Annotated in this window: 36 protein-coding genes, 2 pseudogenes and 1 riboswitch; of the genes and pseudogenes, 29 read left to right on the top strand and 9 right to left on the bottom strand. The window is 60.5% G+C overall.

Annotated elements, in window-relative coordinates; genetic code table 11:
• The first annotated feature begins 180 nt into the window (after nt 1–180).
• Genes MB818_RS19910 through MB818_RS19885 form a run of 6 tightly spaced genes read left to right on the top strand, consistent with a single transcriptional unit; the run spans nt 181 to nt 6,787 of the window.
• Nucleotides 181–1,119, top strand: coding sequence for a phage tail tube protein (locus MB818_RS19910; RefSeq protein ID WP_238906174.1), 939 nt, complete (start codon nt 181–183; stop codon nt 1,117–1,119).
• 2 nt (nt 1,120–1,121) lie between these two features.
• Nucleotides 1,122–1,571 carry a hypothetical protein gene (locus MB818_RS19905; RefSeq protein WP_238906171.1) on the top strand — a complete coding sequence of 150 codons (450 nt, stop codon included), beginning with the start codon at nt 1,122–1,124 and terminating at the stop codon, nt 1,569–1,571.
• A 56-nt stretch (nt 1,572–1,627) separates the two neighbouring features.
• The gene (locus MB818_RS19900; protein ID WP_439653302.1) at nt 1,628–1,786 is read left to right on the top strand and encodes a DUF7697 family protein; all 159 of its coding nucleotides are present in this window, start codon (nt 1,628–1,630) and stop codon (nt 1,784–1,786) included.
• The gene (locus MB818_RS19895) at nt 1,779–4,262 is read left to right on the top strand and encodes a phage tail tape measure protein (protein WP_238906169.1); all 2,484 of its coding nucleotides are present in this window, start codon (nt 1,779–1,781) and stop codon (nt 4,260–4,262) included. The genes MB818_RS19900 and MB818_RS19895 overlap by 8 nt, the downstream gene beginning before the upstream one ends.
• A complete protein-coding gene (locus tag MB818_RS19890) occupies nt 4,255–5,934 on the top strand; it encodes a vWA domain-containing protein (protein ID WP_238906167.1) in 1,680 nt (559 codons plus the stop codon). The genes MB818_RS19895 and MB818_RS19890 overlap by 8 nt, the downstream gene beginning before the upstream one ends.
• Before the next feature lie 4 nt (nt 5,935–5,938).
• Nucleotides 5,939–6,787: a phage BR0599 family protein gene (locus MB818_RS19885; RefSeq protein WP_238906165.1), complete on the top strand. Its 849-nt coding sequence runs from the start codon at nt 5,939–5,941 to the stop codon at nt 6,785–6,787.
• A 31-nt stretch (nt 6,788–6,818) separates the two neighbouring features.
• Here MB818_RS19885 and MB818_RS19880 read toward each other — a convergent pair whose 3' ends face one another.
• On the bottom strand, nt 6,819–7,307 hold the full coding sequence (locus MB818_RS19880) for a thermonuclease family protein (RefSeq protein ID WP_238906164.1): 489 nt from the start codon (nt 7,305–7,307) through the stop codon (nt 6,819–6,821).
• Between the two features lie 86 nt (nt 7,308–7,393).
• Nucleotides 7,394–8,251, bottom strand: a complete 858-nt coding sequence (locus tag MB818_RS19875) for an OST-HTH/LOTUS domain-containing protein (protein ID WP_238906163.1) — start codon at nt 8,249–8,251, stop codon at nt 7,394–7,396.
• 207 nt (nt 8,252–8,458) lie between these two features.
• Between MB818_RS19875 and MB818_RS19870 the strand changes: the two genes are divergently transcribed.
• The 8 genes from MB818_RS19870 (at nt 8,459) to MB818_RS19830 (ending at nt 15,895) form a co-directional block, all read left to right on the top strand.
• Nucleotides 8,459–8,707, top strand: a complete 249-nt coding sequence (locus MB818_RS19870) for a hypothetical protein (RefSeq protein WP_224989061.1) — start codon at nt 8,459–8,461, stop codon at nt 8,705–8,707.
• Complete coding sequence (locus MB818_RS19865; RefSeq protein WP_238906162.1) at nt 8,704–8,925, top strand: hypothetical protein; 222 nt, start codon at nt 8,704–8,706, stop codon at nt 8,923–8,925. The genes MB818_RS19870 and MB818_RS19865 overlap by 4 nt, the downstream gene beginning before the upstream one ends.
• Nucleotides 8,918–11,659, top strand: coding sequence for a phage tail protein (locus MB818_RS19860; RefSeq protein ID WP_238906161.1), 2,742 nt, complete (start codon nt 8,918–8,920; stop codon nt 11,657–11,659). The genes MB818_RS19865 and MB818_RS19860 overlap by 8 nt, the downstream gene beginning before the upstream one ends.
• Before the next feature lie 24 nt (nt 11,660–11,683).
• Complete coding sequence (locus MB818_RS19855; RefSeq protein WP_238906160.1) at nt 11,684–12,676, top strand: hypothetical protein; 993 nt, start codon at nt 11,684–11,686, stop codon at nt 12,674–12,676.
• Nucleotides 12,677–12,719: 43 nt separating this feature from the next.
• Entirely contained in the window at nt 12,720–13,010 is a 291-nt protein-coding gene (locus tag MB818_RS19850; protein ID WP_238906159.1) for a DUF6127 family protein, read from the top strand.
• A gap of 107 nt (nt 13,011–13,117) precedes the next feature.
• Nucleotides 13,118–13,792, top strand: coding sequence for a YcbK family protein (locus MB818_RS19845; protein WP_238906158.1), 675 nt, complete (start codon nt 13,118–13,120; stop codon nt 13,790–13,792).
• Nucleotides 13,789–14,046, top strand: a complete 258-nt coding sequence (locus MB818_RS19840) for a hypothetical protein (protein ID WP_238906156.1) — start codon at nt 13,789–13,791, stop codon at nt 14,044–14,046. Before MB818_RS19845 ends, MB818_RS19840 begins: the two co-directional genes overlap by 4 nt.
• Nucleotides 14,047–14,983: 937 nt before the next feature.
• Nucleotides 14,984–15,895, top strand: a complete 912-nt coding sequence (locus tag MB818_RS19830) for a hypothetical protein (RefSeq protein WP_238906155.1) — start codon at nt 14,984–14,986, stop codon at nt 15,893–15,895.
• Nucleotides 15,896–16,017: 122 nt separating this feature from the next.
• On the opposite strand, the pseudogene MB818_RS19825 reads toward MB818_RS19830, so the two are convergent.
• A pseudogene (locus tag MB818_RS19825) lies at nt 16,018–16,260 on the bottom strand (IS3 family transposase); the annotation flags it as partial.
• Nucleotides 16,261–16,405: 145 nt separating this feature from the next.
• Here MB818_RS19825 and MB818_RS19820 point away from each other — a divergent pair.
• The 9 genes and pseudogenes from MB818_RS19820 (at nt 16,406) to MB818_RS19780 (ending at nt 30,003) form a co-directional block, all read left to right on the top strand.
• Nucleotides 16,406–17,863 carry a DNA cytosine methyltransferase gene (locus MB818_RS19820; RefSeq protein ID WP_238906154.1) on the top strand — a complete coding sequence of 486 codons (1,458 nt, stop codon included), beginning with the start codon at nt 16,406–16,408 and terminating at the stop codon, nt 17,861–17,863.
• Nucleotides 17,805–18,962, top strand: a complete 1,158-nt coding sequence (locus MB818_RS19815; protein ID WP_238906153.1) for an MvaI/BcnI family restriction endonuclease — start codon at nt 17,805–17,807, stop codon at nt 18,960–18,962. The genes MB818_RS19820 and MB818_RS19815 overlap by 59 nt, the downstream gene beginning before the upstream one ends.
• Entirely contained in the window at nt 18,847–19,635 is a 789-nt protein-coding gene (locus tag MB818_RS19810) for an HhH-GPD family protein (protein ID WP_369426342.1), read from the top strand. Before MB818_RS19815 ends, MB818_RS19810 begins: the two co-directional genes overlap by 116 nt.
• 20 nt (nt 19,636–19,655) lie before the next feature.
• Nucleotides 19,656–19,941: pseudogene (locus tag MB818_RS19805) on the top strand (transposase); the annotation flags it as partial.
• 300 nt (nt 19,942–20,241) lie between these two features.
• Nucleotides 20,242–21,873 (top strand): nuclease-related domain-containing DEAD/DEAH box helicase, encoded by a 1,632-nt coding sequence (locus tag MB818_RS19800; protein ID WP_238906151.1) that lies wholly within the window; start codon nt 20,242–20,244, stop codon nt 21,871–21,873.
• 124 nt (nt 21,874–21,997) lie between these two features.
• Nucleotides 21,998–25,255, top strand: a complete 3,258-nt coding sequence (locus MB818_RS19795) for a hypothetical protein (RefSeq protein WP_238906150.1) — start codon at nt 21,998–22,000, stop codon at nt 25,253–25,255.
• Complete coding sequence (gene drmB / locus MB818_RS19790) at nt 25,233–27,095, top strand: DUF1998 domain-containing protein (RefSeq protein ID WP_238906149.1); 1,863 nt, start codon at nt 25,233–25,235, stop codon at nt 27,093–27,095. The genes MB818_RS19795 and drmB overlap by 23 nt, the downstream gene beginning before the upstream one ends.
• A 2-nt stretch (nt 27,096–27,097) precedes the next feature.
• Nucleotides 27,098–28,387, top strand: coding sequence for an AAA family ATPase (locus MB818_RS19785; protein ID WP_238906148.1), 1,290 nt, complete (start codon nt 27,098–27,100; stop codon nt 28,385–28,387).
• Nucleotides 28,384–30,003 (top strand): hypothetical protein, encoded by a 1,620-nt coding sequence (locus MB818_RS19780; protein WP_238906147.1) that lies wholly within the window; start codon nt 28,384–28,386, stop codon nt 30,001–30,003. Before MB818_RS19785 ends, MB818_RS19780 begins: the two co-directional genes overlap by 4 nt.
• A gap of 107 nt (nt 30,004–30,110) precedes the next feature.
• Here MB818_RS19780 and MB818_RS19775 read toward each other — a convergent pair whose 3' ends face one another.
• Entirely contained in the window at nt 30,111–34,814 is a 4,704-nt protein-coding gene (locus MB818_RS19775) for a DEAD/DEAH box helicase (protein WP_238906145.1), read from the bottom strand.
• Nucleotides 34,815–35,112: 298 nt separating this feature from the next.
• Nucleotides 35,113–36,267: a tyrosine-type recombinase/integrase gene (locus MB818_RS19770; protein ID WP_238906142.1), complete on the bottom strand. Its 1,155-nt coding sequence runs from the start codon at nt 36,265–36,267 to the stop codon at nt 35,113–35,115.
• Nucleotides 36,268–36,485: 218 nt separating this feature from the next.
• Between MB818_RS19770 and MB818_RS19765 the strand changes: the two genes are divergently transcribed.
• The 4 genes from MB818_RS19765 (at nt 36,486) to MB818_RS19750 (ending at nt 40,354) form a co-directional block, all read left to right on the top strand.
• On the top strand, nt 36,486–37,925 hold the full coding sequence (locus MB818_RS19765) for a DUF6880 family protein (RefSeq protein WP_238906140.1): 1,440 nt from the start codon (nt 36,486–36,488) through the stop codon (nt 37,923–37,925).
• 142 nt (nt 37,926–38,067) lie between these two features.
• Nucleotides 38,068–38,241 carry a hypothetical protein gene (locus MB818_RS19760; RefSeq protein WP_238906139.1) on the top strand — a complete coding sequence of 58 codons (174 nt, stop codon included), beginning with the start codon at nt 38,068–38,070 and terminating at the stop codon, nt 38,239–38,241.
• A 5-nt stretch (nt 38,242–38,246) separates the two neighbouring features.
• On the top strand, nt 38,247–39,359 hold the full coding sequence (locus tag MB818_RS19755) for a radical SAM protein (protein ID WP_238906138.1): 1,113 nt from the start codon (nt 38,247–38,249) through the stop codon (nt 39,357–39,359).
• Between the two features lie 212 nt (nt 39,360–39,571).
• The gene (locus MB818_RS19750; RefSeq protein ID WP_238906137.1) at nt 39,572–40,354 is read left to right on the top strand and encodes a 2OG-Fe(II) oxygenase family protein; all 783 of its coding nucleotides are present in this window, start codon (nt 39,572–39,574) and stop codon (nt 40,352–40,354) included.
• 774 nt (nt 40,355–41,128) lie between these two features.
• On the opposite strand, the gene MB818_RS19745 is transcribed toward MB818_RS19750, so the two are convergent.
• From MB818_RS19745 to MB818_RS19730, 4 genes are read right to left on the bottom strand one after another with little or no spacing between them, the layout of a single operon-like run.
• Complete coding sequence (locus MB818_RS19745; protein ID WP_234217368.1) at nt 41,129–42,421, bottom strand: TRAP transporter large permease; 1,293 nt, start codon at nt 42,419–42,421, stop codon at nt 41,129–41,131.
• Nucleotides 42,418–42,918 (bottom strand): TRAP transporter small permease, encoded by a 501-nt coding sequence (locus MB818_RS19740; RefSeq protein WP_234145940.1) that lies wholly within the window; start codon nt 42,916–42,918, stop codon nt 42,418–42,420. Before MB818_RS19740 ends, MB818_RS19745 begins: the two co-directional genes overlap by 4 nt.
• A gap of 56 nt (nt 42,919–42,974) precedes the next feature.
• Nucleotides 42,975–44,027 carry a TRAP transporter substrate-binding protein gene (locus MB818_RS19735; protein WP_234217367.1) on the bottom strand — a complete coding sequence of 351 codons (1,053 nt, stop codon included), beginning with the start codon at nt 44,025–44,027 and terminating at the stop codon, nt 42,975–42,977.
• A gap of 28 nt (nt 44,028–44,055) precedes the next feature.
• Nucleotides 44,056–45,246, bottom strand: coding sequence for a M20 metallopeptidase family protein (locus tag MB818_RS19730; RefSeq protein ID WP_238906136.1), 1,191 nt, complete (start codon nt 45,244–45,246; stop codon nt 44,056–44,058).
• A gap of 145 nt (nt 45,247–45,391) precedes the next feature.
• Here MB818_RS19730 and MB818_RS19725 point away from each other — a divergent pair, with 145 nt between their 5' ends.
• Entirely contained in the window at nt 45,392–45,880 is a 489-nt protein-coding gene (locus MB818_RS19725) for a MarR family winged helix-turn-helix transcriptional regulator (protein WP_234217365.1), read from the top strand.
• 49 nt (nt 45,881–45,929) lie between these two features.
• Nucleotides 45,930–46,014: riboswitch (glycine riboswitch) on the top strand.
• Nucleotides 46,015–46,112: 98 nt separating this feature from the next.
• Nucleotides 46,113–47,396 carry a D-amino acid dehydrogenase gene (locus MB818_RS19720; protein WP_238906135.1) on the top strand — a complete coding sequence of 428 codons (1,284 nt, stop codon included), beginning with the start codon at nt 46,113–46,115 and terminating at the stop codon, nt 47,394–47,396.
• The last annotated feature ends 91 nt before the right edge of the window (nt 47,397–47,487 follow it).

The following is a 47,487-nucleotide window of genomic DNA, read 5'->3' as shown; positions in this document are numbered from 1 at the left end:
CCACCGCGTTGGCCGGTCGGTGTTTGAGAATGCGATGATGGGTCGGTTTGCGACATGGTCTGTAATCCTCGAACGGCTTGCTGGCATGGCCAGCATCGCCGAAGTAACGGCATTCGGAGACCTTAGCGGCCTCAGTCCCCCGAAAGATAGACGAAAACATTCCTGAATAAGGAGAACACTATGGCACGAGCCCAAGGGGCGCGGGCGCAGATGGCGCTTGCGTTCGAGACCGTCTATGGCACGCCGCCAGTAGGCGGCTTCACGAAGATGCCCTTCGCAAGCACCACGCTCGGTGCCGAGCAGCCGCTCCTGAACTCGGAGCTGCTGGGCTACGGCCGCGACCCGCTGGCGCCGATCAAGGACGCGGTGACGGCCGATGGCGATGTCGTCGTGCCGCTCGACGCCGAGGCCTTCGGCTTCTGGCTGAAGGCCGCCTTCGGCCAGCCTCTCACCACCGGCACCGGCCCATGGACGCACGAGTTCCAGTCGGGTGCATGGACGCTGCCGAGCCTCTCCATCGAGACCGGCATGCCCGAGGTGCCGCGCTTTGCGATGTATTCCGGATGCGTGCTCGACCAGATCACCTGGCAGATGCAGCGGTCCGGGCTGTTGACCGCGACCGCGCGGCTGGTGGCACAGGGCGAAACGGCGGGCACCGCAACCAGCGCCGGGACGCCAGCTGCGCTGGAGCTGAAGCGCTTCGGCCATTTCAACGGACAGGTCACCCGCAACGGCAGCGCTCTCGGCAACGTGGTCTCGGCCGACATTACCTATGCCAACAATCTCGACCGGATAGAGACCATCCGCTCGGACGGCCGCATCGATGGCGCAGACCCGTCCATCGCGGCGCTGACCGGCTCGATCGAGGTGCGTTTTGCCGACAGCACGCTGGTGACGCAGGCGATCAATGGGGATCCCTGCGAGCTCGAGTTCGGCTACAACCTGCCCTCGGGCGAGAGTTTCACCTTCACAGTTCACGCCGTCTACCTGCCGCGCCCGCGCATCGAGATTTCCGGGCCGCAGGGCGTGCAGGCCACATTCGACTGGCAGGCCGCCCGCGACAGCGTGGTCGGACGGATGTGCACCGCAACCCTGATCAACGACATCGAGGTATATTGAGAATGCTGACGCTCGATCTTTCCAACGCGCCCCGCTGGCATGATCTCGCGCCCAGTGTGCGGGTGCAGCTCCGCCCGCTAACCACCGCGCTGATGGTGGCGACTCGCAGCGACCCGGCCGTCGAGGCGGTGCCCGAGGCCGCATCCGACGAGGAGCGCGCGGTTGCCTTTGCCAAGGCGCTGGCCCGCCGGGCGCTGCTCGCCTGGGAGGGCATCGGCGATGCGAACGGCACCCCGATCGATCCGAGCCCGGCGGCCATCGACGCGTTGCTCGACATCTGGCCGATCTTCGAGGCTTTCCAGCTGACCTATGTCTCGAAGGGCCTGCTGCTGGAACAGGAAAAAAACGCCTCCGCGCTCTCGCCGAATGGTCCTTCGGCGGGGGCGACCGATATTGCCAAGCCTGCGCGCAAGCGTGCGAAGACTGCCCAGGCCGCGCAAACCGGCCGCTGACGCATGAAGGCTGGCAGGTCTGGGACCTGGTCGGCCGCCTCGGCGGTCAGTTGCGCGTGCTGCCCGGCGCCGTTGTCGGCTGGGATCTGAGTGCAGCGCTTGCACTTGGTGATGCTCTTGGCGTGCCACCGCTCGCCACTGCCGAACTGCTGCCCGTCATCGAAGCGGTGATGGTCGCCAAGTACAACGAACAGATGGAACCTGCCGATGGCTGAAAAGCGTGTGTCAGTTCGCCTCGCCGCGGTTGGCGGGCGACAGGTCCGTGCCGAACTGGAAGGTGTCGGCGAGGCTGGCGCCCGCGGTTTCGGCCGTCTCAGCCGCGAGATGGAAGCGGCGAACGCTCGGCTCGCGGGCTTTGCCCGGCGTGTTAAGGTGGCCGCCGCTGCCGGCGTCGCTGCTGCCATGGCGGCTGGCGTGGCCATGGTCCGCTCCGGATTGGAAACCGTCGACGCGCAAGCCAAGCTCGCGCAGTCCCTCGGGACCACCGTCGCCTCGATCCAGACGCTGGAGCGTGCCGGCGAGTTGGCGGGCGTGTCGATGTCCGGCATCGAACAGGCGACGAAAGACCTGACGCGGCGGCTGAGCCAGGCCGCGGCCGGCGGTGGTCCGGCCGCTGACGCGCTGGAGCGGCTGGGCCTTTCGGCCAACGACCTGATGAACTTGCCTCTCGACGCGCGCGTAGGCGCGATCAACGCCGCCATCGAGGGTTTCGTTCCGGCGGCCGAGCGAGCCGCCGTTGCGGGCCAGCTCTTCGGCGAGGAAGGCTCGATCGCCATGAGCCGGATCGACACTGCAACGCTGCGCCAGGCGACGGAGGACGTGCGCGCCTTTGGGGTGGTGATCTCGGAAGCCGACGCCGACCAGATCGAGCGCACGAACGATGCGATCTCGCGGCTGGGCCTCATCTGGCGCGGGCTGTCGAACCAGCTGGCCGTCGCCGCGGCACCCGCGCTGGAAGCTGTGGCCAACGCCATGGCGACAATCGCCAACCGCACCGGGCCATTGGGACAAGTCCTCACCGGGCTCTTTGACAACATTGGCCGCCTGGCCACCTATGCCTCGACCTTTGCCGCCTTCCTTGCAGGCCGTTGGGTCGTTGGTCTGACGACGGCAGCCCTCTCCGTGCGTGGCTTGGCCACGGCGCTGGTCGTCCTGCGCGGCGCCCTCATCCGCACCGGCATCGGCGCGCTGATCGTCGGTGCCGGGGAACTCGTACACCAGTTCACGCGCCTCGTCTCGGGTGCGGGCGGGCTCGGCAACGCGATGGCCTTGCTCGGCGATCTCGCCTCCGAAGTCTGGGGCCGGATTGGGCTGGGCGTGGCCAGCGCCGGCGCCGCCTTCGAGGCCGGGTTTGCGGGGTTTGAGGCCGACGCCGCGTCCGCATTGCAGGGCGCCCTTGAAGCGATCGTCGGCTTTACCAATGCCGCCGCGAACAGCTTCGAAGGCGCATTCGAAGCAATCAAGGCGATCTGGGGCCTGCTGCCCGCCGCGATCGGCGATATCGCCTTCCAGGCAGCCAACAGCCTGATCACTGGCGTTGAGGCAATGCTGAACGGTGTTGTTGCCCGCATCAACGGGTTCATCTCCGGTGTGAATGCCGGGCTTCAGGCCCTCGGGGTCGAACGGCGCATCCCGGTCGTGCCCGATCTCGACCTTGGCCAGATCGAGAACCGCTTCGAGGGCGCCGCGTCCAATGCGACATGCGTTGCCCAAGCCGCCTTCGACCGTGCCTTTGCCGACAATCCGCTCACCGTGCCCGATCTTGGGCTGGCAGCTGCTGCGGATGCCGCGCGCGGACGTGCGGATGCCGCGCGGGCCAGATCCCTCGATCTTGCAGGGCAGGCCATGGCTCCGCTGGGTTCTCTCGATGCCCTTCGGGCCGCAGTCTCTGGGTCGGGCGAAAGCGGCGATGCAACCGCCGTCGCTGCCGCAGCAACGGAACAGCTGAATGCTACCCTCGGCGAGACCGAAGCCACACTGGGGCGGGCCGGATCTGCCGCCGGTGGGGCGGGCGCTGCGCTGAAGCAGGCGGCCGAGGCCGGGAGCAAAGCCTGGGACGGGGCAAAGACCGCCATCGAACGCACGAAGGAGCTGGCCAAGGGTCTGGCCGAGGATATCACCGGTCCGCTGAAAGAGGCCCTCAAGTCCGGCGAGCTCAGCTGGCGCAGTTTCGCGCAGGCGGTATCCGGCATTGCGCAAAACCTCACAAACCGCCTGATCGACTCCGCCTTCAAGCCAATCGAGGATGCACTCTTCCGCGCCTTCTCCGGTGGTGGGGCAACCGGTGGCGGCGGCGGCGGTCTCTTTGGCTGGATAACCAAGGCCATCGGCGGCCTCTTCGGCGGCGGCTTTGCCAAGGGCGGTGTCTTTGCGCACTCGGGCGAGATCACGGCCTTTGCTCGCGGTGGGGTTCTGGGGAGCGGCATTGTGGATCGCCCGACCGTGTTTCCTTTTGCCCGGGGCATTGGCCTCATGGGCGAGGCCGGGCCGGAGGCAATCCTGCCCCTGCGCCGCGGCCCCGGTGGTCGGCTGGGGGTGGAAGCCGGAACGGCGGAACCTGCGCCGCAGATCACGCCACGGATCATCAACGTGCTCGATCCCGGGCTGGTGGGAGACTATCTCGCCACGCCGGCCGGCGAACGAGCCATCCTCAACGTGATCCGCCGCAACCGGGGCGCTTTCGATGGCTGATCTCTCCTGGCCCTTTGCCGCGCATGGCCCGGCGACCGAAGTCCTGGACTGGCGCACGGATGTTTTGCAAAGCGAAGCCGGCGAACAGCGCCTGTCTCTCAGAGATACTCCGCGCGAGGTGCTGACCCTTCGCCATCGGCTCGACGGGCCCAAACTCGCCGAGGCCCTCGCGCTGGCCCGCCGGGGTCTGGCGGGCGACTGGATCGTTCCGCTCTGGCACATGGCGGGCCGTGGCGGTGGAGATATCACACTGGGAGATACCAGCCTGAGCATCGCGGCGCGCTACACCGATTACCGCGCGCCGGGCTTTGCCGTTGCCGCCAGCGATGGTGGGGAGGCGCATCTGCTTTCCGTGGTCGCGGTACATCCGGATGGGATTGACCTGACATCTGCAGGCGGGGTCGATCTCACCCACCCGGTGATCGCACCGGCGCGGCGGGCCCGCTTGCTGGCGCCACTGGAGATCGAGCGCCGTCACGCGGATCTCGGCTTTGTCACCGCACGGTTCCTGCTGCAAGAAAGTGCCGATCTCTCCGGGCTTCGGGGCACCGCGCTCTACATTGCCGTCGATACCAGCACGTCGATGTCGGGCACCAAGATCACCGCGGCCATGGCAGCGGTGCGGGCCCTGGTCGATGAACTGGCCGACACTGTGCCCCCCGCCTTGCGCAACGACATCTGCATCCTGCTCTGGCACGAAACGGTTGCCGACATGCAGGTGCGCCGCGACGCCGATCGCCAGGACCTCACGCAGCTGTCGGACTGGCTGGCCCAGCCGCCGGTGCTGCGGGGCGGGACGGATTTTGCCATGGCGCTCAGCGAAGCCCAGGGCTTCTTTGCCGGCGCTGGAGCCAAGCGACGGATCATCCTGTTCCTGACCGACGGGGCGCCCTATCCGTTGGGCTCGGCCACCGCGGCCGTGGCGCTGCTGGAGACGATCGCCGATGTCGAAGTCTACGGGTTCAATATCGGGCTCACCAATACCAGCTGGACCGCGATGCTGGACAATACCCCGGCCGATGGCGTGCCGGTGATTGCGCCGGGCGATACCGACAGCCTGCGCGATACGCTGCTTGGGACGCTCTTCGGCATTCCACGTTACCGCGGCCGGGATGTGCTGATGGACCCGAGTGTCCTGCGCCAGCCCTTGGCCGAGACCCTGTTGCAGAGCTTCGAGGGCGTGGACAGCGGGCTGGGCCCGGTCGTGTTCGAACCCCTGCGCGATCTGGTGGAACATGGCTCTGTCCTGATGCTGAAGGACATCGGCCCCGCAAACACATGGTCGCGGCGGCGCTGGCTGCATCACCTGCGCGGGCGGGCCCGAGCCTTCTGGCTTCCCACCTGGGGGCGGGAGCTTGTTCTGCAGCAGGAGGCACTTGCCGGCGACGATCTCCTGATCGTAGCGCCGCGCCTTGAGCCATCCGACTGGATCGGCCGGCATGTGCTGCTGGACCTGCCGGGACAGCCGGTCTTCCGCGTTATCACCAGTGCCAGCCTCGACCCCCTCGGCCTGCGTCTCGGGATCGATCCGCTCGACCGGGATGTGCCGATCACCACGCCGGGGCATCTCATGACCCTGGTGCGACTCGATACCGACCGGATCGAGATGGAGCATCGGCCTGCGGGCACCGAGCTCAGCGTCCCCGTCCTGGAAACCCCCGATCCGGTCTGACCCCATGACCTATGACGATCTCGAGATCTCGACCGCGGAAGGGCGGCCGCTCTTTCTCTATCGCTTTGCCGAAGGCCCGGAGACCTGGCGCTTTGTCAGCCGGTCCTCGGATTGGGTGGTGCCTGGCGGCACGCTTGCCGATGAGCCGGGCGACACCGCATGGTCTGCCTCCGCGCTCGCCCATGGCAACGTGGTCCAGAGCGGCGATCCGCGCCGGGTCGATCTGAGCCTGACCTTTCCGCTCTCCGATCCCTTCGCCCGCCGCTGGCTCGGGCCGCGGGGATCGTCGGTCACCACGCTCACCATCTTCCGCGGCCATGAGCAGGTGCCGGGCGAGTTGGTGGCCCACTGGAAGGGCCGCATCGTCTCGGCCCGGGTGGAAGGGGTGCGGATCGTTCTGCGGGCCGAGTCGCTCTTTACCGCCATGCGCCGCCAGGGCGTGCGCGCCCGTTACCAGCGGCTCTGCCGCCATGTGCTCTATGCTGGTGGCTGCCGGCTCGATATCGAGAGCTTCCTGGTGCCCGCGACAGCGACCACCCGATCCGGCCAACAGATCACCGTACCCGAGGCGGCCGCGCAGCCCGATGGCTGGTATCGCGGCGGCGTGTTGCGCCACGCGGGCATTCCGGGTTTTATCACCGGACATGCCGGTGCCATCCTGACGCTCTCAGGCCGCATGCCCGCGCTCGAGGCGGAGATCGACGATCCCGGTCTCACCGCCAGCGTTCAGATCGCACCCGGCTGCGATCTGCGCCGCGACACCTGTACGAACCGCTTCGGCAACCTGCTGAACTTCGGCGGGTTCCCGGATATTCCGGGCAGGAACCCTTTCGGGGGGACGAGTATTATTTGAGGGCACATTGGGACCTGAACCGCTTGTCGGCTCACCGCCAGCGGCCACAAACCCCTTCCGCGATCAACACCGTGCCGATGTCGCGTCCATCCTGCAAGGCACAGGTTCCGACGACACGATCATAGGACCGTTTCCCGGACAAGGAACAGGTCAGGGTTTCTGAACGGGCGAGCTCTTTCATCCGTTCGGTGGCCCTGTTTCCGGCCAGAGAACCCTTTTCGGCGCAGTCGAGATTGGCGATGCGGATCGGGGTGCCGGAGACTTCGATCGTGTCACCATCCCGAACATGAGTGACGGGCCCCGTCAGGCTGCGGGCGCCAGAGCCGGACTGCGGCCGGATGCCGGTCCTGGCGTCTCCACCGTTCAGGATCCGGACAGTGTTGCGATCCGCAGATTTGAAGCTGGTGAACGGGTCATCGATATCGACATCGAAAAGGACCAGGGCACCCAAGGACACGAACATCGCAAACACCATGGCGTTTCGGCGGTAGTAGCGATTGTATCGGATGCTTCGGCCCATGACCGATGGCTAGCCCCTGCGCGTGGCAAAATTTTGGCGGGCGCCCGAAGAGGTGGTGGTTTTGGTTCGAGATTACGGAACGCGCTTCAGTGGCCTTGCCTCTCTCGATACCAGGCAGAGCGCAGCCCATCTGTTTCGAAGTATCGAAGCTCGAAAATTCGCGACTCGTGCAGGACTTGTCTCCAACTGCGGCAGCCATATGCCCCGGGCAGCTGGTCGGGATAGTGTTCGGTGACCCACTTATCGGCTTCCTTCACAGGAACCCAACCCTCGACGGCAAGTCCACCGGCAGCTTGCTTCAGCGCACGCACAATGCCTGCATCAGGCCAGTACACCGTGCCATCTGGGTAGATGCCGTTGACGATGAAGTTCCTGAATTCGTCGGACCGGAAGTACTCTGCTGCCTGCTGTTGAAGTCGACCCAGATCATTGCCCCATTCATTCAGCTGTCTCAGGTGATGATCGATCCGGGTCTGGGCATCGACCAGGGCATTGCGCGCGTCATGACAACCGTCCAGCGTTCCAAGGTCATGCTGCTCGATGAAATGGTGAACCAGGGTGTTGCGGAGAACCACCAGATCTTTCAGATCGCTGGTCAATTGCGCGAACTCGGTATCCGTCAGATTCAACGCGATGCCCATACGGAATGAGAATGTGGTCCCGGTTGAAGCGGGGATAGGTTCAGCTGGACTCTCTGTCCCGTTGGTCACGATCCCTGAGCCAAGCAGTTCTCCGACGAGAAGACCCAGTGTCTTGCGGGCAGTGTCGGCTATCCGGGCGTCCCGGTCCGCCACCAGAGTCTCGGCTGACCCCGAAACTGCGTGATGCGCCACGATCGCCTTGATCGCTCGTTCATAGTGCTGAAGCCGCAGCAGACAGCGCCCCAGCAAGCGCTGAACGTCGTCCTGAAGACTTTGAAGTGGCGTGTCAGACATTGCCGTCATGATGGAACTCGGTATCCAATTCCCTCGCGCCAGCCCTGCAATGGTCCAAGGCGCCGCCCGACCTGAGACCTAGCCCGCCCAAATGGCAAGAATGGGGCGAGCGCAGCTGCGCTGGGCCTTAAACATGCACAACACCACTGAGGTTCGGTCGTCCAACGGATCGGCCTGACCCGTCAACCCCTCCCAACCCCCGAAAGCCTCCCCCCCATGGTCTGGAACTTTGTCGTCCAGATTGTCGCCAGCCTTGTGCTGACGGCGATCTCTTATGTGCTGGCGCCGCGGCCGAAGACGGCGCCGCCGAAGGCCGCGGGTCTCGATGAGTTCGACCTGCCGACGGCGGAGGAAGGCCGGCCGATCCCGGTGGTCTTCGGCACGGTGCTGCTCAGGGGGCCCAATGTGGTCTGGGCGGGGGATCTGAAGGTGGACCCGATCCGCAAGTCCGGAGGCAAGAAGTGACGCAAGTGATTGTCCGGGACCTGCGCGCCGCCCGGCTCTGTCTGCAGGGCGCGCGGGACTGGTTTGCCCGCCACGGGCTCGACTGGCAGGCCTTCCTGCGCGAGGGCGTGGACGCGGAGGTGCTGGCCGCCACCGGCGATGCGCTGGCGATGCGGGCGATTGCCGAGGCCGAACGGCGCCTCAGTTCGGAGCAGGAGCAGGAGCAAAGCCATGGGTAGTTCGGTCATCGTCGGCTATCGCTATGCGCTGGGGGCGCACCTGGCGCTCTGCCATGGGCCGGTGGATGTGATCCGCGAGATCCGCGTCGATGACCGCACCGCCTGGTCGCTGGCCGATGGCACTGTCTCGGGCGGCGGAGAAGGCGTTGGCGCGGTGACCACGCTGCTGGCCAATGGCAATGCCGCGGCCTTTCCGGCGGGCGAGCAAGGCAGTACCGCCGCCCTCAACATCTACGGCTCGAATGGTATTCTCGGACTCTCCCTCGGACAGGCGCTCGACCTGACCCTGCCGGGCAGTGGTATCACGCAGCGGATCATCCTGCGCGGCATCGCCTTTGACGAGCGCGAACACCTGACCTGGATGCAGGTCGAACCAAAGACGCTCTCCTTTGCCTTCCAACCCGTGAGCCTCAGCACCGTGCCCGGCAGCGGATCGTCCGGGGACGAGGGAGACATCCCCGCGCCGGGGACCCGCATCCGCATCGACAAGCCCGAGCTCTTCGGGGGCGAGAGCCGCGAGGGTGGCATCGTCGGCGATATCGACATCCTGATGGGGGCACCTGACCAAGGGTCAAACAGCTACCTCGCCGCCCGGGCCGGAACAGACGTGCCCGGGTTCCGTGGACTCTGCAGCCTCGTGCTGCGCCAGGTCTACATGGGGCTCAACCCCTATCTGAAGCCCTGGGCCGTCCGGGTCACCCGGATCCTCACCGCCGAGGATGGCGCGGCGCAATGGTATCCGGAGACGGCCGAGATCGCGGCTATGGATCCGGAGAGCGATCCGACGTCCGACCCGGGCCCGGACATGAACCCGGCCCATATCATCCGCGAATGCCTCACCAACCGGACCTGGGGTCTTGGCTACGGGGTGGCGGATATCGGTCCCAGTTTTACGACTGCGGCGGACCAGCTCCTTGCCGAGGGCTTTGGCCTGTCGCTCCTCTGGCAGAGCGATGCCAGCCTCGAAGAGTTCCTCGGAGACATCCTGCATCACATCGATGCCCAGCTTTACGTCGACCGCCGCACCGGCCGCTGGGAGTTGAAGCTCATCCGTGACGATTACGACCCCGAGGCCGTGCCGGTCTTCGATGCCACCAACGTGGTGGACTGGGGCGAGCTGGGCCGGCGCGAAGCAGTGGACCTCGTCAAAGGTCTCACCGTCACCTTCTCCGACCTGCGCACAGACCAGCCCGGCTCGGTCAGTGTCACCGATACCGCCCGGGTGCAGCTGATGGGACAGGTGATCTCCACCACGGTCGACTATCCCGGTGTCCGGCGCGAGGATCTCGCCGTGCGCCTCGCCGAACGCGACCTGCGGGCCCTTTCTGCACCGCTTCTCTCCGGCGAGATCACCGTGAACCGGCAGGGCGCCGATCTCGATCCCGGTGATGTCATCCGGCTCGTCAATCCCCGGAGGGGTCTCGAGGGGGCGCTGCTGCGCGTGATCGAGATCGATCACGGGGACGGGCGCGACAACCGGGTCCGGCTCCGGCTCGTGGAAGATGCCTTCGCCCTGGGCTCGACCGCCCTTGTTGGTGGCGAGGTTGCATCCCCGCCCACATCCTTCCTGTCCGTCCCACACCCGCTGTCGCGCCGGCTGGTAAGGGAATCCCCGTATTGGCTGCTGGTGCAGGAGCTGGGACATGCGCAGACCGATGCGGAGCTTGCTGCCGATCCGGATGCGGGCCTCCTGATGGCCGTGGGCGAGCGCCCCTCTGCCGATGCGCTCGACGCGCTGGTCTGGGTCGATACCGGACCCGGCTATGCCAGTGACGGCACCACCAGCTTCGCGCCAACCGCGATCCTCGATGCCGATATCACCGATGACCCCGAGGAGGTTCTGCTGCCCCTGCGGGACTGGACCGGTCTCTTGGGTCTCGCCACCGGCACGCTGGCCGCCATCGGCGACGAGTTCGTCCGGGTCGATGGCCTCTCGGCCAATTCGATCACCGTCGGGCGGGGCTGTCTCGACACCGTGCCACGGACCCATCCGGCCGGCACCCCGGTGATCTTCTGGCAGGGCCATGCAGAGACGACGTCCGGGCGCTTTGTCGCCGGTGAGAGCTTTCCGGTCCGGATCCTGCCGCGCACCGGGCTTGGCACCCTGCCGCTGGCACAGGCGCCCACCGATATCGTCACGTTTTCCGCCCGCGCGATCCGCCCCCTGCCACCGGGCAATCTCCGGGGCGACGGAGGCTTCGTGTCCCCTCTGGCCAGTCCCGAGGCCACGCTGACCTGGGCGCACCGGGACCGGCTCTCCCAGACCAGTTCTGTCTTCGACAGTTACCTTGCCGGTGACATCGGTCCGGAACCCGGGGTCACCTACCAGGTCCGCATTCACTGGGTCGATCCCGACACCGGCGAGACCCTGGAACCCGCCGCCGCGGTGATCGAGGCCGGTACCGCCACCAGCTGGACGCTGGCCGAGGCGGATTATCCCGAACCGCCGCCCGGTGTCGAACAGGCCGACCTGCGGGTGCGCGCCGTGCGGGGCGCGTACGAGGACCGGGCCTTCCGCGCCTATCGCGTGACCCTCGGCGGCAAGGTGCAGGTCTCGGCGCAGGATTTGGTGCTGCTCTGTTTCGGCACCGGTATCGACCTTGTCGGACAAGACCTGATCCTCACCTGCAACGGCCCGGGCCTCGACATCGTCGAGCAGCAGCTGGTGCTCGATCTCACACCGCCCGGTCTGGGCGTGATCCAGCAGGAGCTGATCGTCGCGCTCACCCCCTGATCTCCAACCACGGGACTTCTCATCATGACCGATTACCTGATCACCAACAGCGCAGCCCTGCTGGGCGGCGTCGAGGACGCCTCCGTGCCGGGGAGTTACAACCCTTTGTTTGCCTCCCATGCGCTGCGCTTCGAGGCCGAACAGGCGGCCAGCCTCTCCCTGCCGGGTGTGACCGACATCTGGATCCGGGCCGATTGCTATTACGATGACTTCAACCGCACCACCTCCGGAGACGGGTTCTTTGCCTCCGTAGGTCTGCCCACGGTCGATATCGCCCGGATCGATCTCAACAACGGGGCGATGACCTTCGACTATGCCACGCTCAGCAACTCTGCACCCAGCCTGACCGGTGCGCCGGTCACAGGATTCCCCGATGCCACGCTCTTCACCTTCGACATCCATATCGAGACCGGCGCTGCCGTGGCGGGCAATGTCGATGACTACAGGGTCACGGCTTATGTCGACCTGAGCCAGGTCGGGCAGGTCCTGGGCAAGGCGGACAAGGTCAATGGCGAAGGCGCGGTACGGTTCGACTTCGGCGGCACCAATTTCCTCGATGGCACTGGCCGGTTCTTTCTCTCCAATGTGCTCGTCTCCGATCAGGACACCCGCGGCCGGCGCTTCCGTATCCTGCGGCCCACCGGGCCGGGCGCGCTCGCCACTGCCGTGGGCGGACATGCCGAACTGGGCGATGGAGATCCCGCCACCTTTGCCTATGCACGCACGGTTGGGGATGCGGTCACCTCCACCCTCACGCCCGGGGCCACGCCGCCCGGCACCATCGGCCGGGTGATCCTGGCAAGCCACGCCCGCAATGCCTCGGCCAACCCCAATCCGGGCCAGGTCATCAACCGCCTGCGGATCGCCGGCACCAACCACGACGCCGCCGGGCAGGCCCCGACCGGGGCGTCGCTCGAGGCGCTCACCTCCGAATGGGCGGTCAATCCCGACACCGGTCTGCCCTGGACCTGGGCCGATCTCGCGGGGCTCGAGATCGGCTTTGCCGGTGGCAGTTGAGCCGGGCCAAGAGAACGAACATCTGACAAGAAGGACACTGCCCATGTCGCCGCCCCTGCGTGAGACCGGCACCCTGCGCATTCCCGAGGCCGAGTTCCAGGCCATGCTGGCGCGGGCCGCGGAAGAAGGCGCCAGGCGCGCCCTGGCCGATGTCGGGCTCGAGGGCGAGACCGCCGCGCTCGACATTCGCGACCTGCGCTCTTTGCTCGACTGCATCCGCTTCGTGCGCCGCACCGCCGTGCAGACCACCGTGCATCTCATCACCACCGGTCTCATCCTCGCCCTGTTGGCCGGCACCGTGATCAAGCTCCGGCTCTTTGGCGGTGGGCCGTAGGAACGGCCGCGGTCCACCGGTTGCGCTGCCGGCCCCCTGACATTCCGAACCATCACCCATGCATCCGCCGCCCACCGAGGCGGCGGTCCTGTTTCTGGAGACACCCCATGACCAAAACCTTTTATGCCCACTGGCGCGATGTGCCCGAAAGTGCCTGGCGCTGGCCCAACTTCTCGTCGGCGGAAATCGCCTGCCGCGGCACCGGCAAGCTGCTGATCAACGAAGGTGCGCTCGACAAGTTGCAAGCGCTGCGCGACCGGCTGGGCAAGCCGCTGATCGTGCGTTCCGCCTATCGCAGCCCGGAGCATAACAAGGCGGTCGGTGGGGCGACCCGGTCGAAGCACATGGAGGGCGCGGCGTTTGACATCGATATGGCGAACCATGACCCGGTGGCCTTCGAGGCTGCGGCGCGGGCGGTCGGGTTCCTTGGCTTCGGCTTCTATCCACGTTCGGGGTTCATCCATGTCGACCTTGGGGCGGCGCGGCAGTGGGGGGAGCGGTTTCCGGTTCGAGAGACGGCGTTTGCTGTCGAGGCGCCGCCCGCGCGGGAGAGCCTGGCAGAGAGCCGGACGATGAAGGGGGGTGGTGCGGCCGGTGTGGCGACTCTGGGCGCGGCGGGCGTCGAGGTGGCGCAGGAGGTGCTGGCCGAGACGCAGGAGGCAATCCTGCCGCTTGTGCCGTATCTCGACGCGCTGCGCTGGGTGTTCATCGCCGTGGCGCTCGGCGGGATTGCTGTAACCATCTATGCGCGGCTGGATGACTGGCGACGGGGGCGGCGGTGATTGGACGGGTTGTTGCGTGGATTGCGACCAGTGCGGCGGGGCGTGCGGCACTATGCTATGGCGTCACCACGCTGGCGATCCTTCTGTTCCTGCTGGCACTGCGCCGCTCGGGCGAGCGGGTCGGGCGGATGGCGGAAAAGCTTGAGACGATGGAGAAGGCAAATGACATCCAACGACGAATGCTCGAGGCGGCGGCGCGTCGGCCTCGTTCTCGTGGTGAGCTTGCTCAGCGGATGCGCGGTGGGCGGTTTTGATGGGGGTGGGGGCGGGGTGTGTCCACCGGTTGTCGAGTACAGTCGGGAAGAACAGGCGCGGGCGGTTGAGGAACTGGCAGTGTTGCCGGAGGGGGCGGTGATCGTGGAGATGATGGCCGACTATGCCGTGATGCGGTCGCAGGCACGGGGTGCCGGTGACCCTGCAGGCGATCGGCGGCCACATCACGCAACAAAAAGTTTGATTCCCATGCCGGGAGCGCAGCCGAAAGCACCGTATGTTTCGAAGGCGCACCACGCTCGGCCTATGGTTCGAAATCGACAATTCCACAGAGTTGGAGGGAGATACCCTGATAGCAGCGTAGGCCGGGTTCGGTAGAAAAGACTCTCCATAAGTGAGCACAATTTTGCACTTTTCGGTCTTGGCTGATGGCAGCCCTCTTCTTTGACGGGCGCATCTTCGACAACGCCACCTGTATCATCGACCAGCCGTAGCCGCCCCGGTTCAAGGCCAATAGAAATTACGACGAATAAGTCGGTGTGAGAACCTGGACAAAGATTGGCATCAACAGCACTGACTTCAACAATCTAGGGGCGTTCAAAGCCACTACAAAAAACCACTTCGTGGCGTCTGCGGACGGTACATACTTCTTCGACGCGCATCAGTGGACAGCTCGCCCTCAATGGCACGACCGCGATCGGCGTGTCGAGAGACGAGAACAGCGGCGCGCACGTATCGGAGGCGACGGCCTTCTGGCTGCAGGCAATGGTCGCGCTCACTGTCGGCTATAACGTCGAGCTGCAGGGCAGCTTTCGCGTTGCGGATGGCTATTTCGCCGCTGGCCACACGTCCATCTAGGGCATGAAGATCGGATAGCTTGAAGGCGGAAACAGCTGTGCAAGCCTGAAGATCGTGATAAAAGCAGCGATGGTATCCTCGAGATTCTAGAACGCGGCTAATCAAGGTTTGGAGCGCACTTTGGCTATAGACTATCCAAATGTTTTCAAGAATATTTTGGGAAATTCGCAGGCTGCAGGCAAATCCATTTCGCTTCAAGTAGTGTTGTCAGACCCAAGGCTTAGTTCAGTACGGACGGAAACCTCGAAGAAGCATCTTAAGTCCTTCATAAGCCAGAATACTCAGTATATCGGTGTCGTAGAAGGCCTACTTCCAGACGACAGGGTTCTGATCCATATTATTGAAGCGAGAATTGGCGGAAAAATAAATGAAGCCAATGTCGTGAGTGCCAATCGAGAATGTGCCGAAATTGTAAAGTCTGCAGCAAAGCCAGTTCTCAAAACATATGTTCAGGAGACACTGTCGGGAAATCTAAATGGAAACCAGCTAAGGATATCGGTTGCTGATCTGATAGATTTTTTGTTGGATGAATACGAGATATTTTCGCGAGGGGCGGGAAATAGCCTTGTATCCACTGCGGGGCGAATGAATGAGAAACTTTTGATGGAGTGCCTTAAAGGCAAAGGCCTTATTGAAAATCGGGATTTTACGAGAACAGGCACTAAGTCAGATGCAGATATAATCATTCATTCGTCGGCTGGTGCAAAGCCTCGCCTAGGAGTCGAGGTGAAGAGCTACCATGCGCGAGAGCGACTGCTGCGTGGCCTTAAGGATGTGACAGGTCCGAAAGTGGGCGCTGGGTATTTCGTGGACGAAAAAGAATTCAACGAAAGTCACACGCAAGCTCTAATCCAAGCAAATGCGGCTGCTGTGTATCTTCCGCAACAAACCCTGGCAAAAATAGATCAGAAGATACGCGACATGAGAGCCTTTGTTCCTATTGCCGTGAACAGCAGGTTTTACCGCCCGATCGAGAGCTTTGCATCTGACATGAGTGAGTTTTGCGTCAAGGGAAAGCTTCCAACGATATGAAGCTCGCTCAACCAGTTTTTTAGCCCTAATTATTATTTAATTGCAGTCAAGACGTCAGAGAGTTTCCGTTTAGGTCGTGTTAGGTCGGTGCTTTTCACTCGATCATCATTTTAGCACCTTAAACCCGCATTTCTCAGCAAAGCCGCGATCCGACGGTAGCCGTAGCGACCAAACTGGCGAGCCAGCTCGATTGCGTCGGCGACCAGGCGCTTTTCATCAGCCCGACCCCTCGGTAGCTTGCGCTGCGTCGAACGATGCTGGCGCAACACTCGGCAAGCGCGACGGTCAGAGATCCGATAAGGCTTTCCGCAGCCGTTCACAGCCGGATGGCGTAGAAGTAACTGACCTCTTCCAGCCGTTCGTAAATCGCGGGGATGGCATAGGTAGCAGCCGACGTACTCGCAGCTATAGCTAAGCGTCTTGGAATAACATTGATTGCCCCTGGACTTTTCCGCCTGAATCGTGCACGGTCGCGTTGACTGCCACTCCAAATCGAGCATTCAACGAGTCATGAAAAACACGTCGCAAATCCCATTCGCCATGGTGGACCTATTTGCCGGATGTGGCGGATTATCGCTTGGCATGGAGAACGCCGGCTTTACGCCGGTCTTCGTCAACGAACTCAACCCTGATGCGATGGCAACCTATCTTGCCAATCGACACCACCAAGTCGGCGGCAAGCCGTTCGCCGATCAGGACCACCTGCACTGCAATGATGCCAACGAGCTGCAAGGCCCGCGGCTTGAGAAGATGGTGGCTGATCTCTCGGCACTCGGGCTAACGCTCCCCGACTTGGCAGAGGCGGAAAGCGCGAGCAACAAGGGCAACCTCGACCTGCTTGCCGGTGGCCCCCCGTGCCAAGGCTACTCTGGCATCGGCCATCGCCGATCCTACGCTGTTGATAAGAAGGACCTCCCCTCGAACCAACTTTTTGGGCGGATGACGAAGATTATCCGCAGGTTGCGCCCTCGGGTCTTCCTGTTTGAGAATGTTCGGGGGATTTTGACTTCGAAATGGACCCGAGACGGCAATGATATGATTTGGCCCGATGTGTGGGGAGAATTTTGCAAGATCCCCGGGTACCACGTGCGTTACACGCTCGTAAAAGCATCGGACTATGGCGTGCCTCAAAACCGCCCGCGCGTCCTGCTGGTCGGTATTCGGGAAGATATCGTCAAGGCCAGTTCCGTCGTTGACCTTTCTGCCGATGATGAGGATGCAGTTAAGTGTGGCTTCCTGCCAAAAGGTGACCCTTCAGAAGCCCCGGGGATAGAGGAGCTGCTCGGCGACCTCGTCGATCCGGCGATTAAGCTCGCGCTGGCAAAGCAAGATTTCCCGAAGGGAAAGTTCGAAACCCGCAAGTATCCGCGCGCGCCGCATTCCCAAATTCAGGAAAAATTGCGGGCCGCGCCGCCTGCACATGAGGAACGGAGTGGCCAGCTGACGGACCACGAGTACTCGAAACACGCGAAGCGGATCGTCGACAAGTTTTCTTACATGATCAAAAATGGCGGGGAGATTCCCGAGGAAGCGCGGACGAAGAAGTTTGCCCAGAAAGTTCTTCCCAAGACCTGGGGGAACGGACGCCCGACGATTACCGCGACATCGATGCCTGACGACTATGTCCATTATTCCCAACCGCGCATCCTCACGGTTCGCGAGTGGGCAAGGTTGCAACTCTTCCCTGACTGGTACAGATTTATGGGCAAGAGAACAACCGGCGGTATTCGCCGTGCTGGCAACCCAAGAGAAGGCATCTTTGACCGTGAAGTACCTAAGTACACGCAAATTGGTAATGCCGTTCCAGTTGGGTTGGCCGAGAGGGTCGGCGCGCACTTCAAGCACTTGCTCGAGGACGCGCTAGGCGATGCTAGCAAAGGCCGACTTTCCCGCGGAGACGGCGCTGGAGATGCTGACCAGGCACTCTATCGAGGCGGCCTTGTTGGTGCCAACACCGACCGGTCTTGAGAAATCGATCTTTGATGCGACGGATGGCCTGAGAGAGTACCTCGCTGAACGTGGCTATCATGATTACGCGACCCAAGCTCAGGGGCAAGATCACAAGGTCTTGAAACAAGCTTACCTCGTGAGGCCTCATTCTCTGGAACCGACACAGGTTTCGCTTTACCGGCCGGCCACTAAGAATGGCGATCCGAGGATCTGGCTGGGACATCCTGTGCGTTCTTACGCCAGTGCGTTTAACTTGCTTGCTCTGGCCGTGATCGATGGCGCGTTGTACGTTCTGAACATGAGTGATCCCTCTGTGCAGGTGTCCCTCGATGATGCTGGATCGCCATTTCGGAAGTTGGTCGACCGCGCTGATCATGGTGATGTCGTGGCGAGCGAATTGCTCGGCCTTCTGCGACAGATATCATCCAAAGGTTTCTTGCGAACGCTCCGCCCCGGAGACACCGGGATTGGCTTCACGCTTGAGACATTGCTCGGCATCGCCGCCAATTCGAAGCAAGCCCCCGACTACAAGGGGATCGAGATCAAGGCCAAACGCAGCCGGATTGGTGCCGACAAAAGTCGCTCGACGTTGTTTTCAAAGGTTCCGAACTGGAAGTTGAGCCCGGTCGGGAATGCACTCGGCCTTCTCAAGGCCCGTGGCTATGTCGATAGTGACGGACGCCTTTCGCTTTATCACACGCTTTCTGCGCTTGGGCCAAATTCGCTTGGTCTCGCGCTCGACTTCGACGCGGAAAAGGATTGGCTTCGCCAGGTCTACCACAGCCCATCAACGCGCACTGTGATCCATGACGTGACCTGGGAAATCCCTGTTCTGAAAAGTGACTTGGCAGCGAAGCATCGCCAGACGTTCTGGGTTCGGGCGATGTGCCGAGGAGCTGGCCAAGACGAGGAGTTCCACTACGTCGAGGTCCAGCATACGCGTCGACCAATGACTGCAAACTTCGTCGCGCTCGTCGAAGCAGGCGTCATCACGGTCGACTATGCGCTCCACAAGAAGTCCGAGACGCGTGCGCGTGACCACGGCTACCTGTTCAAAATTCACCCCGACAAGCTCGGGGCACTCTTCCCACCACCAGAAGTCCATGCCCTCTCCTGACCATGTTACACCTGGCGAGAAGCGCAAGCTGACTAGGCTAGCAAAGGACCTAAAGCACTGGGCGAAGGTGAATGGCAGGGACTTCCCTTGGCGCTCGAGCGAGGCCAACACATACCAGCAGGTCATCGTTGAGGTCCTCCTCCAGCGCACGACAGCCACGGCTGTGGCAGGGTTTTTCGAAGCCTTCGTTGCAAAGTATCCCAGCTGGAGCCAGCTGGCCTCGGCCAAGGTCGAAGACCTCGAGGGCTTTCTGAGACCTCTTGGATTGTGGCGTCGTCGTGCCCAGTCTCTCCTCGGTATCGCGAAATATGCTGCCGAGAACGAAGGACAGTTCCCATCTGATCCTCGGGAACATCGCCAGATCCCCGCCGTCGGACAATATGTATCCAATGCGATCCTACAATTCCAACATGGGCAGCCTGCGCCTTTGCTGGATGTGAACATGGCCCGTGTGATCGAGCGGTTCGTTCACCCACGGAAGCTCGCTGACATCCGCTATGACCGATGGCTGCAAGATGCAGCCCATTGGCTCGTACGCCAAGACCCGCGAGAGGTGAACTGGGCCGTACTGGATTTCGCGGCACTCATTTGCCGCGCACGCAATCCGCTCTGCACTGCTTGCCCAGTGAGCACCCGATGCAGTTATTTCAATGGGGCCGGAATGCATCGGTAGGATCGCTAGGACTGGAGCTCGAGGCGGAGTTCAAAGGGCCGGGCAAGGTCTGGGGTGTCATGCGCAAGGCGCCGAAGGGGGGCAAGCTGCATCCCCTCGACGCGCGGATCAACCGCATCATCTCCGCGGTGCGAGCCAAGGTCGAACATCCCCTCCGGGTGATCAAGCGTCAGTTCGGTTACGTGAAGACCCGCTACCGGGGCCTCGCCAAGAACCGGGCCCAGCTGTTCACGCTGTTCGCCCTCGGCAACCTGTTCCTGGTGCGACGGAGGCTGTTGGTATGAGGGACGAGTCCGTCCGAAATAGGCTCGAACGCCGAAACGGCATGCCGAAATCCACGAAATCGGCTCCCTAAGCCCCGTCTCGCGCCCTTAAAGTTGATCAGACCGCCATCTCGGCGCGGCTGAGCTCTTTGATCAGAGATTCCTTTATATCCTTGCAGATAAAGTCAAAAAGACTTGGAGCAGCTCAATCACAAGGTTGCATTGCTACCGCGTTTTTTTCCAAGTACTGGTTAAGGTGAAGCCTACTGGTCTCTTGCACAGTGTCTAGCAATTCCACGCCCAATCTAACAGACGATCAGGGAACTCAGGATTTCTTACGGACATGAAACTAATTCCTAGGCAAATCTTAGGTTGCGATTCCGCTGCTGAGAGGAAGGTATTCGGATATTTAGCCGAAGTGGGCTTTAGCTCGTACGATGTCGCTCTCCATTCCCTAAACATCGGCCATCACGAATACAAGCGATGGGGCGAGGCCGATTTCTTTCTGATCGGGAGGCGAGGGATACTCCTTCTAGAAGTCAAGGGTGGTCGAGTTGCTTGTAAAGACGGCATTTGGGAGTTTACCGACCGCAGGAACGAAACAAACCGAAAGAAGGAAGGACCTGCACAGCAGGCCAAGTCGGCTTATTTCTCGCTTGAGAAGAATTACCTCTACCCAAAGTTCTACCGTGAGCTAAACGGGGTGCCACGTGGTTGGGCTGTGGTGTTCACCGATATACCTAGGCTTGCGAGCGATGGTGCAACACTACTGCCTGAACATCCCGACGAGATCACCGCATACGAAGAGGATTGTAAGGGCCACAATTCCTTTAAGAAATTCTTGGCCCGAGCTTACGATCACTGGGCTTCAAAACAACGGAATATGGTTGAACTTTCTCCTGCGTTGGTCAAGGCGATCTCGGATTCGCTGCGCCCCAGTTTCGAGCGTGTACCGTCTCTCAATAATCAGCTGCGCGACTTGGAACAGCGCCTCTACCAATTCACGGATGAGCAATACGAGAAACTTGACGCGATCTCCGAAAACGAACGGATACTCGTCGCAGGTGGAGCAGGAACCGGAAAGACTTTCGTTGCAGCCGCTTGCGCGCGCTACGAGGAAGCCACAGGGCGTTCGGTCCTTCTCCTGACGCGTAGCAGCTACCTGGCAGGCTTCCTTGGCAGTCAGGGGCTGCCAGACGGCGTCACCATTGCGACGATCGATGATGTTCCCAAGTTCGTTGAAGAGGGAAGAACTTGGGAAGTCTTGATCGTCGACGAGGGCCAAGACCTTTGCTCACTTGAATGCATTGACTTGGTCGACCGCGTCTTGGTCGGAGGCTGGGAGAACGGGCGCTGGCGCTGGTTTGGAGATCCTAACTACCAGGTGTCACCGAGCTTTGCGGTAGACCAAGAGTGCCTTCAATACTTGAAGTCCAATGGCGTTGCGACGATCCTCAAGAATAACATCCGCAACGCGGGAAAGATCGTCGAGGCTATCAAGCTCTTCGCGGGCGCCGATGTCGGCAAGCCAAGTAGTAAACCGGATAGCGGTCTGGTCGACCTGCAGCTTGTAGATGCCAAAAGCGAAATACTTTCCCGCGCAGCCGCCGTGGTGCGGAAGTGGTTGAGCGACGATGACCTACTTCCGCGAAACTCGATCGCGATGTTGGTGCCTGGCAGTGATGAAATCGACAAGGCTCTGGAGCTCCTTGGTTCCAAGGGCATCCGCTCCGAGGCAATAAGCACTCGAGCCCTTGGAAGCAAACCACGAGACTGCGTCCTCGTGTCCACGATCGAGGACTTCAAGGGATTGGAGCGACCGCTAGTGTGCGTGGCGGGGCTGGGGCAAGAACACGGGTTGGCCTCAAGTGCCTACAAGGCAATCTCTCGCGCAAACCATGCCTTGACGCTGGTTGCCACGCGCGATTCAGTGACAGAATTGATTGGCAAGCCCGCATCGAACGGCTCGAGTTAAGTAAGGACGCTGAATGCTTGGTAGGGATAAAATCCTCCGCGAAACACGGGATCGGCTAATTGGTCCTGGTCTTGGGGTGCCTGGGCCGAGCGGAACGCACGCGGACGAGGTCATCGAGGGGCGCATGAGCCTAGCCTACATGCAAGGGATGCTCTTCCCGCGCGCCGAGAGAGCTTCACCCGACCTGGGTGGCGATGAGGCCGAGGATGCGTCGGAAGAGGACTCGGATGACCCGCTTAGCATGTCGAGCGCTGTGCTTCCGGCCTCCATGGGAATGTCGCTGTGCATTTCTTCTGGTGGCAAGGTGCAAATAACGGTGCAAGCAGCTATTTACGACGCTATCCAGCCGAACGAAGGGCCCGTAAGTCTTGATGTTGCCAAGCAGGCGACACCAACCGGAGAACGCGACACAGCTTCAGTTGCCACGGTTGAGACGAATGCAGGGAAACGGGGAGGCAGGGCCGCAGAGCGATGGCAACGCCGCGAGTTGGACCCTTCGTCGCAGATTGTTGATGCGACCGGAATGGAAAAGAAGCTCATTCTCGAGGGTCATGCGGCGTTGGAAGTGCTGTCGCGAACCTTGCCGAGCGGCAATATCCTCCTAACCGTAAGCGTGTCCAACGCGCACGAGGCGAAGAACGCGAGATCGAGCGAGTATACGTTATACCAAGTGTCAATTCGCGCGGAGCCCGTCGAGGGTCAAATTTTGAAGTACCCGGCGGCCCGGTACGTGCCGCCAACGGACGAGGAACGCGAACTCCGTGTTATCTACGGGGAGCAACGTCCTTACGCCGTCGGGCACGGAGTCGCGACTGACTGGAGCCTCGAGAACGGCTGCTGCAAATGGGTTAAGACCGATGCCCTTCCCACTGCCCACGTTTGGAGACCGGTTTTCGATAACTTGTCAATCAATAGAGAGGGCGAACAACTTTCCTTCGAGGACGAGGATTTGTTTCGGATCGCTTCCCTGGCCAGTGGAGGCCTTGCTGGTCCTGAACTGGTCAGGCGGCTGACGAAACTCATCGAATTCTACGAGGAATGGATTGCGTCCCAGTCCGCGACACCAGTCGATGCCGAGTTAAAAGACGATGCCGCGAGAATGATCGGTCGCTGTGAGCGAAGTGCTGTTCGCATGAAGGACGGCATTCGTATCCTGGAAAGCAACGAGGAAATCGCGCGTTGCTTCATGCTCGCGAACCGCGCGATGCTCATGTCGATGTCCCATGCTGAACGCGCGACGGGACGTGGACGCGAAGATAGACTTCAGGGGCCGTTCGCGCTCGGAAAGGCCGAGACAGGCACGATCGATTACTTTGCGAATCCCGCCCAGTGGCGTCCGTTCCAGCTCGCGTTCTTTCTCCTAGTGCTTCCGTCCCTCGCGGGAGAGACACTTCCCGATCGTGATTTGGTCGATGTTATCTGGTTCGCAACTGGCGGCGGCAAGACTGAGGCTTACTTGTTCGTGTCCGCCTTCGAGCTCTTCAGAAGGCGGATCGTCGAAGGGAAATCGGGCGGCGGGACTGGGGTAATCAACCGCTACACCTACCGCTTCTTGACTGCCGACCAATTTCAACGCACGGCTGGCGTCATCTGTGCCATGGAAATGATCAGGCGGGAATTGGCCGCTTCCGGCGATTCATCCGTTGGCGAGGAAGAATTCTCGATCGGTCTTTTCGTTGGTGGCGAAGTTAGTCCGAATACATTCGCGGGCAGCCAAGATGGGGCCCTTTCGATGACGCAGGAGTTATTCGATTCTAGCCAGCCTCGCGACGCGAATCCATTCCCCATCGAGAGTTGCCCGTCGTGCGGAACGCTGCTCGTTCCGGAAGAAAAGAAGGTAAGGCCGGATGGCAGTCCTGACGAAGCCTATTACGGCTTCTTGGCGACGGCCAACAGCTTCACCACGAGATGCCCGGAGGAAGATTGTTTTTTCCACTCGGGTCTTCCCGTTTACTTCATCGACGAGCAGCTGCTTCGCGCACCGCCGTCGTTTCTTCTCGGGACCATTGATAAATTTGCGATGATACCTTGGAAAGAGAACGGTGGAGTCCTGCTGGGACGAGGTATGAAGTCGTCGCCACCTTCGCTCGTGATCCAAGATGAGTTGCACTTGATCTCGGGGCCGCTCGGGACACTAGCAGGCATCTACGAGGCAGCGTTCGAGACGCTTATGGCGACAGGGGGAAAGCCCCCGAAGGTGATCGCGTCCACGGCAACCATCAGGAACGCCTCGGTCCAATGTCGCAGGATCTACGGCAAGCCCTCGATGGTATTCCCATCGCCTGGTTTGCGCGCGGAGGACTCTTTCTTCTCGAAGCTCGACACGGGCAACAGGGAGAGGTCCAGGCTCTACGCCGGCGTCATGGCGCAGGGGCTGCGGTCGACGGTAGCTGCCTCGTGGACGATGGCAACTTTGCTCCAGGCGACTTACGAACTCGTGGAAGAAAGCGAACTGACCGCGAACGAAGCGGACTCTTACTGGACTCTTGTCGCCTATCACAACAGCAAGCGCGAACTTGGGCGCATCGTCAACGCAACGAGAGACGAGATTCCGACCCGCATGAAAGTCTACGCGTCGAACGAGACCGTGGAAAGGCCATCGAACTTCCAGGTCCTTGAGCTGAAAGCGCACGCTGAGACACCAGTCCCGAGAGCTAGACAACTGCTGGCGCGGCGCCATAGGCCAGAGCAACCCGCGATAGACGTGGTCCCTTGTACCAACATCATTTCCGTGGGTGTCGATATCGATCGCCTTGGCATGATGATGGTGAACGGTCAACCCAAGCTCAGCGCAGAATATATCCAGGCAACGAGCCGGGTCGGACGCGGCGTAGTTCCCGGCCTCGTCTTGGCTGCCTATTCACCCAGCAAGCCCAGGGACCGCTCGCATTACGAGTCTTTCCGTGACTACCACGAGCGCTTCTACAGCTTCGTTGAGCCGACCAGTGTGACCCCAGGAGCTTTGCCGGCAATTGAAAGGGGACTCCATGCAGCACTGGTAACGGTCATACGCCACGGGACCAAACTTAGAAGAAACTCGGCCGCCAATCTGTTTGATCCCTCTGAGCAGCCTGTTGCCACCATGATCGGGCGTCTCGAAGAGCGCTTGCTAAGGGCCTATGATGGGCCTCGGGAAGCAGAAGAAAGGGATCGCATTTCGGCGAAGTTGGCCGAAAAGGTCTCGGAGTGGGCTGGATGGGCAAACTCCGTAGAGGGGCTCCAGTACACTTTCGCTAGCAATCAGAAACGCGCGCACTTGCTTGTTCGTTACGGCAACAAGAAGATTGACGGGGCAGGTTGGCACACGCTGCAGTCCATGAGGCACGTCGACAAGGAAATCACGCTGGAGGACAAGGCACTTGCCCAAGCTAACAATTCGTAGCGCGCAGCTAATAAGCCCCTTCGGTGTAGGCTCCCTGTGCGAGATCGACGGCCAGTCTTTCTTCGTTCGTGGTACGGGCAGTTGGGCAAAGGGTTACAATCTCGAGAAGATCGAAGTTGGATCGCTTACCGATTGGCTTCGGCCCCGCCAGCTCAGGAAGCCCACGGAATCGGTTGCAATATTGCGCTTTCCACATTGGCACTTCTGCCCGGAGTGTCGGAAAATGACTCGGTGGACGCAGAACAAGGACCGTGAAAACCTCATGGAAGACGGCAGTCTTCCTAGACCGACCTGTGACGGGGGCAAGTGCAAGAATGCCCGCCTGGTCCCCATGAGGTTCGTTGCCGCCTGCGACAACGGACATCTCGACGAGATCGATTGGTATTGGTGGGCCCACCGGCGACACGAGCCCGCGAAACACGGCGCTTGCAGCCGCCAAACGTCAAGGTTGTACTTCGAGGTAACCGGCAAGAGCGGCGGTGATTTTTCGAGTATGGAAATCCGCTGTAGCTGCGGATCGTCTGGGAACTTGGAAGGGATCGCTGACGGCCCGCTACCGCAGAAATGTCGCGGGTATCAACCCGGGGAGCAAGCTTCGACATGCATCGACCCGGAGAACAAGAAGAACCCCGGCGCACCGAAACCACTCTACATGGAGCCTCGCGGGTCAAGCTCGCTCCACTACGCTTCCGTGATCTCCGCACTCGATATCGACGGTGACACGCAGAAAGACAGCTGGGAGAAACTTCGGTCCGATGCGATCTACCAGAACACCTTGCAAACGGCGAGGTTGCTTGCTGGCTTGCAAGGAGGTGACACGTCGCTGGCGATCCAGGCAAGCCGTCCAAGCCTGGAAGCTCGCGCACACGAGGTAGGCATCAGTTTCGAGGACGCCTTGGCTTGTTTCGAAGCCGACCTTGGAGCAAACCCGACTGAAACGGCAGATGTTGCACCTGCGGACGAGATCAGCCAGCAAAGCATTCTCGACCAGGAGTTCCCTGTCCTTGCGAACCCAAAGGGACAGGAAACTCGTTGGCTCATTACTCGCCCGGAGCAGCCGACTGCCCGTTTCGGTCTCGACGAGCTTTTCGAGCGCTTCGTCAGGGTCGAGCGGCTCCGTGAGGTCCGGGCATTTAGGGGTTTCCAGCGTCGGAATGTCTCGGCGAAGCACGCGATGATCTCTCCTTCGCTAGGACGGCAGCAACCTGACTGGTTGCCTGCCATGATGGTGCTAGGCGAGGGAATCTTCTTGGAGTTTTCCAACTCAGCGATAGCCGCTTGGAGAAAAAAGAACGAAGAGGAAATCGAAGAGTTTACTCGTTCACACCTGCTGAGCGCCGAGACTCTCGGATTGCCGGGGCGCATGGGTTTCAACGCCAACCCGACCTTCGTCATGGTCCACAGTTTCGCACACTTACTCCTGAACCAGCTGTCCTTCGACTGTGGCTATTCCTCAACTTCGCTAAGAGAGCGAATCTACTGTGGGACCGACTCCGACCCGTATGCCGGTCTTTTAATCTACACGGCAGACTCTGACGCAGAGGGATCGATGGGAGGCCTGAGCGAGATGGGAGCGCCGGAAAGGCTCGAAGAGGTCATTTACCGGGCGGTATCGCGCAGCCAATGGTGTTCGGGAGACCCGGTTTGTCGCGAACTTGATGCCCAGGGGGTAGACGGTTTGAACCGCGCTGCTTGCCATGCCTGCTCGCTTGTCGCGGAGACGAGCTGCACCGTTTCAAACGTGCTCCTCGATCGTATCCTAGTGTCCGGGGACGGGCGCAAGAATGGTCGCGGTGTAACAGAGCCGGTAGGGTATTTTAACAAGGTCCTGGAGGACTAAAGATGCGGTTCCCCTCCCTAAGTGATCTCGATCGAGAGCAGCGTCGCATTTACGGCGATGCTCCGGCCGACGGGGCAATCCTAGTCTTGGGGCCGCCCGGCACTGGAAAGACAGTCATGGCTTTTCACCGTGCCCAGAAGCTCGGTAAACTTGGGCAAGATCCGCATGTTATAATGTATAACAAGGTTCTGGCTAAGTACACCTCCACCCGATCGAACGTGGCGCCGGATGTCAGCGTGAGCACGATGCACGTCTGGGCTGGAAAATGGTGGAAGCGAGCGACGGGCTATTGGCCGCCTACGGTTGCAGGCGACCGGTGGGCCCACGATTGGAACCAGATTTGCGCTAGGGCTCTCAACGCCTTCCAGAAAGGAGCCAGCCGAAGCTTCATCTGGGGACATCTCATCATTGATGAAGGGCAAGACTTCCCGCCCGAAATGTACATGGCGCTCGGAATGATGCTGAAGCAGTTGGAAGCGCTCGGGACCGCGGCGCATGTAACGGTATTCGCCGACGATAACCAGCGACTTCAGGCTGATCGGAACAGCCGGATTAAGGATATCAAGGACTATCTCTTCTTCGGTGCAACGGCCGATCGGGTCTTCACCCTCAAAAAGAACTTTCGCAACACTCGGCCTATCGCCGAGTTCGCCAAGTACTTCCAGGTCGGCAACGAGAGCGGCATTGCCGAGCTACCCGATGCCGACGGCGAGAAACCGCAAGTGATCTTCGCGGCGAACGACCGCGATATCGCGGACTTCATTGCTCGTAAGGCTAAGATTAATCCGGGAAAGCAAGTCGGTGTTATCGTCTACGGCAGTAAAAAGGACGTCCAGCGCGCCTACAACCAGGTGAAGATGCGAGTCGACGACTTGCCCAAGCCGCCGCGACTGCAAATGTACGTAAGTCGTCACGCCACACATACCGAAGATGCACTAGACTTTGAGAGTAGCAACACGATCACGTTCCTTCACGCCCAGTCCGCAAAGGGCCTGGAGTTTGACATAGTTTTCTTCCTTGGTATGGAAGCGATGAGCGTCGATACCTCTGGTTTTCTCAACGAGCGGATGGCGCTCTACGTCATGAGTTCCCGCGCCCGTTCGGAACTCTACATTGCATTTCGTGATATCGATCCGAAGGCCCATCCGCCGGACTCTATCTGTCTTCTTCCCCGGCCGAGTGAGAAGCTTTGCAGGTACGTCGGGCTAGGACCGCTCGAAAAAAGCATCACGGTGTTTGAGGATGCCATTGAGGCTAACGATGGTTTCAAAGACGTGGAGGCAGCCGAGTGACGGACAACACACGCGAACTCGAGTTCGATCTTGAAACTAATAGCGAAGGCAAGATCGCGCGCTGGGAATTCCTCGTGCCCATACATGCGGACAATTTCGCCCTGGCGTTAGCATCCGGATACGTTGGAGGGTCTTTGAAAGCCGATGCGGCACGAGATCTTCAAGCGCACGTTGGCAACAACCTGCTCGGATTTAGCTGCGAGGTTCCAGCTTGGGCGATTGCAGAAGGTGAACCAGGAGATCGGGTCCTGCTCAGCTTCGAAAGAACAGGAAAAGAAGTTCCGGATGCCGGATGTTTGGAAATGCTCGATGGCCCGTCAAGGATAACTAAACTGCAGTCGGTTTATTTTAAGGACGAGGCTTCCCTTGCGAACTTCAATGCATCCTACGATGCGTTTCCTGACGTTCCCGTCAATGTCGTCGAACTATCCACGAATTGGCCGGTTCGCGAAGTAGACGAGCGCCCGAGAGACCTACAAGAAATGCCAGTCGATCGCACTGAGCAAAGATGCGACCTAGATTTTTTTGGTGGGTTTGCTGCTGGGGTCGTCCAGCTATTGGCGGATAATACCTTAGACGAAGCGATCTACAAATTTCTTCGTGAGCCAGGTACGGGTGTGACAGAAAATGGGCGAAATCTCTTGCTTGCGCTCGAACCTGGCTCCTCCCAAGCCGACGTCGGGATCTGGACCGCGACAATCGGAGCGTTGCGGTCGCGCTTTGGCAAGCGGGGCTTCGATCGGCGTGAGTTCATCGCGGATGTTGAAGAACGCTCGGCAGGTCACGGTCCGGAAGTGGATTCCTGGGTACGTGGATGCCAGAAGGTAATCGACGCCGAGATTGACATTCCTAGCCTAACAGACGGTGAGAAGATTGGCCGCCGAGCGGCGCTTGCTGTTATCCTGTCCCACGATCCTGCGGGATTGGAAGAACTCGAAAACAACCTCGGAGCTGGGCCGCGGGTGCGAGCATTGGTTACCGCAGCCGTTTATGCCTTCGCCGGGCTTTCGCGAATCGATGGCAAACTTAAGTCGCCTGCGTCGAGAATGGATGCTGTACTCGAAATAGGAGAACGAGTTCTAGCCGGCGATCCGGTGCATGTCGAGATTGAGACATCCCGAACAGGCAGTGATTTGACACGCCACCAAACCATCAAGGTAGCTGGCAACATGGTACTCGAACGGCTGGTCGAGCCACCGGCCTACATGGTCATGTTAAAAGCCAGAATTCAGGAGGCCGGCTACAAGGTCGAAGTGAAAAGCGACTCGGGGCAGATCGGAATTCGACCGAGCAGCACAAGGGGCGAGTTCATCGTAGTCGAGGACTGCTCCCAGTCGACAATGCAGGACCCAATCGTCAACCTCGTACTTCCGATCGCAAGGTTGGGCGCTCGCCCCACCGTTGCTTCGCTCAAGAAGCTTATGTCGGCTGCCTGGGTAAACGCCACCACGGTTGCGCTGCGACAAGTTGGTGAGGCCGAGGAAGTTGTCGCGATGGCAAGTTTGCCGCTCGCGACATTGGATCGCGATGAGCTCAATTTCCATGTTGAGCGATTGCTCCAAATATCTTCAGAGCTGGGAGGGAGCAAGCCAAAGGGGCGGCGCTTGAAGGCTTAGGATCGTTGTCCATGACGATCGTGGGAGACCACGGAGGGAATCCCTCACCTTCCGGAGCACGCGTCGTTGCAGATGCTTGACGCAGTTGGGCTCTCCATCATCTCGAGTCAATCGAAGAAGCGACGGCAGAAGTGATATGCGAGTCGATCTCTGAAATTGATGATGTTGTCTTCGACAGTCACTATTTCACAATGATCGGTTCCACCGTTGGCTGGTCCCCGAAGACCGCGGCCCACCATCTGCATGTACAGGACGGGGCTGAAGACCGGTCTTGAGATCAGGACCATGTCGGCCTTTGGGGCATCGAAGCCGGTCGTCAGGACGCTGTGATTGCAGATTACCCGTAGATCGCCGGCGCGGAACCGTCGTGTGAAATGCTGCCGCGCAAGCCGGTCCGTCTGACCGCTGACAGCGGCAGCAGGGCAACCTGCAAGATGTAGTCTCGCCGCAAGGTACTGCGCGTGTGCGACAGAGTTGGCGAACAGGAGGATGGACTCCGCCTTGCTGTTCACGATGGCATCGATGATCAGATCATTCCGGTCGGAATCTTCGCCCATCCGGTCCACGACGCTGTCGGGAAGCTCTCCAAAGGTATCGACGTGCTGCTGTTCGCGCTCGGTCAGTGTAATCGGCCTGTTGTAGCGAAGTGGGCGATAGCTTCGGCCCGCGAGCACGCCCATCTCGGAGAGCTTATCGTGAAGGCCAGCCTGGTCGGACGGAAACCAGCGACGGTCAAAGCGCGCCGCAAGCCGTTCGGACTCGTCCTCATTGTACCCGCGCCATGGCGTAGCACTTAGACCCAGAACGGGCGCTTCACGTTCGCGCGCGCGCTCGCCGCCGACTTGAACATCGAGCCAACGCAAAAGATCCGTGTAGCTCGAGGTTATCGCGTGATGGCACTCATCGATGATGATGATCCCGGATTGGGCGACCCATGCCAGTTCGGAACGACCACTACGGCTGTTCAAGGTCTGGATGCTCGCAATTACTACGGTTGGTTCATCGCCTTCCGGCGGCGAAGGGTTTCGCTGGCCGCCCCATAGCCGCACGATGCGGAGGTCTTCGCCGGGCTCGCCCACATTGACCCAGAGCTGGCGAAAGCACTGGACTGCCTGCTCGCACAGCTCATCGGTCTGAGCTATCCAGAGTGCAGTTCGACGCCCATCGCCCTGCAAGACCAGCCGCACGACAGCCTCAGCAGCGACGCGCGTCTTGCCGCTGCCTGTGGGCAGGCTGACCACAGCTCGGCGGCGACCTGCGCCTGTGTTGAGAAGCGAGCCTATGCTAGTCAGGATGTCTTCCTGGTAATCGTGGAGTGGTGGCAGGTGAATTGGCCCACTGACGGACAGCTCTGCATCTCGGCGGCCTCCGACCGAGGCGGCAAACTCGATCGGAAAGCCAAGCTCTTGCACAAAGACCCGAGCTTGCTCGCCACCCCAACGTTTGGGAGGCGCAAGCCCACGAAGCTCAAGTGCGTCTCTCAGCCTGCTGAGCAACGTCGGTCCGTGGACTGCCAGCGCCAACCGGGCGAGGTCCTCCGGATCGACATGATTCTCCACGGCGTGACGGGTAGCAGGGGTCAGAGTTCCGAGCAGGGTCTCGATGTCACCACCAATCGCTTTTAGCAATCTGAGCTCAAGCGACTTCTCATCTCGAACTGCCGTTCGCGCCTCGTCTGACCTGCGATCCATTATTCGGGAAAGGATTTCTTCCAGATCTGCGCCACCCTGAATGATCCCATGGCGCGCGAGGCAGCGAAGCAATAGTTCGACACCTTCCTTCCAGCCGCGACTGCCAAATTGCTCACGATCGATGAGGAATGCGCCGTCGGCGTCCATTCCGACTGTCACCGCTCGCCTGAAAGGCCCGACACTTTCTTCAAGGCCGCTGACCCAGACGGCCGGGATCGTCCTCAGCATCTCAAAGTCTTCCTGCGCTGCAGCCAACTCCGGGAAAAGATCGAGGAGGTGCGACGGCGCCGATAGACGCTTCTCGAATGACATCGACGGCCCGGTGCCAAGCTCCATCGCGCCGGCTGCCACCCATGCCGAAGCCACATCCTCGAACAACAAGATTATCCTGCCATCGTCGAGATCGTGCCCGACGCTCTCATCGGCGGTCACATAGATTTCCGACAGCGGGAGAGCGCCGTCGGCGCTGGGCAAGGCGGCTGGAATGGCACCGTCAGCATGTGCCATCTCCCACACCGGCCGCAGGGCCTTGAAATCCCGTTTTCTTTCCGAAACTGAATTGAAGACTTGCTCCCAGAAACGCGCGGTTGCCTCGCGCGTGAGTTTGGCCCTGCGCCAGGCGAAGCGAGATCCCAAATCCGTCTCAGCATCTCTGGCGCGGAGAAACCCTTCAACAGCCTTGAACCCCTGGACTTCAGCCTCAGCCAAGATGTCAGCAAGTTCGGGGGGGATGCAATTTAGCGGCACTACGAGGTTGCCGACGAGTATGCGTCCATGCTCCGTCAGCCAGAAATAGGCCGGATGCGGTGCCGTCACCTTCGGGTAGGCGTCCGCACGTGTCGGATGTATGATCGTCACCTTAGACGCATTTTCGGCAAATTGCGCGATCTCACCTAGCAGCATCCGACTCAGCTGTGCGGAACTCGCCGTAGGCAGCACCGGAAGCAGCCGCCACCCTGACGGCATGCGGATCGAGTAGCTCGAGATCTTGGGTAAGTATCGCGGCGTGCTTCCGGAGTGCGCCCTGCAAATCTCATTGAAGCCGGGACTCAATAAGCGGAGGTAGTCCTTGAAAACCGGATCGTCTCGATCCACGGATTCCTCGATACTGGGAAATTCCGACAGCCAGTCCGGTGGGGCCGTGGTTTCGATCTGCCGCCGAAATTGTGGATCCATGACGTGATCCTCGGGAAATCCCGATAGAGTCTCCCGTACGATCAACAGGCTCCGGCTTGTCCACTTCCCGGATACTGCGCGGAACTTGATGCGCTCCAGATCCAGCTCATCGATGTATTCCTGCCTCGCTTCCTGTGGTGCAGAGGCGATGTTGTGCCAGAAGTTCTCCCAGTCTTCCGGCCCATCGGATTCCTTCGCGGTCGTCAGCGAGGCTTCGAGAATGTCGGACCACGATGCAGATGCCAGCTCGGTGACATGCATCTCATTGACCAGGATTTCTCGGGATTCCTCGTCCGAAGCAATTTCCTCAGCAACTGCAAGAAAGCCTGCAGGTGGCTCTGATCCCGAAACGATAACCGCCTCTGAAGGAGTGGCCAGACGTCCATCGGCGGTTGGTATCAGTCGTGCTTCTGGGACGCTGTACAGTCGGCACTCGTATGGCTCCCGCAAGAGGCTGCCAACGAACGCGAGGGCCTGTCTCGCCAAAGCGAGGTCTGTGTTCGCAATACAGTCGAGCCATTTATCGGCGGGCGACTTCGCCAGGACCTGCATGTCCCGGCGCTTTGCTTCCGTGACGAGGGCATTCAACCGCGATAGCCTTGCCTCGGTCGAATAGCAGTCCGGATGCAGGTAACGGTCCCGCGCCTCCGCACTCGCAAGGCCAGCCCACGATCTGCAGATCTCCGTGTCCTCAACAAAATGCCGCAAGAGCTGGCTCGCACCGCGCGGGATGCCATTCACGTTAGGCAAGACTTCAGACGAAACGATCTGGTCCCAGAGGGACCGGATGAGGGGCACGGCGATTTCGTCCTGCCGTTCCGGTTGACGCGGGAACGCACTTACGGCGGCCCCGGAATCCTCGGGTGTGGACAGCGCGGTTAGAGAGCCACTTATCAGATCGGCAGCGGCCTGCATGATCGCTTCGTTCCAGGGTCCTCGGATCAGGTTGGTTCTGTCGCTGTTGAGTTTCCACGGTGCGTTGAGGATGCCCGAGGTGCGGCTTTGCGTCTCGGTGGGGAAGAACGCCCAGAAGCGCCCAGCTTGTTCGCGCCCCCCGACCGGTACCGCCCAGGACAGCGGGACCTGTTCCCTTGCCTGGATGTGAGTTGCATCAGAGCGCGCGGCTGGGCTGTCGACGTGGACTGATGTCTCGAAGACCTTCCACCGGGCCTCGTTCGTTCCGTCGCTGACAACTGCGAGCCCGCCTTCAAGCCGCTTGGTCAGAAGACGGGTTGCAGCACCTTCCACTTCCAGCTCGAGGGAGATTGCCGAGGGCAGGAACAGTAGGAACTCGGCGGGGAAATCTGCTATTTCCTGGCTAAGTCGCTCGAACGCGGCCTCATCTGCGATTTCAGCTGAAACGACGGTCGTTGCCCAGTTCCACCTGCTCGATTTCGATAGCGGGCTACTCTCGGCTGCGGGATCCAGCACCTCGGCAAGCCGCATGCCCGGTGCGGGGGCATCTTTGTCCAACCCTAGATGTTGACGAATCCGCTCACGGCAGGCTTCGGGGTCGAAGCGCAGTCCTACAGATCTGGACGTCAGGTCGACACGACCGCCCAACTTGAGCAGTGACTTAAAACCTATCCCAAATCTGCCGATCTGGTTGCCGCGCTTGGGGGAGCTGCGCGCGTTCAGAAGCGCCACAATTCCTGGTTCGTCCAAGGCGGCTCCAGTATTGGCGGCCTCTAGCCGACTGGAGGAGAGACGGACATGGATCCGCCCTTGGGGCTCCGCGGCCTCCAGGATCGCGTCGGCAGCGTTCTGCACCAGTTCGTACAACTGACGATAGGCGTATCCGCCTGACAGGACTTCGTTCTCGGTCTCGAAATGTTCGGCCGCGTCCCGTGGTTGTGCTTCGTAGGCCTTAAGGCGTTTCTGGCATTCGTCATGAACGAACTCTGCCAGTTGCTCTAAATCCGATTCCTGTTTTCGAACATCCATGCACGCCTCAAATACCTTAATGGAAACATCTGCGTAGGCTGTTCCCGCACTCTCTCACCATTCTTGCGAGACTAGCCGCGAGAGATGGGGGGCGGCAACAGCTTAGGCGAGCGTCGCCTCCCTTGAGTGGCGGGGCAGGTCAAAAGCGCGAAACCGCGCCTAAAGTGGGAATTGCGGATGCCTGGGGGGCATATGTTATCTACAAAACAATAACTTGGGGTGGATCGCGTTGGATTCCAGTCCCACTCCATCCTGATCTCAGAATGTGGCACTGAGGCGGCGTTCGAATTTTAATAAATCAGCCCAATGATTGTCGCAGGTTCTGCGCCACCTCATCCGCCGCCATCCGCACTGGCTCGGCAGCAAGGTGGGCATAACGGGCCGTGGTCTGGACCTGCGTGTGACCAAGTAGCTTGCCGATCATCGGAAGTCCCTGACCCGAGGCTACGGCCGTCGATGCGAAGGTGTGGCGTAGGTCGTGGATGCGCACGTCTTTCACTCCCGCGCGGGCGCGGACGCGTTGCCAGAAGGGCTGTAGATCGCTCAGTCGCTTGCCCGGCAGGGTGCCGGTGATGACCCATGGGTTGCCTTCGATGCGCCGGGCATCGCGGAGCTCTTCGACGGCGGGTAGTCCAAGATGGACGACCTTGGCGCCGGACTTGGAATCCGGCAAGCGCAGGACGCGCTCGGCCAGATCAACGTATGCCCACTTCAACGTCATGATCTCGTTCAGCCGGCAGCCGGTCAGGATTAGCAGCCGGGCGGCGAGAATCGCCGAGGGCAGTTCAATCCCCTCCGCCTCCATCTCGCGCAGCACCTCGCCGATCCGGCGCAGTTCCGCCGCACTGAGAAAGCGCTCGCGCTTCTCTTCCGGGTACTTTCGGATGTGCTTTCGCGGATTGGTGCCGTCTGGACGCAACCCCCACATCTCGGCGAGGCTGAACATTTTCGAGACCACTTCGAGGCAACGGTTCGCCTGATAGGGGATTTGGCGGAGGTCGTGATGGAACTTCGCCACGTCCGCCCGGGTGATGCCCGTGACCGTCAGCTGTCCGAGTGCGGGCAGGATGAAGCGTTCCAGGTTCCGGCGATATTCCTTGGCCGTGCTCGCCTTCACTCGGATCGCGATGTGCTCCTTGTCGAACCGCTTGGCCAACTCCTTTAACGTGATCGCCTTGCGTCCCGCGTCCCGCTCGGCGGCGGGGTCCTCGCCATTGCGTGCGGCGGCAACGATGGCGATGGCGCGGTTGCGCGCCTGCTCGCAGGTCAGGACCGTGCTGGGCCCGAGGCTGATTCGTCGGGATCGGCGTCCGGCGCGATACTGGACGACGTAGCCCTTACGCCCGCTCGGCAGCACGCGCAGCCCGAAGCCAGGGATCTCGCTGTCCCAGAGGAAGTATTCGGCGGGGCGGAGTTCCGCGGCGTCGACGAGGCGTTTGGTGATCTTGGGCATGGTGGTCTTCGGTGTTTTTTCTCCATTCCACAGTGCTGAAGCGCAGGCGACAGTCAACGAGCACATTGAAATCGCGAAGAAAAAGGAAAATTCGAGTGTTCCCGCGTAAGACGCTACGGTGCGCTGGTGCGGGGTGCCGACGTGCCCAGCGAATCAGAAAGCAGGTTCCAGACCCTACGGACCACTGATAGGTTCGGGAAAAAGAAACTGGCGATCCGATGGCTTCCAAGACCACCCTCAATGCCAAGAACCTCGAAGCGCTTGGCGCCGAGCGCTTGGCGCAACTGCTGATCGAGGTCAGTACCGGCAACGCGGCGGCCAAGCGCAAGCTGCGGCTCGCGCTGGCGGGTGCCCAGAGTCCGAAGGAGGCTGCGCGGGAGATCACCAAGCGACTGACCAGCATCGCCCGCGCCCGCAGCTTCATCACTTGGAAGAACCGCAAGGCGCTGGTCACGGATCTCGAAACCCAGCGTCGCGCCATCGTCGAGCAGATCGCGCCCGCCGATCCGGACGAGGCGCTGGCGCTCATGTGGCGGTTCATGGCTCTCGCCACGCCCGTATTCGAGCGCTGCGACGATTCCAGCGGCACCGTCATCGGCATCTTCCACCAAGCCTGCGCCGATCTGGGTCAACTCGCCGCGAAGGTCCGGCCGGATCCGCAGGCGCTCGCCGGCACTGTTCTCGATGCGCTTCAGGACAACGGCTATGGCCAGTATGACGGCCTGATCGGCATCATGACCCCGGCGCTCGGCGACGAGGGGCTGGCGGCCCTGAAATCGCTGGCCGAGGACCTCGGCCGCTCGCCTGTGCAGGTGCCGCCAAAGGATCAATGGAAGGCGGTGGGCTGGGGCCCGGGCGGCACCACCTACGAGCACGAGATGCGGGCGCGCGAACGCGAGAGCACGGTCTCCATGGCGCTCAAGGACATCGCCGATGCGCAGGGCGACGTCGACGGCTTTATCGCTCAGTACGATCCAAAGACCCGCAAGCTGCCGCAGATCGCGGCGGAAATCGCGCAGCGTCTGCTCGCGGCCGGCAGGGCAGGCGAGGCGCTGGGGTTCCTCGAGCGCGCGGAGCTCGGCGATGGCTTGCGGGTTCCACTGGCCTGGCAGGACATTCGCCTGCAGACGCTGGAGGCACTGGGTCGTGGCGAGGAGGCGCAGGCGTTCCGGTGGGACTGCTTCGAGCGCACGCTCTCCGACAGCTACCTGCGGGCCTATCTCAAGCGGCTCCCCGACTTCGACGACATCGAAGCCGAGGAGCGGGCGATGGCGCACGCCACGGCCTGTCCGAGCCTTCTTCACGCCCTGCAGTTCTTCCTCGACTGGCCGGCGCCGGATCGTGCGGCAGACCTCCTTGTGGCCCGGCACGAAGAGATCGACGGGGATCACTACGAGTATCTTGTCCCCGCGGCGGAGGCCCTGTCAGAGTATCATCCGCTGGCCGCGACGCTGGTGCTCCGCGCAATGATCGACTTCACTCTCACCAGATCCCGGGCGAAGCGGTATCGCTATGCCGCCGAGCACCTGGTCTCCTGCGCCCGGCTCGCGCGCGACATCCCAGACTTTGGCGCGTTCGAGACGCATGACGTCTACGTCGCCCGGCTGAAGGAGGAACACGGCAGGAAGTTCGGCTTCTGGTCGCTGACCGCCGCCTGATGGTCGTGCAGAAGCTTCTGGTAAGGTTCGAGGCGCGCGCGGCAAAGAAAGAGGCTTGACCGGGCCCCATGTCTTTGGCGACCTTGCTGCCGTGGTGCCATTGTACTGGAAGTGTGGACGCGGAGCAGAGGAGAAAAAGCTGATGTCCGAAGACTTTGAATTGAAGATCTCGCCGGAGTTTCTTGAGAAGGCGGAGCAAGACATGACGGAGAGCCTTGAAAAATATGGCGATCCGAAGCTGTTCACAGCCTACAATCGTGGTGGTGGCCCTAAGGGCAGCTACGATCGGCATTACGACAAGAGCACCGGCAAGTAAGCTGAGTGCCATTGGGCTCGGAAGAGATCGAAATAGATAGTCTGATCGTTAAGATTGCATCCCGATGCAATCTCGACTGCGACTATTGCTATATCTATCATGGACAGGACCGTTCTTGGGAGAGCATGCCGTTTCGCATGCCGGACGCGGTTGTTGAGGGGCTGATTGACGCAGTTACTTTCCTGTGCGCCCAGCAGGAAGGTGCGCCCCTCGTAGCATTTCACGGCGGCGAGCCATTACTGTTCGGTTTGGCGGCTTTTGACTCCCTGGTCACGAGAATTGAGGAGCAGGCGCCCCGAGCACGCATGACGGTCCAGTCGAACGGGACGATATATAACTCAACTCTTGAAGCAATCCTTAAGAAACACAGGTCTTCGCTGTCGTTCTCTCTATCGGTCGATGGCCTCCAGGAAGAGAACGACCGTCACCGGGTCGATAGACGCGGAGCCAGTAGGTTCCGGAAGATCAGAGAGACAATCGAGCGCGCTCGGGACGCCCAAGTGCTCGATTCGATATTGATGGTCGTCGACCTGAAGAACTCGCCCGACCGCATATTGGAGTTCATGCACTGGGCTGGTGCACCCCAGTATGACCTTCTGCTTCCGGATGGTGATCGTCAGTCTCTTCCACCCATGATGGATAGCTTGGACGCGTGTCAGGCGGCTAAATGGGTGCTCGATTTTTCGGCTCTGTATTGCAGGGATCGTCGTCCTTTCGGAGTAAGGATGCTAGACGACATCATTGAGAGACTGCTTCTTGAGAAACAAGGACTGCCTCGCCCCTCATCTGGCAAAGTTCGTGTAGATCTCACTGTCGACACCAATGGAGAGATCAAGTTGGTTGATACTCTGAGGATCAATCGGAGCGGGGCCGATTTCGCCGGCGGCTTCAAGATCTCTCGCGCTGGGATTGATGCAGCTTTATGCTCTGCAGAGTTGAGGGACTTCCTGCGCACAAGAGATGATGTTGCGCCAGAGTGTGAGAACTGCCGGCATTTTGGCAAGTGCGGTGGCGGCTACATGCAGCACCGATGGGATGGTGAATCGTATCGCAACCCCTCTGTTTATTGCTCAGACTACAAGCAGGTCTTTGGTGTTTTTGAGCGGGCGCTAACATGATTTGTCCATACCTCGTCACTCTGCCCGAACGTGGGGCATTTGGTTCTGCAATGTCTCGGGTTTTTCCGGAACGAGTCTATGAAGGGCTGAGTAGGTCTGTAAGAGAGCTAGATTGGCACGAGGCCCGAAGGGAGTTTTATCGGCAAAGAGAGCGAAACGTTTCTGGCCACCCCGCCTTTGAAAAAATCTTTGATCTCACGGCCCGACAAGAGATGGCAGATGCGGTAGGGGATTTCTTCCGGGCATCGATTTCTGCAGACTTTGATATTGCAGCTCACAAGATGATCGAGGGAGACTATATTGCGGCTCATACAGACGAGAATGATTTTGATGAGGAGTTTCGGCTTACAGTCACGTTGAACGAACACTGGTCGATCGAGCAAGGCGGCATTCTGCTGACTCTGCGGAGTGGCAGCATGCGAGACGTCGAAGGCGCTTGGCTTCCATCGCACAACAACGGTTTCCTATTCGGGATCTCGGAGAGATCCTTTCACGCTGTTACCCCGGTTAAGTCTGAGGCTGCACGGTATAGCCTAATCTTTACCTTCAAGCGTTCTCAAGCACCGTACAAGAATGACGTTTGGCTTCGCTGGTACCCCTTCCCTTTCAAGTCGGACGTCAGTGAAGCCCAATATAACGCTGAGGTGATGGGCTTGGATCTGCGAGCATTCGATGCTCCATACACTCGTCATGCTTTCTCAGGGAAAGAGGAATTCGATGACTTCGTGGGCGGTACGCTTCTGAATGCGCCTCAGGGCTTGTCTTACAGCAGGCCTGGATCACGCAATGTAGATGAGCGCGGGCAGCAGCCGCGAGGATCAGACGCAGAGCGGCTGGCCAAGATTGCGGAGCTGGAAAGAATCCCTCCCATTGCTTTGGTGCGGAAAGTAACAGGGGAGTATGTGCTGGTTAACGGCAGTCATCGGCTTAGCCACGCTGTAGACCGTGGTACGGCTATCGCGGCAACGATCTTCTCCGAGCCGGCGTCAGAGTAGGCCGAGGGCGGCGCCGCTCTTTTGGATTGAACTGCTGCTTCCTGAGAATCTGTTAGTTGCCTGTTGGAAGCATTGTGGAAGCACGAGGCCGAAAAACGCTGCGCAATCCCGACGGATCGTGCGAAGCCGGGCCGCTTTGCCGTGATCGGCAAGTGTTGGAATTTGCGCAAGAATTCGCGGCTCCGAGTGATTGTTCATGGTTCGCTCGACACGACTCATAACCTGAAGGTCGTAGGTTCAAATCCTACTCCTGCAACCAAAATAATACGCGTTATCAAGTACTTACACACCTCCCTCAAGGGTGGCGTTTGCGTTTGCGCGCCAACATCAACGCCACATCAACAACCAGCCAGAAAAACTGCAACAGCAAGGATAAGCGTGCAGCCCAACGCAAAGCGCGGGCCGATTGCGCAAAGCCTAAGTCCGGACATTCGAGCCTGCTGCAGCTAATGGCTCCTTCGAGCCTATCGCGTCACTTGCTGCACTCCGTTTGAACTGGTGCAATGCGCGTTATGCGGACATACCTTAGAAGGTAATCATCCAGATCTCGCGTGTGTTCCCTCCTTCCATTAATGGTCCGCTGCCGGGCACAGTGGAAATGTTCAAAGTCTCAAAGGTACCCGAGACGGCGCAATTGGCAATCCCAACGGGTTTGTGCCGAAAGCGCCCAACTATGTTTCGGACCTGCTGCGCCCCTGAAGATGCGGCACAAAAAAAGCGGCGGGCGAGGATTTCCTTCGCCCGCCGCTCTTCGTTTTTGTGCCTAGTCGGCCTCTATCCGACGGTGCTTCCCAGCCAAAGCGTGATCGCAGGAAACGCGATCAGTATGGCAAGCCGGACGACATCGACCGCGATGAAGGGGATGAGTCCCTTGAAGATCCGCACGACGGGAACGTCTGGAAGAACGGCTTTTAGGACGAAGACATTCATGCCCACTGGCGGTGTGATCAGTGCGATTTCCGTCACGACGATAACGATGATGCCGAACCATACCAGATCGAACCCTTGAGCGACGACGATAGGCGCGAAAAGCGGTACGAAGATCAGGATGATCGCCATCGAGTCCATCACGCAGCCCAGCACAAGGAACACGCACATGATGGCCAGGATCAGCGCCGTGCCCTCCAGGCCAGTAGACTGCACCAGGCTCAAAACACCAGATGCCAGCCCAGAAAGGGTCAGGAGCTTGGACAGCATGAGTGCGCCGAACAGTACGGTGTAGAGCGAGACAGAGGTATAGGCAGTGTCGACGACTATGGCGCGCAACACGGCCCAAGTGAGCTTGCCGTGGAAGGTCGCGATGAGGATTGCCAGCCCGGCGCCCATGCCGGCGGCTTCGGTCGGGGTAAAGAGCTTTGCATAGAGGCCGCCGATGATCAGCCCGAAGAGCAGCAGAAAGGGCCAGACACCGGCAAGCGTCCGGATCTTTTCCGGCCAAGGGGTCTTCTCGCCTTGCGGAGCATGGCTGGGATCGAGGGCCGCCACGAGGCGGATGGCCAGCATGTAGAATGCAAGACCCAGGAGTCCGGGAACGACGCCGGCGATGAACAGGTCCCCGATATTGGTCTGGGTCAGGATGCCGTAGACCACCATGATGATCGAGGGCGGGATCAGGATGCCCAGCGTGCCGCCCGCGGCAATGGTGCCGGAGGCCAGCTCATCGGAATACTTGTACTTCTTCATGCTGGGATAGGCGACCTTGGCCATGGTGGCCGCGGTGGCGTAGCTTGAGCCGCAGACCGCCGAGAACCCCGAACAGGCGACCATGGTCGAGAGCGCCAGCCCGCCACGGACATTTCCGACAAAGGCATAGGCCGCGCGGAACAGATCGTGGGCGATGCCGGTTTTCGAGATCACATTCCCCATCAGGATGAACATCGGCACGACGGCCAGATCGTAGGACAGGACCGCATCGGAAATCGTCAGCGGCAAGAGTTGCAGCGCGATGTTCCAGTTGATGGCAAACCCGATCCCGGCCACAGAGACCGCGAGCAGGGAAAACGCGAGGGGAACCCGCAGAAAGGCCAGAACAATGGCCGCGAGCATTGCAATGGAGCCGACAATCATAGCGCTTCCTCCTCGTGGGTGTCTTCGGGATCGACCATCGGCCCGGTAAATGCGATGGCCAGGGCGGCCAGCGCCGAGAGGGCGCAGCTTGCGGCCATGTAGAAATAGAGCGGGCCACGTGGGACACGGAGAGCCTGGCTGACTTCCGAGATGCGCGACGCGTTCAGTCCGTGCTTGATGAAGAGCCAAGCGACAAGAGCCAGCACCGTGGTCACCATCACGCTGATCAGCACGCGCCACCACGCCATCCAGGGCTTGTTCACAAGCTTGTCGAGCAGGTCGATTGTCAGGTGCGCCCCAGCAGCGGTCACCAAAGGAAGGCCGGCAAAAACAACCAGTGCCATCAGATGCTCTGTGATGTCATTGGCCCCGTAGATCGGCTTGCCGACGATGCGGCGGCCTATGACGTCTGCGAAGGTCAGTGCGACCATTGCCAGAAGGAACAGTGCCATGACTGTTTCAACTCCCCGGCGGATTTTCCATGCCATGGACAGCATGATCCTGTCTCCTCCCAAAAAGACGGGGACCGGCAAACCGGTCCACGTTGCGCGGTTTAGTTCGATGCAGACGCTGCGGATTCGGTTGCAAGCGCCTCATACGTGTCGTTGTAGAAGGTCAGCATGGCCTGCGGGTCGGCAACGCCAGCGGCCTTGGCGGCCTCTACCCAGTCAGCAACCATCGTGTCGTAGATGGTATCCACCGCCGCGATCAGTTCGGGAGAGGCTTCCACGATCTCATGACCGGCCGCGCCCAGCTTTTCGGTGGCGGCGGGGTTCTGCAGATCGAAGTTCTTGCCCCATGCGGCAGAGAGTTCTTCGCCGATGATGCCTTCGATCGCGGCTTTGTCCTGGTCAGCCAACCCATCCCACTTGGCGCCGTTCATGATGACGAAGAAGGTCGCGTCGTAGAAGCCGTTCGGGAAGATGGTGTGATGCTCGAGGCTGTCTTCGAGGCGGAAGTTGACCACCGACTCCATGGTGTGAAGCGACCCGTCGATGACGCCGCTTTCCAGCATCTCGTAAGCCTTGGTAGCCGGTGCGGCCACCGGAACCGCGCCCAGCGAGGTCAACAGTTTTTCCTGGATCGGCCCGCCCATGCGGAACTTGACGTTGGCCACATCCTCGGGCGAGGTCACGGTCTTGGAGCCGTGGTGCAACTGGCCGCCGCCGAACATGCCGACAGCAAGCATCTTCACGCCGGCGAAAGCCGCGTTGTCGGCAAGATAGGCCTCATAGGTCTGCCACAGTGCCCGGCTTTGAGCTTCGGCATTGGTTCCGGCATTCGGGAACTCGGCAAACCACATCGAAACGAAGCGCTCGGGCTCATAGGTGAAGTTGCCCCAGGTGATGTCGGCCACACCGTTGCGGGCCAGTTCCCAATGCTGCGGCGGGCTGGCCAGAGGGGCGGGCAGGATCACGACGTTGACGCGGCCTTCCGTGGCTTCTGCGACCTTCTCGGTGAAGGGCACAAGGAAGTCGGTGTGCACAAAGTGGGTCGGCGGCACCCAGGACGACATGGTGAGCGTCTCGGCGCTGGCCATCGTCGCCGCCATCATTGCGGTTGCGGCGACAGCGCCGGTGAGCATGGACTTGGTGAAGGTGATCATCTGGATCCTCCCTAGGATGATATCTGGTTCAGGTCAGTTGGTGAGAGTTGAGCGTTGCGCTCGTGCGGAGCTTTGCCAGATCGGCAAAGATGGCGGCTCCGACAGGAATGATTTCCGCGTCGAAGACGAATTCCGGGTGGTGAGGGGCATAGCCGCCTTGTCCGATGAAGAAATATGCACCCGGGACAATGGCCGAGAGCTCGGAGAAATCCTCGGACGCCATGAGGCTGCGGGCGTTCTCGGTGACGCGCTCTGACCCGACGACACGCGTTGCCGCAGCCACGGCCGCGGCGACGCAGGCGGGATTGTTCAGCGTGACGGGCACCATGCTGCTCACGTCGATCTCGATGAGAACGCCAAAGAGCAGCTCGGTCGCGCGCACCGCGTCTTGCAGCAAATCGGCCAGCGTATCGCGCACCTCGGTCGCCGTCGTGCGCATGGTCCCTTCGATCCGAACGGTATCGGGCAGGATGTTGCGGGCCGTACCGCCTTTGATCAGACCAAAGGAAATCACCCCGGTATGGCGTGCATCGAAACTCCGAGTGGCGGCCTGCTGAACAGACGAGATCAGATGTGCGGCGGCCGCGATGGCGTCCTGCCCGGTATGCGGCATCGACCCATGCGCACCCTGCGCCCGGATCGTGATATCAATGTTGTCCGCAGAGGACAGCGCCGCTGTCGCCGGCACGCCGACCTGACCGGCGGGAAGGTCCGGCGAGTTGTGCAAGGCGTAGATCTCGTCACAGGGGAACCGCTCGAAGAGGCCATCTGCGATCATCGCGCGTGCACCGGTCAGGAGTTCCTCGGCAGGCTGGAAGATGAAGCGAATTGTGCCGTCGAAGTCGCGATGTGTCGCGAGATAGGCGGCGGCGGTCAGTGCGGTGACCATGTGTCCGTCATGCCCGCAGCCGTGAAACCGGGCGGGAACTTCGGAGGCGTAGCCGACCGTGGCTTTTTCCTGCATCGGAAGGGCATCGAGTTCTGCCCGAAAGGCGATGCAACGTCCGGGTGCAGCAGGTGACGCATCTTGACCATGCATGGTCCCGACGACGCCCGTGCCGCCGATGCCAGTTGCTACACTGTAACCGAGCTCGGTCAGCCGTGCCGCGACAAAGGCCGCCGTCCGCACTTCTTCGAAGCCGATTTCGGGGTGGCGATGCAGGGTCTGCAGCCAGTCTTGCGACGTTTTGCGGTGAGTCTCGTACCAGGCGGGAAACATCTTCGCGGGCTCCAATTTATCTCAGTGTGAGAATATTGCGCGGAGATACTTTTCCGGCAAGATGGTTTCTTGTTAAGACTATTTCGTGTAGAAATCAGGGTAAGACGTGATACTTTTTTGGTATCGACTACAGGAGAAGCGGATCGTGCAGACCGACAAGACTTTCAAGAACGAACGCCTGACGTACAGATTGAACATCGTCGCCCAAGAAGCGATTCAGGCCAATGACGAGATATTCCTGAGAGAGACGGGATGCCGGATACGCGATCTGCGTGTGTTGCGTTTGATCGATGATCGGCCGGGCACAACTTTCGCAGAAATCGCGAAAATAACCGGGTTTGACAGAAGTTTGACCTCGAGAATCATCCAGAATTTGATCGGCGCCGGTCTGATCGAGCGAGAGAATTCAAGCGAAGACGCGCGGGTGTTCCTGCTCTCCACAACGCCAAAGGGCAAGGAGGTTCGCCAAGTGGCGCGCCGTTTGTCTGATCGGCTAGAGGTGATCCTGACGGACCCGCTCTCCGCTCAGGAGATGCGGGCGTTCAACGAAATCCTTGCCCGTCTTGGGGCCTGGGTGACCTCTGAAGACTACCGAGATGCTCTCGCCAAAGAACTGCAAAAAGAAGCAACTTAAAATAGTCTTGACGTGAAACTAAATTCGATTTAGACCTTCTGCAGCCTACCAAGCTGTCACAGGAGAGGCCGATAACTCGGCGCCGAAGGAGCAACCCCCCGGAACCTCTCAGGCAAAAGGACTGTGACAAGCGCGGCGATCTGAAGCGCGCTGTGGAGCCTCCGCATCCCGCGACAGAGGGGATTGGACCTGTCATCCGGCAGGACGAAACCTTGGGTCGCGGGAGGATGCCATGACCAGAATTGCCGTAATCGGCGCCGGAATTACCGGCGTAACTACAGCATCAAGCCTGATGGACAGGGGCTATGATGTCACCTTGTTCGATCACAATCGGTATGCCGCGATGCAGACGTCGTTCGCCAACGGCGGACAGTTGTCGGCATCGAATGCCGAAACCTGGAACCGCTGGTCCACGGTTTTCAAGGGCATGAAATGGATGATGACGCGGGGCGCACCGCTTCTCGTCAACCCCAGGCCGAGCTGGCACAAGTATAGCTGGATGGCCGAGTTCGTGGCGTCGATCCCGCAATACCGGACGAACACTGTCGAGACGACCCGTATGGCGATTGCTGCGCGGGGTCTGCTACGGGAAAAGGCGGAGCGTCATGGATTTGATTTCGACTGTGAAGATCGCGGTATCTTGCACATCTATACAGACAAGGCCGAATTCGACCACGCGACCGAGGTCAACAAGCTGCTGGCTGAGGGTGGGCTGGAGCGCCGCGCGGTGGCGCCCGAGGAAGTCCGCCAGATCGAACCCGCACTGGGCGGCGATTTCTACGGTGGTTACTACACCGAAAGCGATTTCACCGGCGACATTCACCGCTACACGACGGGTCTTGCCAAATCCATCGAACGGGGTGGGGCGGTTTTGCGCTTTGGCACCGATGTCGACGCGCTGAAGGTCGACAAGAACGAAGTCCGCCTGACCTGGAGCCGGAACAACGAAAGTCAGACCGAAACCTTCGATGCCATCGTCGTTTGTGCGGGTGTCGAAAGCCGTGGCCTTGCGGCGCAGCTTGGCGACCGGGTGAACGTCTATCCGGTCAAGGGCTATTCGATCACCGTTCGCCTCGATGACGAGGAAAGCCAGCAGTCTGCGCCCTGGATCAGCTTGCTCGATGACGAGGCGAAGGTCGTGACCAGCCGCCTGGGCAAAGACCGTTTCCGCATCGCTGGCACGGCGGAGTTCAATGGGTATAACCTCGACATTCGGGACGACCGGGTACGCCCGCTGGTGAAGTGGTGCGAACGGTTCTTCCCCGGTGTGAGCACCGAACACGCCATCCCATGGGCAGGACTGCGACCGATGATGCCGAACATGATGCCCAAGGTGGGGCAGGGTGTTCGCGACCGGGTGTTCTACAATACCGGGCACGGGCATCTTGGCTGGACCCTGTCCGCGGTTACCGCCGAAATGGTGGCCGAAAAGGTTGCGGAGTCTCGGACTGTCAACAGTGCTGGTGCCGTGACCTCAGGTGCAACGGTTCCGTTGCAAGCGCAAGGAGCGGTGTGATGTATATCCCGAGTTACGAGGACATGCTTTGTGCGCATGATCGGATCGCGCCGTATATCCGTCGTACGCCGGTGCGGGTGTCGGATTATCT

The organism is Ruegeria alba (assembly GCF_022321465.1).
GTDB classification, from domain to species: domain Bacteria; phylum Pseudomonadota; class Alphaproteobacteria; order Rhodobacterales; family Rhodobacteraceae; genus Ruegeria_B; species Ruegeria_B alba.
The sequence above is the reverse complement of the archived record's forward strand: the minus strand, read 5'-3'. Positions and strand labels throughout refer to the sequence as shown.

Bases quoted from the DNA above. Each gene is read 5' to 3' on its own strand.
- MB818_RS19720 (WP_238906135.1), top strand. From the start codon at position 46,113: ATGACCAGAATTGCCGTAATCGGCGCCGGAATTACCGGCGTAACTACA.
- MB818_RS19875 (WP_238906163.1), bottom strand. From the start codon at position 8,251: ATGACGGCAATGTCTGACACGCCACTTCAAAGTCTTCAGGACGACGTT.
- MB818_RS19770 (WP_238906142.1), bottom strand. From the start codon at position 36,267: ATGCCCAAGATCACCAAACGCCTCGTCGACGCCGCGGAACTCCGCCCC.
- MB818_RS19810 (WP_369426342.1), top strand. From the start codon at position 18,847: ATGCGCTCCACAAGAAGTCCGAGACGCGTGCGCGTGACCACGGCTACC.
- MB818_RS19730 (WP_238906136.1), bottom strand. From the start codon at position 45,246: ATGTTTCCCGCCTGGTACGAGACTCACCGCAAAACGTCGCAAGACTGG.
- MB818_RS19905 (WP_238906171.1), top strand. From the start codon at position 1,122: ATGCTGACGCTCGATCTTTCCAACGCGCCCCGCTGGCATGATCTCGCG.
- MB818_RS19850 (WP_238906159.1), top strand. From the start codon at position 12,720: ATGTCGCCGCCCCTGCGTGAGACCGGCACCCTGCGCATTCCCGAGGCC.
- MB818_RS19910 (WP_238906174.1), top strand. From the start codon at position 181: ATGGCACGAGCCCAAGGGGCGCGGGCGCAGATGGCGCTTGCGTTCGAG.
- MB818_RS19815 (WP_238906153.1), top strand. From the start codon at position 17,805: ATGCTGACCAGGCACTCTATCGAGGCGGCCTTGTTGGTGCCAACACCG.
- MB818_RS19785 (WP_238906148.1), top strand. From the start codon at position 27,098: ATGCGGTTCCCCTCCCTAAGTGATCTCGATCGAGAGCAGCGTCGCATT.
- MB818_RS19760 (WP_238906139.1), top strand. From the start codon at position 38,068: ATGTCCGAAGACTTTGAATTGAAGATCTCGCCGGAGTTTCTTGAGAAG.
- MB818_RS19845 (WP_238906158.1), top strand. From the start codon at position 13,118: ATGACCAAAACCTTTTATGCCCACTGGCGCGATGTGCCCGAAAGTGCC.
- MB818_RS19870 (WP_224989061.1), top strand. From the start codon at position 8,459: ATGGTCTGGAACTTTGTCGTCCAGATTGTCGCCAGCCTTGTGCTGACG.
- MB818_RS19860 (WP_238906161.1), top strand. From the start codon at position 8,918: ATGGGTAGTTCGGTCATCGTCGGCTATCGCTATGCGCTGGGGGCGCAC.
- MB818_RS19775 (WP_238906145.1), bottom strand. From the start codon at position 34,814: ATGGATGTTCGAAAACAGGAATCGGATTTAGAGCAACTGGCAGAGTTC.
- MB818_RS19795 (WP_238906150.1), top strand. From the start codon at position 21,998: ATGAGCCTAGCCTACATGCAAGGGATGCTCTTCCCGCGCGCCGAGAGA.
- MB818_RS19855 (WP_238906160.1), top strand. From the start codon at position 11,684: ATGACCGATTACCTGATCACCAACAGCGCAGCCCTGCTGGGCGGCGTC.
- MB818_RS19885 (WP_238906165.1), top strand. From the start codon at position 5,939: ATGACCTATGACGATCTCGAGATCTCGACCGCGGAAGGGCGGCCGCTC.
- MB818_RS19740 (WP_234145940.1), bottom strand. From the start codon at position 42,918: ATGCTGTCCATGGCATGGAAAATCCGCCGGGGAGTTGAAACAGTCATG.
- MB818_RS19880 (WP_238906164.1), bottom strand. From the start codon at position 7,307: ATGGGCCGAAGCATCCGATACAATCGCTACTACCGCCGAAACGCCATG.
- MB818_RS19890 (WP_238906167.1), top strand. From the start codon at position 4,255: ATGGCTGATCTCTCCTGGCCCTTTGCCGCGCATGGCCCGGCGACCGAA.
- MB818_RS19820 (WP_238906154.1), top strand. From the start codon at position 16,406: ATGAAAAACACGTCGCAAATCCCATTCGCCATGGTGGACCTATTTGCC.
- MB818_RS19765 (WP_238906140.1), top strand. From the start codon at position 36,486: ATGGCTTCCAAGACCACCCTCAATGCCAAGAACCTCGAAGCGCTTGGC.
- MB818_RS19735 (WP_234217367.1), bottom strand. From the start codon at position 44,027: ATGATCACCTTCACCAAGTCCATGCTCACCGGCGCTGTCGCCGCAACC.
- MB818_RS19745 (WP_234217368.1), bottom strand. From the start codon at position 42,421: ATGATTGTCGGCTCCATTGCAATGCTCGCGGCCATTGTTCTGGCCTTT.
- MB818_RS19800 (WP_238906151.1), top strand. From the start codon at position 20,242: ATGAAACTAATTCCTAGGCAAATCTTAGGTTGCGATTCCGCTGCTGAG.
- MB818_RS19895 (WP_238906169.1), top strand. From the start codon at position 1,779: ATGGCTGAAAAGCGTGTGTCAGTTCGCCTCGCCGCGGTTGGCGGGCGA.
- MB818_RS19750 (WP_238906137.1), top strand. From the start codon at position 39,572: ATGGCAGATGCGGTAGGGGATTTCTTCCGGGCATCGATTTCTGCAGAC.